Below are 55429 nucleotides of genomic sequence, written 5' to 3' on the forward strand. Positions count from 1 at the left end.
CGGCGATCTCGACGATCTCGTCGGCCGTCTCGCCCCGCCAGTTCCTCACGGTCTGCTCGCCGCGCTCGGCGACCTTCTCGTACGTCTCACGGGCCCGCACCGCGTACTCCGCGGCCACGCCCAGGCTGCGCAGCGCCAGGTCCTGGGCGTTCTCGCCCAGCTTCCGCAGATCGCTGTCGAACGACCCGATCACCTCGGTGACCTTGGCCTGCACGGTGGCCTGCGCCTCCTTGGCCTGCGAGGTCACCTTCTCCTGCACGGCCTTGGGGTCGGCGTTGCGCACGGCCTCGATGCGCTCCGGCGCCTCGGCACGCAGCTGCTCGATCAGTGCCGGGACCTTGCGCGCCTGCTCGACGGCGAGATCGGCCGTACCGGCGGCGAAGTAGAGGGGGGTCGGGTCGGTGAGGGTCTTGCGCAGGTCATCGGTGATGGCCATGACTGTGGTCCTCCCGGATCATCAGGCTCGGTGTGAGGGTTTTCAGGGCTTGGAAGCCGTGTCGGCGCCGTTGCCGTCGGCCGCGCGGGAACCGTCGGCGTCCGGGGCGGGCCGGTCGTCGGAGTCCGGGGCGGGCCGGTCGTCGGCCTCCGCCACGGATCCGCCGCCGGTCCCCGGTCCGGCGTCGGTGCCGGCTTCCGGTCCGGGCTCGTACCCGTTCTCCTTGCGGAAGGAGTCGTAGATCTGCAGCAGAACACTCTTCTGCCGCTCGTTTATGGACGGGTCGGCCAGAATCACCGCCCGCGTCTCCAGCTCCTCCCGCTCCCGCTCGTCCAGAATCCCGGCCCGTACGTAAAGGGTCTCGGCCGAGATCCGCAGCGCCTTGGCGACCTGCTGCAGCACCTCGGCACTCGGCTTGCGCAGCCCGCGCTCGATCTGGCTGAGGTAGGGATTGGACACTCCGGCGGCATCGGCGAGCTGCCGCAGCGACAGCTGCGCCGTACGCCGCTGCTCGCGCAGGTACTCACCGAGATTGCCGACGTTGAGTGATGCCATGCCCCGATGGTGCGCCACCCTTGCTAACTTTTGCAAGCAGGCGCTTGCAAAAGTGCGCCACACCACTCGTTCGGCCGCGTCACTGCGTCCCGCTCATGCCGAGTGCCGTATCGGTGTCCGGCGCCGGGACAGATGCCTCACGGTCACTGAAGTTGTCACGCCGCTCAAGAGCAACTGGCAGACTGCTGAGCAGACTTGGCGACTGACCGGCTGACCGACCGGCCGGCGGACAGGGGTCGGGATTCGAGGTGGGGGCGAGGTGGATCTTGCCGGAGTGGTGCTCGCCGACCGGTACGAGCTGCGGCGGTTGATCGCGCGTGGCGGCATGGGCGAGGTCTGGCACGGCCAGGACACGTCCGTGCTGCAGCGCGAGGTCGCGATCAAGCTCCTGTCCGCCGGGTCCGGGGCGACGTCGGTGCGCCGCTTCGGCAGGGAAGCGGCGTTGCTCGCCAGGCTCCAGCACCCGGGAATCACCGTGGTGCACGATGCCGGCAGCCATGGCGGTCACCTCTACATCGTCATGGAACTCCTCCAGGGCCAGGACCTGGCCCGGGTCATGACCGACCATCCCGACGGCCTGCCCGTCGAGCGCGTGCTGGACCTCTTCCGTCAGATCGCCGACGCCCTCGCCGCGGCTCACCGCGTCGGTGTCGTGCACCGCGACCTGAAGCCGGCCAACCTGTTCGTGCAGCAGGGCGACCGGATCAAGATCTGCGACTTCGGCATCGCCCGCAGCGCGGACGCCTCCGACGCGCTGACCACCAGCGGCGTGGTCCTGGGGACGCTGCCCTACATGTCGCCCGAGCAGTGCCAGGGGCGGGCCGTGGAAGCGCCTGCCGACATCTACGCCCTCGGCACCGTCCTCTTCGAACTCCTCACCGGAGACACGCCGTTCTCCGCCGCCCAATCGCCCTACGCCCTCATGCGCCGGCACGTCGAGGCCTCCCCTCCCCGGCTGGACGCGGTACGGCCGGACGTTCCCCGGGAACTGGCGGACCTGGTGGCGCGGATGCTGGCCAAGGACCCCGGCGAACGGCCCGACGTCACCGCCCTGGCCCCTGCCCCGGCCGGACCGGCACCCGGCTCCACGGCGGCACGCCCGGAGAAAGCCGAGGAGCGAGGACCCGAGGAGCGAGAACCCGAGGGCTCCACCGAACCACCGCCACCGGCCGCCGATGACGGTGCCAGTGGTGACGGTGGCGGTGGCGGTGGTACTGACGGTGGTGGCAGCGACGGCGGGCGGCAGGCGACCCGGTGGCTCAGTACGCGGCTGCTCCTGCCCGCCCGCCGGACGCGCACCCGTGTGCTCCTGGCCGGAACCGCCGTTCTCTGCGCGATCGCCCTGGGCACCGGCATCGCGGTCCTGTACGACGGCGAGGCCTCCCCCGACCGGACTTTTCGTACCGACGGCGCCCTGGAAGTGGGGTTCAGCCCCGACGGCAGCATCCTGGCCGCCGGGGGCAACACCGCTCCGGTCCTCCGGTGGAACCCGAGGACCGGCGAGCGCATCGGCCGCCCCCTTCGCCAGGTCGGCAACGTGTACAACGTGGCGTTCAGCCCCGACGGCACCATGCTGGCGGCCTCGACCCTGCAGTACGACGGCAGCGTGCGGGTGTGGAACCCGAAGACCGGGAAGCTGATCAGCGAATGCGCCGACCCCGAAGTCGTCGCGGTGGCGTTCCACCCGGACAGCACCGTGCTGGCCACCGCGAACCAGGACACCGGAGTGGTGAGCCTGTGGAATCCGAGGAGCGGCGACCGGATCAGAACCGTCAACGGCGACATCACGTCCCTGGCGTTCAGCCCGGACGGCACCATGCTGGCGGCCGGGAGCAGGGAAGGCTCGCTCCTGTTGTGGAACCCGAAGACCGGGGAGCGGATCGGTGAACCCCTCGACGGCCACGGCGACGCGATCAGGAACGTGCGGTTCAGCCCGGACGGCACCACACTGGCCGGCGCGAGCGATGACGGCCCCGTGCGGCTCTGGGACGTGGAGACCAGGACGGAGATCGGCGCCGCCCTCACCGCCCACGGCGAGTCCGCTTCCGGCCTGGCCTTCAGCCCGGACGGCGACACGCTGGCCACCGCGGGCCATGACGGCACCGTACGACTGTGGAACCCGGAAACCGGCGAGCAGATCGGCGATCCGCTCCACCACGACGGCAGCGTCAGCGACGTCGCGTTCAGCCCGGACGGCACCACGCTGGCCACCGCGAGCGACGGTGACACGGTGGCGTTGTGGCGGCTGCCGCAGGAGCACACCACCTGAGCACCCCCGCGGCCCGGGGAGTTCGGGCCATGAGGGCCTGTGCCCGGTCGACGACGGGGCTCCGACCCGGGCCACCGGATCCTGGAACAGGGGTTCGAGGCTGGTGTCGGGGGAAGCAGCTGTACGGGAGGGCCGGTGCGGTATTACGCCGACGGGGCCGGGGCTCCGGTGAGAAGGGGGCGCAGCATGACGGATGCCGATGCCGACGCCAGTGCTGGTGCCGGGGCTGGTTCCAATGCCGGTGCCGGTGCTCGGGCACCTGCCGGAAATCCTGTGCAGCGGGTGGGCCGGTGGGTGGCGCGGCGACCGCGTCCGGTGGGGGTGGTGCTGGGTCTCGGCGCGGCGCTGGTGGTGACGGGATGCGGGCTGGGGATCCTCGCGACGATGCAGAGCAGGCCGCTGCTCGTACTGTTGCTGTTCCTGGTGGGCCTCGTCGTGGCAGTGGGGGTGCCCATGCTCATCGGGGAGCAGGACGGGTGGACGGTGGCTCTGGGGTCCTGTCTGATGTTCCTGCTGCCCGTGGCGGCGTTCGGTGTCGGTCACGCCGTGCTGAACCAGCGCGGCGAACGGACGCCCGCGACGATCGTCGAGATCGTCCGCACCGATGCTTCGCCGGGCACCGGCGAGCAGTACAACTGCAAGCTCCGTCTGCCGGACGGCAGCACGCGGTTCCTCAGCACCTGGGACGTCTGCGACGCGTCCACCCGCGTCGGTGACCGCATCCATGTGTACCTCGACCCGGACAACCGCGTGGGTTACATGAAGTCGACGGCGCCCTGGCCCTGGCTCACGTTCCCCGTCGTCGGGACGGCCCTCGTGGCGCTCACGCTGACGGCGACAGTGGCGGCGTCCCGGGCGATGGCTCTCAAGTACCCCGCCCCCGACCGGTCCCCGAGCCGAAGCCGTAAGCCGGGGACCGGGCACCGGGCACCGGGGGAACGCGTGCGGGGCGGAACCGTTGGATCGGCTCCGCCCCGCAGGCGGTCGCTTCGTCAGCCGGCACCGGGACCGAACCCAGGACCGGGGCCGCTCGAAGCCCGACGGGGCGTCACCCGACGAGGGTCTCCCAGGTCTTCGGGCCCGCCTCGCCGTCGACGACCAGGCGGTTGACGCTCTGGTAGGAGCGGACGGCGGAGTTGGTCACCGAGCCGAAGCTGCCGTCGAGGGCGAGGCCCGCACTGCGCTTGTTCAGCGCCACCTGAAGGGCGCGCACATGCGATCCGGAGCTGCCCTGCCGGAGCGTGTAGACCAGCTTCGCCCAGGTCTTCGGACCGACCTGGCCGTCCGCCACCAGGCCCTTGGAGGACTGGAACTTCTTGACCGCGCCGACCGACACAGAGCCGTAGTTGCCGTCGGCGGCCAGCGCGGTGCCGCGCTGGGTCATCAGGTACTGGATGACCTTCACGGTCTCGCCCACGGCGCCGGGGTTGATGGACGACCAGCCGCCGCCCAGGTCCACGCCGCGGGCGGCGAGGTAGGAGACCGGGTTGACCGTGGCGCCCAGCCCTCCGCTGTGGGTCTCGAAGTGGAGGTGGGGGCCGGTCACGTTGCCCGTGGCGCCCATGTCGGCGATGCGCTGCCCCGCGGAGACCTTGGCGTTGAGCCCGACCCGGAACACGCTGAGGTGCCCGTAGTAGGTGTACCGCCCGCTGCCGTGCGAGATGACCAGGCCGTTCCCGGTGCGCCCGGTCAGGACGCCGGTGCCGCGGCGTACCACGGTGCCGGCGGCTGCGGCGTAGACGGCCGTGCCCACCGAGTTGGTGACGTCCTGGCCCGCGTGCGGGTAGCCGCCGCGCGAGGCTCCGTAGTGACCGCCCGCGGGGAAGTAGCCCTGGGCGGGGTTGCACCACCGGCCGTCCATGAGTGTCGCCGCCGAGGCCGACGGGGTCAGGGCCGGTACGCCCGTCAGCGCCACCCCGAGCCCGGCTCCGAGGCCCAGCAGCAGCTTCCTGCGCGACGGGCCCGCCGGTCGGAGGTCCCGCAGTTCTTCCGTCATGCCGTCAGCCGGACCGCACTGCTCGCACATGTCCCGTCCTCCTTGAGTTTCCGCTCGCCGCTACGCACGTTTTGGCGAGAGCATGCCAGAGGGGGAAAAGGTGCTCCAGGGCCCTGGGCTCTACCTCCGTGGCAGTTACCTGCCGGGCGCAACAACCACGGGCGGGCCCTCGCTTCGCGCGCACACCAGCGGCTTCCGGCACCGGCGCGTGGGCCCGCAGAATGGTTTAGACCTGGGCCCGGGGACCCACTGACGGTTTCGGCGTGGGCCCGGTGCGGTGCGAGCGGTGCCGGTGCGGTGCGGGGGGAGTGCCGGTACGTACGGGCGGTACGGACGGTACGGGCGGTGCTGGTACGCGCAGGTGCCCGGCCATCACCCACGGCCCGGATTTCCCGGAGTTCCCGGAATCCTCGAAGTCCTCGGTTGACCTTCACCCTGGGGGAAGCCACAGCATCGGTGAGGCAGGGCGACGCGCCCCGCACGAGGAGGCACGGACCATGGGACTGCTGACCATCGGAGCGTTCGCGAAGGCGTCCCGGCTGTCGCCGAAGGCACTGCGCCACTACGACGAACTCGGCCTGCTGCCGCCCGCCCGGGTCGACCCGCTGACCGGCTACCGCTTCTACGCGCCGGAACAGCTGGACCGGGCACGGCTGGTCGCCTGGCTCCGCCGCCTGGGAATGCCGCTGGCCCTCATCCGCCACGTCAGCACCCTGGAGGCGGCCGAGGCGGCCCGGGAGGTCCGCGCGTTCTGGGCCCGGGTCGAGGCAGACACCGCCGCGCGGCGGGACCTGGCCGGCTTCCTCGTCGACCACCTGTCCCGGAAGGACCCCGCCATGTCACCGATCACCGAACCCCTGGAACTCCGTTACGCCGCGCTCTCCGACACGGGCCTGGTCCGGGAGAGCAACCAGGACACCGTCCACGCCGGATCCCGCCTGCTCGCCGTCGCCGACGGCTTCGGCAGCGCGGGGGCTTCTGCGGGCGCCGCGGCCGTCGACGCGCTCAAACGCCTGGAGACCGACGGCGTCCCGGCGGGCGATCTCCTCAACGTCCTGGAGACCGCCGTCGAACAGGCCGCACGGGCCGTGCACGATGTCGTCGGCGCGGGCTCCGCGGCGGCGGAGGCCGGTACGACGCTCACCGCGATGCTGTGGACCGGATCGCAGCTGGCCCTCGTCCACATCGGCGACTCCCGCGCCTACCTCCTGCGCGACGGGGAGCTGTTCCGGATCACCCACGACCACACCATGGTCCAGTCGATGGTCGACGAGGGCCGGATCACCGAGGAGGAGGCCACCGTCCACCCCCAGCGGTCCCTGCTGATCCGGGCCCTGGGCGGGGCGGACGGCGCCGGGCCCGATCTGCGCCTGCACGACGTCCGGGCCGGGGACCGCTACCTCCTCTGCTCCGACGGCCTGTCCACCGTCGTGCCGGCCGACGAGCTGCGCCGGGTCGTGACGACGACCGACGATCCGGAGCGGGCCGTACGCGAACTCGTCTCCCTGGCCAACCGTTCCGGCGGCCCCGACAACATCAGCTGCGTGGTCGCCGACGTACTGGAGGCCCCACAGCGGCAACGACAGCAGTGGCAGTAGCTGCAGCAGGTGTGCGGGCCGGGGCCGGGGCCGGAGGAAACGATGTGGCGAGCGGAGGAGCACCCACCGCCGCCCCGGCACGAACGGCCCCCGCACCGGCACGAACAGCCCCCGCACCGCCCGGTCTACGATCGGTCGACGGCTTCAGAGAGGCAGGCACCGCATGAAGGTTCTGATCGCCGGGGGCGCCGGGTACATCGGCAGCACGGTCGCGTCCGCCTGCGAGGACGCGGGCATCACCCCCGTCGTCCTCGACAACCTGGTGACGGGCAGACGGGAGTTCACGGCGGGGCGGGCCTTCCACGAGGGCGACATCGCGGACGGCCCCCTGATCGACCGGGTCTTCGCCGAGCACCCGGACATCGACGCCGTCGTCCACTGCGCGGCCCTGATCGTGGTCCCCGACTCGGTCGTCGACCCGGTCGGCTACTACCGGGCGAACGTGGCCAAGAGCCTGGAGTTCACCGACCACCTCCTGCGCAACGGCTGCACCCGCATGGTCTTCAGCTCGTCCGCCTCCATCTACGCCGCCGCCGAGGACCTGACGGTCGACGAGGACTCACCCCTCGACCCGCAGAGCCCGTACGCGCGGACCAAGGCGATGTGCGAGGCGATGTTCGCCGACATCGCCGCCTCCCGGCCGCTGCGGGTGCTGTCCCTGCGCTACTTCAACCCGATCGGCGCGGACCCGAGGATGCGCACGGGGTTGCAGGTGCGTCGCCCGAGCCACGCCCTGGGCAAGATGATCCAGGCGCAGGAGGAAGGGATTCCGTTCCGGGTCACCGGGACCGGCTACCCGACGTGCGACGGCTCCGGCATCCGGGACTACGTCCACGTATGGGACCTGGCCGCCGCGCACGTGGCCGCGCTCCGCGCCTTCGACACCCTCCTGCCGCCCCCCGGAACCGGACCTGCCACCGCCCCCGCCTCCACCACCATCAACCTGGGCACCGGCACGGGCACCACCGTGCGTGAACTCCTGGCCGCCTTCAACAGCGTGATCGACGTCCCCGTCCCGGCGGTCGACGCCGAGGCCCGGCCCGGCGACTCCGCCGGGGCGTACACCCGGAGCGACCGGGCGCGGCGGCTGCTGGGGTGGCAGCCCCGGTACTCGCTCGCGGAGGGCATCCGCCACTCCCTGGAGTGGGCCGCCCTGCGCGAGAAGGTGCTCGGCGACCCCGCCGGACCCGAGCAGGTCCTTCCACGCACCGCCCGGCCCGGTCGGGACCTTCCGCACACCACCCGGTGACCGCGGCACAGCGCTTAGTATCCGGCCATGGCTATCGACCCCGGCTACACCTGCTCCCGCTGCGGCGAACACCACGCGGAACTCCCGATGGGGTACTCGACCATGGCCCCCGACGTATGGGACGCGAGCCTGGAGAGCGACCCCGACAGCATGCTCTCCTCCGAGCAGTGCATCGTCAGACACGAGCACTACTTCATCAAGGGCCTGATCGAGATACCCGTGTTCGGCAGCGCGGAGCCCTTCTCCTGGGGTGTCTGGGTCTCGCTCAGCCGGGAGAACTTCGCCCGCGCCCTGGACCTGTGGGAGGTCCCGGGCCGCGAGTCCGAGCAGCCCTACTTCGGCTGGCTGAGCACCGAGTTGGGGCTGTACTCGCCCCGCACGACCAACCTCAAGACCAACGCGCACACCCGCCCGATCGGCCTGCGCCCCCGGATCGAGCTGGAACCCACCGACCACCCGCTCGCCGTCGAACAGCGCACCGGCATCACGCGCGACCGGGTCCGGGAGATCGCCGAAGCGGTGCTGCACGCCGACGACCTCGACGCCTGAGCCCGGCCCGCCGTCCGACCCCACCGCCCGAATTCACCACCGCCGGACACGGCCGACGGAAGCCGCTAGCGCCGCGCCTCAAGCCCCGAACGCAGCTGCGCGAAGGCGAGTTCGGCCGCCTCGACCGCGGGACCGTACGCCTGCTCCGCGCTCTCCCCGCCGTCGATCCGCCGCCAGTTCTCCAGCCCCAGGATGCGCAGCACGGCGATGATCTGGCCCGCGGCCAGCCTGTCCCCCGTACCGTCGCCCAGCGCACGGGCGAGCGCCGCCTCCGAACGGCTCTGGTAGGAGAACAGGCGCGCCACCAGGGACGGCGTCCCGTACAGCAGTCGTGTGAACGCCACCACCGCGGGTACGTCGCAGAGCCCGGTCACCGGGTCCCGCCGCTCCAGACCGGCCAGGAAGTGGCGGTGCAGGGCGTCCAGGGGCGATTCGGTCTCCGCGCGGGCGGCGACCACGCGGGCCGCCTCGTCCTCGTGGTCGGCGAACCGGTGGAGGGCCAGGTCCTCCTTGGTCGGGAAGTACCGGAACAGGGTCGGCTTCGAGATGTCGGCAGCCGCGGCCACCTCCGCCACCGAGACCTTGTCGAAGCCCCGCTCCAGGAACATCGCGATCGCCGCGTCGGAGACCGCCTGGTACGTCAGCTGCTTCTTGCGCTCCCGCAGACTCATCGCCGCACCGCCCGTGCCCGCCGCACCGCCCGCGTGTTCCGCCGGTTCCGGACCGGGCCTCTCTCCGTTCATGACCATGAAGCGTACGCTCCCGACCTCAACCGGGCTTGATGTCCATGACAGCCGGACGGGCGCCGAACGACAAGGGTCCGTACGAGGACGAGAAGGGGCTGGACGAGAAGGGTCCGGGAGAGAAAAGCCCGGATGAAAAGGGCCGGCCGGGAAGGTCCGGCCGGACCGCTCCTCATGCCGGGGTCCGCGAACGCGTCTCCATCAGGACCGCGGTCCCGTCCAGCAGCCGTTCCAGCCCGAAGTCGAACTCGTGGTCGGACCCGACCTGCGTCCCCGGCGCCCCGGCCTCCAGCAGTCGGCAGAGGGACGGATGGCGTACGGGATCGACGAGCCGGTTCAGGGTGCGGTGGTACCCGTCCGTCACCTCCTGCGCCGGAACGCCCCGCGCCGCCGTGGCCTCGGCGAGGTCGCCCATCAGCAACGCCTCGTTCCGCACGAACCCGTTGACCAGGAGGAGGACGGAGGTCTTCTCGCCCGCCTCCAGGCCGGTGCCCTCCAGGCACTGGAGCCCCTGCTCCCACCAGGCGATGAAATTGGGACTGACGGGCGGACCGGGGATCGGGACGCGGAGCATCCACAGATTGCGGTGGAACACCCGGCGCTGCGCACGGGCCCACTCCGCGAGCGCCGCCCGCCAGCCGGCGCCGCTCTCCAGCGCGGGCAGCGGGGACGGCGAGCCCATCGCCGCCTCCTTCATCAGGACGTACAGCTCGTCCTTGGCGGACACGTACCGGTAGAGCGACATCGTCGAGGCGCCCAGGTCCTTGGCGACCCTTCCCATCGAGACCCCGCCGAGCCCCTCGGACGCCGCCACCGCCACCGCGGCTTCCACGATGCGGGCCAGGGTCAGTCCGGGTTTCGGCCCCTTGACCGGCCGCTCCCGCAGCCCCCAGGCGACCTCGATACTGAGCGGCAGATCCGCACCGCCCGACGAGACCTTCGCTTGAGTCACCGGAACCCACCTTCCCTCGAACCCATCCTAGGTACGCGCGATGAGTACGCAGCGCTGGTCAGGGCGAGGACGGCAGGGCAGAAACCGGCACGGCCGTCTCGTCAGGACACCGGGAGGAAGGTGCAACTCGACGCAGGGTCAACGTACTTGCACTGCCGAAGATCGGCCACCCCCACATCGCTCCACAGGGGGTAACACGCACGTGGGCGCGCGGGGAGATCTCCCCGCGCGCCCACCGTCCCCGGGTCCGCGGCCGAGGGGCCGCGGCGGTGCTCAGAACATGTCCGGGCACCAGGCGCGCCGCGCCGCCCGGAACATCCCCTCGGCCAACGCCACCGCACCCGGCGTGCGTTCCTCGACGCACCCCAGCGCCGCCAGCCTCAGCGGCGACTCGTCACCCAGGTAGAGCGTTCCCAACTCCCGTACGTCCAGGGCGAGGTCGGGCTCAACGGTGGTCGGGGCACAGGACGCTCCGGTCGGGGAGCCCTCCAGCCGGTAGCGACCGGCCGACAGGCCCGAGGCGTCGTGGACGTCCAGGACGAGCGTGCCGGGCACGGCATAGGTACGGGCCTCCAGGGCGCGTACGACGTCCAGGACGCGCACCCACAACCAGTCCGCGTGGGTCACGACGCGGGCCGCGCGCGGGTCCGGGAGGAGGAGGGGCAGCAGGTCGTCGGGGGCGCGGTACCCGGTGCGGACCGTGGTGATCCAGTCGATCGAGCAGACGAAGTGCCAGAGCATGCGCTCCGCGGCCGGGGTCACGGCGATCAGCCCGTGCACCGTGGCCCGGTTCAGCGGCTGCTTGGCGTCGCCCCACTTGTCGTCGGCGCGGTAGACGACCAGGCCCTCGGGTTCGCCGACCGCGTTGCTGTACACCGCGTAGAAGGGCTCCGTCCAGCTCTGGGGCCCGGACAGGTTCTCGCCGGTGTTCACCTCCCACCAGCGTGCGTCGCGGTTGATCGCACCGTGCTGCCGGGCGCGCAGCCGCTCGTGGAGGGCCGGGCCCAGTTTCCGCACGTCCGAGCCGCTCACCAGGTCGATCCGGCCGCCGTCCCGCTCTGCGGGACCCGACCAGCGCGGATCGAGGCCCGACCTCGGTACGTCGATCTCCCACTCGGTGGTCCACGTCGCCGGGCCGAAGCCGTGCCTCCCGTAGATCGGGTACTCGGAGGCGATCAGCGTGGCGACCACCTCGCCGCGTTCCTTCGCCGCCGCCAGGTCCGCGGCCATCATCCGGCCGAGCAGCCCGCGTCGGCGGTGGGTGGGCGACACCGTGACGTTGGAGATCGCGTCGGCCTGCACCACGGCGCCGCCGACGGTCGTGAGCTCCTGCGCGAACGAGCGGAACGTGGCCACGCACCGGCCGTTGTCGAACGCGCCCTGCGTACGGGCCAGGTCGGTGTGCGGAAGGCGCCCGGAGACCTCCCGTTCCGTCGCCACCGGCTCCTGCAGGAATCCGGCGTGCTTGGCACGCAGCCAGTCGGGGAAATCGGACTCGGTGATCGTACGGACCTCAGGGTGCATGGGCCCACGCTAAGCACTCCGCTCGCGTGATGTCGCCCCGTTTTCCACGGCCCCGAACCGGAACGGACGGTACCGGAGCGAACGCCTTCCGACCGGGCCGGGCGGGCAGCGGCCCGGTCGGGCTGCGGCCCGGTCAGAAGGCCGCTCTGATCCCGCCGACCTCGCCGCCACCGCCGAACAGCGGCGTGTGCGCGATCCGGGAGACCACCGGGGTGTCGATGCCGAGCAGGTCCAGCGACCGGGCCAGCACCGGGCCGAGCGCCCGCGTCGCACCGTCGTCGACCTTGAAGGCCAGCGCCCGGCCGTCCGGCAGCGCCAGTGCCTGCACCGCCTCCGCCCCCATCTTGGAGAGCGCGCCCGGCACCTCCCGCATCAGCCAGGTGTCGGGGCGGCGGGTGCCGGCCACGTACTCGGGGTGGGCCCGCATCGCGTCCGCGACCCGGCGCTCCGCCGTCCCCGGCTGCGCCAGCACGAACGACCGGAAGGCCCGTGCCAGACCCACCAGGCTGATCGCCATCAGCGGCGCCCCGCACCCGTCCGTACCGACCGCCGTGACGGACTCGCCCGCCGCCTCCTCCACGACCTGGTGGACCAGTCGCTGGAGCGGGTGCGCGGGGTCGAGGTAGGAGGCCCGGTCCCAGCCGTTGCGCGCGCACGCCGCGAGCATCGCCGCGTGCTTGCCGGAGCAGTTCATGGTGATCCGCTCCCGGACCCGGCCCGCGGCGAGGTACGTCTCCGCCTCCGCCGGGTCCAGCGGCAGGTCGGGCGGGGTCTGCAGGTCGTCCGGGACCAGCCCGTGCTCGGCGAGCATCGTGCGGACGAGCTCGATGTGGAAGTCCTCGCCGGAGTGGCTGGCGGCGGCCAGGGCCAGCCGCTCCCCCGACAGGTCCAGCCCGGCCCGCAGCACGGCCGCGGCCTGCATCGGCTTGTTCGAGGAGCGCGGGAAGACCGGCGCCGCCGGGTCGCCCAGGACCCGTTCCACGCTGCCGTCGGCCGCCAGGAGGACCAACGATCCCCGATGGTGGCCCTCCACGAAGCCGGACCGTACGACCTCGGCCAGGACGGGAAGAGCGGGAGATATGACGGACGGAGCGGCGCTGGAGGTCATGGTGGCCTTCTGGGGACGGGCGGGACCCGCCCCCGGAAGGATCGCTTCAGGCGAGCAGGTCGTCTACTTGTGCTTCACCGTCACGGTACCTGCGGGCGATCTCGGCGCCGCAATCGTCGGATGTGCGTTGCAGCTGGTGACGGCGCCGGGAGACCTGCTGCTCGTAGCGGATCAGGCGGCCCATCGCGGTGTGCAGCTCCTCGTCCGTACGGGCGTCGAGGTCGGAGAGCTCGACCTCGGCGAACGTCTCGGCCGCCAGTCGGCGGTACTCGTCGCTGCGCGGTGTGGTGAGCGTGACGTGCCGGACGGAGGAACGGTGCCGGGACGGGGTGTCGGCGAGGATCTCCGAGAGCCGGTCCACCACCGGCGCCTCCGGGTCCAGCCGCCGGGCCAGCTCGGCCCGCAGGATGTCGATCCGCCCCTGGATCAGTCGGCGTACATAGCTGAGGTCGGCCTCGTCGCGCTGGGACTCGCGGCGCAGCGTGCGCAGCTCCGGCAGCCGCAGGGCGCCCAGCTCGGGCTGCTGCCCCGCCGACAGGCCGTCCTCCAGGCCGTGGCCGGTTCGCTGCACGGGCGGGCGCATGGTGCTGGTGCCGGCAGCGGTACTGGTGCTGGTACTGGCGCTCGCGCCGTTGCGCGCGACCGGTACGGCGCCGGGGGACTGCCCGGTTCCATAGGTGCTCATGCTTGTGTCCATCCCCTCGACCGGTGCGTCGGCACACCGCCTCCCGAGCATGGTGCCACTCCGATGGGCCCATGTGGATGCTCTGTACCCGTTCAGCCCAAGATGGGTTGGCCGAGATAGGTTGGTCCATATGCGTGCAGTGATTCAGCGGGTGGACGGCGCGAGCGTCACGGTGGCCGACGGAACGGGGGACTCGGGCGGGCCCGAGGTGGTCGGCGAAATCGTCGGCGAAGGACTGTGTGTGCTGGTGGGAATCACGCACGGGGACACCGCGGAGAAAGCGGCGCAGCTCGCCCGCAAGCTCTGGTCGCTGCGCATCCTGGAGGGCGAGAAGTCCTGCTCCGATGTGAATGCACCACTTCTGGTGATTTCGCAGTTCACTCTCTACGGGGACGCCCGGAAGGGCCGCAGGCCCACCTGGAGCGCCGCGGCGCCCGGCGAGATCGCCGAGCCGCTGGTCGACGAGGTCGTGGCGCAACTGCGGGCGCTGGGCGCGCGGGTGGAGACGGGCCGGTTCGGGGCGAGCATGCGGGTCTCGCTCACCAACCACGGCCCGTTCACCGTCCTCGTCGAGGTCTGACGGCCCGGCCGGACGGACCCGGCCCGGTCCGGTCCGGGCGGAACCGCCCCACGGCCCCTCGTGGGCTACGGCTCGACGACCGTCTCCTGGGCGGCGGCCGTGTCCCCCGCGAGCAGTTCCGCGTCCACCGCGACGTTCCGCTTGACCAGGGCCAGCGCGATCGGCCCCAGCTCGTGGTGGCGGGCGGACGTGGTGATGAAGCCCAGCTGCCGCCCCTCGGCACCGTCCGCGGCGAGCCGTACCGGCGTGCCGTGTCCGGGCAGCACGACCTCGCTGCCGTCGAGGTGCAGGAAGACCAGCCGCCGCGGCGGCTTGCCCAGGTTCTGCACCCGGGCCACGGTCTCCTGGCCCCGGTAGCAGCCCTTCTGGAGGTGGACGGCGGTGCCGATCCAGCCCAGCTCGTGCGGGATGGTGCGGTGGTCGGTCTCGAAGCCGAGGCGCGGCCGGTGCGCCTCGACGCGCAGCGCCTCGTACGCCAGGATGCCCGCCACCGGGCCGTGCGCCGCCGCGTACTCCTCCAGGTCGGCGCGGGGCAGGAACAGGTCCCGGCCGTACGCCGTCTCCCGTACCGTCACACCGTCCGGGACCTCGGCGATGGAGCCGGCCGGCAGGTACACCACGGCGAAGTCCTCGGTGCGGTCGGCGACTTCGACCCGGTAGAAGAACTTCATGGACTCCAGGTAGGCGATGAGGTCGCCCTGGGTTCCCGGCTCGGCGTGCATCCACACGGTCTCGCCGTCGTCGACGAGGTAGAGGGCGTGCTCGATGTGCCCGTTGGCGGTGAGGATCAGGGCCTCGGTGGCCTGCCCCGGGGCGAGTTCGCTGACGTGCTGGGTGAGCAGCAGGTGCAGCCAGGCCAGTCGGTCGCTGCCGGTGACGGTGACGACGGCGCGGTGCGAGAGGTCGACCAGACCGGAGCCGTCGGCGAGGGTGCGCTGCTCGCGGAACAGGTCGCCGTAGTGCGCGGCGACGCCTTCGTCGCGGCCTTCGGCGGGGACGGCGCCGGGCAGGGACAGCAGGGGGCTCTTCATGCGACCAGCGTACGACGCGGCCCGTGACCGCCCGGCGGGCGGCGGTAGGCGGTCTGCGGCTTACGGGGTCTGCGATCGGCGGTCTGTGGCTTGTGGTGGCGATCGGAGGTCCACAGCCTGTGATCCACGGCCTTTGGTCCGGTCGGGCCCTACTCCTCGGACGCCGCTCGCGCCGTGCAGTCGGCGCAGCGGCCGAAGATCGCGAAGTGCTTCATGTCCGTCTCGAACCCGAAGCCGGCCTGGAGCTTGGCGGTGAACTCGGAGACGACGGAGACGTCGGCCTCGATGACGTTCTCGCAGTCGCGGCAGACCAGGTGGATGTGGTGGTGGCGGTCGGCCAGGTGGTACGTGGGCGCCCCGTGCCCCAGGTGGGCGTGGCTGACCAGCTCCAGCTCCTCCAGGAGTTCGAGCGTGCGGTAGACGGTGGAGATGTTCACGCCGGACGCGGTCTTGCGCACCTCGGAGAGGATGTCGTCGGGCGTCGCGTGTTCCAGCGTGTCGACGGCTTCCAGGACAAGCTGCCGCTGCGGCGTCAGCCGATAGCCGCGCTGCCGGAGATCGGTCTTCCAGTCGGTGCTCACCACACGCCCAGTGTAGGACCGGGCGAGCCCCTGCCCGCAGTACTGTGCGGGCAGGATCCGGGCCCCGGCGGCCACTTGGAGAAGCGGCTACTTGAAGAAGGCGATGCCGTCGTCCGGGAGGTCGCCCAGCTTCTTCGCCATCTCCTCGACCTCTTCGGGAGTGACGACCTTCTTCAGGTGCGCCGACATGTAGGGGCGCAGCTCCACCTCGGGGGTGGCCTTCTCGCCGACCCACATCAGGTCGCTGTTCACATAGCCGTAGAGGCGCTTGCCGCCGCTGTACGGGCCGGAGGCCGCGGTCCGGGCCACCGCGTCGGTGACCAGGTCGATCTGCGGCTTCTGGTCGGCCAGCTCCCCGTACCAGATCTCGATGACGCCCTGGTCGCGGGACATGACGACCTCGACCTTGCGGTCCTTGTCGATGCGCCAGTAACCGGACTCGGACTCCAGCGGCTTGACCTTCTTGCCCTCGGAGTCGAGCACCCAGGTGCGCGAGACGTACTCCAGGAAGTCGCGGCCGTCGTGGCTGAAGGAGACCTCCTGGCCGAAGTTGCACTGCTCGGCGCCGGGGAAGTCGGAAACACCCGCGCCCGCCCAGTTGCCGAGGAGGAAGGCCAGCGGGACGAGGCCCGGGTGGAGGTCGGACGGGATCTCGATCATGAGCGGCTCAGACGATCTGTGAGGTGGGGGTGGCGGGCAGGGTCAGCGCTGGCCCTGGTACAGCTTCTTCACGCTCAGCCCGACGAAGGCGAGAACGCCGACGCAGACCAGGACCAGCAGGGCGGAGAAGAATGCCTCAAGCACAGGAGCTCCTTGGAACGAGCGGTATGGCAGCAGTACGGGGCCGGGCACCAGCCTAATGGGTTGGGCCCCGCCTGTCGGTTCGGGGGCCCGGCCGGCCCGGGGCGCGCGGTCGCCGCCGCGGCGCCGGTCCCGGCGGCGCGGCGATTACAGTTCGACGCATGCCGAAGAAGCTCGTGATCAAGGTGACCGCAGGTGCCGACTCCGCCGAGCGTTGCTCGCAGGCGTTCACGGTGGCGGCGGTCGCCGTCGCCAGCGGCGTGGAGGTCTCGCTCTGGCTGACCGGGGAATCCTCGTGGTTCGCGCTGCCGGGGCGCGCCGCCGAGTTCGAACTGCCGCACGCCGCTCCGCTGCCGGACCTGATCGAGTCCATCCAGGCGGGTGGCCGGATCACCCTGTGCACCCAGTGCGCGGCCCGTCGCGACATCACCGAGGAGGACGTCCTGGAGGGCGTACGGATCGCCGGTGCCCAGGTCTTCGTCAGCGAGACCATGGCCGAGGACGTCCAGGCCCTCGTCTACTGACGGCGGCCCGCACCGCTGCCGACGGCCCGCGCCGCGCCCGCTAATGCCGCTTCTTGCCGTCGAGCTCGTCCCACCACTCGTCGGACTGGGGATCGCCGGACGGATCGTCCCACCAGCGGTCCTCCGGCCCCCGCCGGTTGGCGACCATGGCCGCGACGGGCGGGATGACCATCGCGACGAAGCACATCACTATCGCGGCAGGCATCGACCACAGCCTGACAAAGGCCCAGGCCGACACGAAGAGGACGATGCACACGCCCATCATCAGGAAATAGCCACGACGGCGTCGGGCGTACATACCTCCAGCGTAGGCCCGGCACCCACCCGCGTCCCGCCGGCTTCCGACCTGCTTCCCGCCCGCTTTCCCGCCTGCGCGGAGGAGCGAACAGCACGAGGGGCCGTACCCCGGCCAAGAGGCGTCCAACCCCCGGGGTACGGCCCCTCGGCCGATCCGTGGCGCGGTCCGGCGCCGGGAAGGGGGCACCAGTGCCCCCTCTCTCCCGGTACTAGACCGCGATCGCGACCTCGGAGAGGCCGCCGGTCTGCGCCACGACCGTGCGGTCGGCGCTGCCGCCGGGGACGAGGGCGCGCAGCGTCCAGGTGCCCTCGGCCGCGTAGAAGCGGAACTGTCCGGTCGCGGAGGTCGGGACCTCCGCAGTGAACTCGCCGGTCGAGTCCAGCAGGCGTACGTAACCGGTGACGGGCTCGCCGTTGCGGGTCACGCTGCCCTGGATGGTGGTCTCACCGGGCTTGATGGTCGAAGCGTCGGGGCCGCCGGCCTTTGCTCCACACATGTGTTTCGTCCTTCTGGTTCGGGGTCGTACGGGTCCGGGTCGGGCGGGTTACTTGTTGGCGCCGAGCTCGATCGGCACGCCCACGAGGGAGCCGTACTCGGTCCACGAACCGTCGTAGTTCTTGACGTTCTCCTGGCCGAGCAGCTGGTGCAGCACGAACCAGGTGAGCGCGGAGCGCTCGCCGATGCGGCAGTAGGCGATGGTGTCCTTCGACAGATCGACCTGCTCGGCCTCGTAGAGGGCCTTGAGCTCCTCGTCCGACTTGAAGGTGCCGTCGTCGTTGGCGTTCTTCGACCACGGGATGTTGCGGGCGGTCGGCACGTGGCCGGGGCGCTGCGACTGCTCCTGCGGGAGGTGCGCCGGGGCGAGCAGCTTGCCGCTGAACTCGTCGGGCGAACGCACGTCGACCAGGTTCTGGTTGCCGATCGCCTTCACGACCTCGTCGCGGTAGGCGCGGATCGACTGGTCCTGCGGCTGGGCCTTGTACTCGGTGGCCGGGCGGGACGGGATCTGGTCGCCGTCGACCAGGTCGCGGGAGTCGAGCTCCCACTTCTTGCGGCCGCCGTCGAGCAGGCGGACGTCCTGGTGGCCGTAGAGCTTGAAGTACCAGAACGCGTAGGACGCGAACCAGTTGTTGTTGCCGCCGTACAGGACGACGGTGGTGTCGTTGCCGATGCCCTTCTCGGACAGCAGCTTCTCGAAGCCGGCCTGGTCGATGAAGTCACGGCGGACCGGGTCCTGGAGGTCCTTGGTCCAGTCGATCCGGATCGCGTTCTTGATGTGGTTCTTCTCGTACGCCGAGGTGTCCTCGTCGACCTCGACGAGAGCGACCTGCGGGTCGTCGAGGTGCGCCTCGACCCAGTCGGCGTCTACCAGGACGTCACTGCGGCTCATTCTGTTCTCCTCCGGGGCAGTCTGCGGCGAGATGATGCGAGACGGTGCGGGATGCGGATGTACGGACATGGGATGCGGATGTACGGGGCATATCGTGCGGCACACATACAAAGGCGACACGTACAACGCGATCGGGAAGGGCCCTGACGTCGTCGAAGGGCCGGGAAACGTGGGGTGCCGAAGGCTCCCGCTCAGACAGTGCGACAGAGCATGGCGGCGACGCGGCACAGGTCCACTGCCCGCCGCTTCGTGAGATCCGCCCGTCCCCGCTGCGGGAGACCGCCAATAGAGCACTGCATGGGACCGATCGTAGGGAGGCACGGGCGACCGTGTCACCGTCGTGTCGAATACTGAGACTCGATCATCCATGATCCGAGATTCGAACCGGGTCGCAGCAGTTCCTGCGCCACACTCCGGCCACCGTGCGCCCTCACCCATCTGAGGACCGGACGCGCCCGTCTCACTATGTGGCGCGCAGGGGCGTCGAGGGCTGCGGAACCCCTCTTGGGCCCTGTTCCCGAGGGCCCCGGGGGTTCCTGGAAGCCGGGGAGCTTCGGTCCGCCCGGCGGGGGCCGCGGTGCCTCAGCCGGCGAGCCGTACGTCCGTGCCCGTCACCGAGATCTCCAGGCCGTCCGGGGTCGGCTGGATCTTCCGCAGCTTCAGACCGCTCGGCAGAGCGCCGATCTCCCGGTCGAAGTCGGTCTTCTGGCGCACCAGGTTCTCCAGGCCGGGGATGCCCTCGCCCGGAACCTTGTCGGCGCGCACCCGCAGGGTGTGGCCGTCGATCAGGGTGACGGTGGAGAGCACACTGCGCGAGAGCGGGCGGCCGAGGATGTCGACCGTGCCGGTCACCTTCACCTTGCCGTCGCCGCCGTACTCGACGGCCACGCCGTCACTGGCGGCCCTGGTGAGGTCCTCGTACGAGACGACGGCGGTGCCCGTGGCCCGTGCGGCGGTGGCGCCGGAGTAGTCGTCGGACAGCCGCACGTCGTGCAGTGCGGCGGTCATCCTGCTGATCCGGAGCCGGCGGCCGTTGGCGTCGGTCTCGATGCCGGTGATCTCCACCTCGACCTCGTCGAGGCTGTTCTCCGCGATCTGGGTCAGGAACGGGAATCCCTTGACGGAGACGTCCGTCGAGCCGATCGTGGCGCCGGAGATCGTGATCCGCCCCTCGGCCTCCGACTCGGCGAAGTACACCGCCGCCCGGTCCACGGCGACGAGGATCCCGCCCAGAACCACCACGATGACCAGCAGTATTCGCAGTGCACGCATGCCCGCTCTTCCCCCACCCTGCAATCCGGCCGTACTCCTCGCGCACCGCGCGTCGACGAAACGTGCGCGGCGCCCCGGGTGATCGACGAGCGGGCACCCTTCTTCGGTTCCCGGGGCGGTGGCGGCCGACGGCGGCCGGCGTTACGAGAGCGTGCGGCCGAGCAGGTAGACGGCGGGGGCCGCGGCGGTGAGCGGCAGCGCCACCCCGGCGGTCATGTGGACGAAGCGCGACGGGTAGTCGTAACTCGCCACCCGCAGCCCGATCAGTGCGCAGCCGCCCGCCGCGAGGCCGAGCAGCGCCCCCTTGGCACCGAGGTCGGTGAACGTGCCCGCCAAGGCACCGGCACCCGCGGCCACGAGCAGCGCCATCACGACCGAGGCCGGTCCGGGCAGCGGCAGCGCGCGGACGACCACGGCGGCCGCGACGGCGATCGCCCCCACCGTCACCGCGTCCGGGACCGCCGCGAGGTGCCCGGCGGCCAGCACCGAGAGGGCGGCCGAGGCGACGGTGGCCATCAGCCCGTACATCCGGTCGTCGGCATCCGCCCGGCTGCGCAGCTGGAGGACCACGGTGAGCAGCACCCAGATGCCGAGGGTGCCGAGGATGGCGGCCGGGGCGTTCTCCCGGCCCGCGGCGAGCAGCACGACGTCGGCGACGAGGCCGCCCGCGAACGCCAGCGCGATGCCCTGCCGGGCCGGCCACATGCCGTTGAGCCGGAACCAGCCGGCCGCGGTCACGGCCTGGAGCAGCACCAGCGGCACGACCAGGGCGTACTGGCCGATCGCGGCACCCAGGGCGAGCAGCAGCCCGAGCCCCGCGGTGATCGCTGCGGGCTGCATGCCCGGCGCGATGATCGGCGAGCGGCCCTCGGCGCGGGCCCGCTGGGCGTCGGTGACACGGCTGTTGCCCAGGGTGGTGGGGGCCCCGTAGCCGGCGGCGTCGCGCAGGGACTCGGAGGGCGTGACGGCGGACCCGCCCGGCTCCTGCGCACCCGCACCGGTCGAGGGGGAGCCGGCAGGCGCGACCGGCACCTCGGGAGGCAGCGGGTACGAACCCGAGGCACCCTGCGGCGGCAGGTACGCGGTCTCGGCGGCGTCCGGAACGGGCTGCGCGGGCCGGTCGGAGTGAGCGGGCTGCGCCGACTGGGCGGGCCGGACGGTGGGCTGGTACTGGGTGTCCCAGGTCTGCCCCTCCCAGGTCTGCGCGACACCGGGGTCCTGCGCGCCCTGGGCCCCGGACGGCTCCTGCGCGTACCCGGCGGGCCAGGCGGAACCGTGACCTCCCTGTCCCCCGTGAGGTGCCTGGGGTGCCTGAGGTGTCTGGGGTGCCTGAGGTGCCTGGGGCGCGTGATGCGGGTCGTACGGGCCGGGCGCCCGGTGCACGGCCCCGTACGGGTCCCGGCCGCCGTACGACTGGCCGCCGTGGGGCTGTGCGGCGTACGGATCCTGACCACCCCCGTACGGCTGCCCGCCGTACGACTGGTCCCCGTACGGCTGCCCGCCGTACGACTGGTGCGCGTCGTACGACTGGTGCGCGCCGTACGACTGGTCGTCGTATCCGGGGGCGCCGGCCCCGTACCCGTGGCCCGGGTCCTGTCCGTACGGATACTGCTGATCGTTGCTGCTCATGTGCTGCGGTTCACCCTCCTGCGAACGGCGGGAGCACCTCGACCGTGCCGCCCTCGGCAAGGCGTACGGTCTCATGGCTTCGGGTCCCGACGGGTTCACCGTCGATCAGGAACGAGCACCTCTGCAGCACTCGGGTGAGCTCTCCGGGGTGCCGTTCGCGCACCGCGTCGAGTGCCTCGGCGAGGGTCGCGGCTGTGTACGGCTCCTCCGCGGCCCCGGCGGCGGCCTTGGCGGCGGCCCAGTAGCGGATCGTTCCCGCAGGCATGGCGGCGTTCCTCTCGTCTCGCGTCGGCTGTCCATCATCGGTCACGGTGCCACCGCCCAGTCGGCGATGCGGGTGAGCAGGCCCTCGTCCGCGGCGTTCTCCGCGTGCCCCATGCCGCGCTCCAGCCACAGCTCCGCGCCGTCGCCCGCCGCGTCGGCCAGCATCCGGGGGTGGTCCAGCGGAAAGTACGGGTCCCGGTCGCCGTGCACGACCAGCAACGGCGTCGGGGCGATCAGCCCGGCCGCCCCGACGGGCGGGAGCGGGACCTGGTCCCACCCGTTGCGGTCGATCCTGGTGCGCAGCCCGTAACGGCCGACCAGCCGCCCCGTGGGCCGGGTCACCACCCAGTGCACGCGGCGCATCGGGGCCGTGCCCCGGTAGTACCAGCGGGCGGGGGCGCTCACGGCCACCACCGCGTCCGCATGCGCCTGCGGGCGCGCCGCGATGCGCCCCTCGTGCTTCTCGGCGCCGCCGGTGCCCGCGTCTCCCCCGCCGTTCCGTGTCCGCCCCCGGTACAGCGCCCCGTGCCGCAGCACCACGGAACCGCCCATCGAGAACCCGACGGTCACCACCCGCCGGTGCCCGAGCGATCGCGCCCACGCCACCGCGGCCGCCAGGTCCAGCACCTCGCGGTCACCCACCGTCGACCGCCCGCCGGACCCGCCGTGCCCCCGGAACGAGAAGGTGACCACGGCCGCGCGCCGGGCGAACACCCCGGCCGCACGCCGCACCGCGGGCCGGTCCACCGAGCCGGTGAAACCGTGCGCGACCACGATCGCAGTACCGTCGAAGAATGTTTTCGCAGCGTTCCCGGCATCCGCCGTGCACGGTTCGTACACCGCCTCGATACGCACTCCGTCATCGGTCCGCAATGCGGTGCGCAACGGAGTACGCGTGATCAAGGGAACAGCGGAACTCCGAAACCGTCCCTCGGACACAGAACTCATGTGGGCTATTCTGCTGGGAAGAGGATCCGGGCAAAGCAGCCCCCGGGTCCTTTAGTGCTTTCCAGGCGTTGTTACGGCGACGTTTCCACAAGCTCAGCGGTCCCGGGGCGCGGGGCCGCGCCGGCAGGAACCGTGCGGCGGCCGTCGCACGGCAGGCAGGGCGAAAGCCAGTACCGAAACGTACGAAGAAGTGCCGCATACTCCCCCGGGCCCCGCCCGGGAGTGCCCCTCTCGCAGGGAACGAGGAGGATCGACGTAATGGGCGAGCGAAACGTGCACGATCATCGACCGACGACCCGGGCAGGTGGGCGGCGATGAGTTCACTGCTGCTCCTGACGAATGCCCTCCAGCCGTCGACGGAGGTGCTTCCCGCCCTCGGCCTCCTGCTGCACAGCGTGCGGGTGGCCCCGGCCGAGGGCCCCGCCCTGGTGGACACCCCGGCCGCCGACGTCGTCCTGATCGACGGGCGGCGCGATCTGCCGCAGGTGCGGTCGCTGTGCCGGCTGCTGCGGTCCACGGGGCCGGGCTGTCCGCTGGTCCTCGTCGTGACGGAGGGCGGTCTCGCGGCCGTCACCGCCGACTGGGGCATCGACGACGTGCTGCTGGACACCGCGGGACCGGCCGAGGTCGAGGCCCGGCTGCGGCTGGCCACCGGCCGGCAGCAGCTGGGCGCCGACGACTCCCCGATGGAGATCCGCAGCGGCGACCTCTCGGTCGACGAGGCGACGTACAGCGCGAAGCTGAAGGGCCGGGTCCTGGACCTGACCTTCAAGGAATTCGAACTGCTCAAATATCTGGCGCAGCACCCCGGCCGGGTCTTCACCCGCGCCCAGCTGCTCCAGGAGGTCTGGGGCTACGACTATTTCGGCGGCACCCGTACGGTCGACGTGCACGTACGGCGGCTGCGCGCCAAGCTCGGCCCCGAGCACGAGTCGCTGATCGGCACGGTCCGCAACGTCGGCTACCGCTTCGTCGCACCGGAGAAGGTGGAACGCGCCGCCGAGGAGGCCCGCGCGGCGGAGAAGGCCGGGGCACGGGCCGCGGCGGGGGCGCCACCTGCCCCGTAACCCGTTCGGAGCAGCCGCGGGCGGCCGGGGGCGCGGAGAAAGCCCCCGTCCGGCCTGCCAAGTGACGGGTCCATCCGCGTAGACTGCCGCGCGTGGCCAAGGTGACGCGGGACGATGTGGCGAGACTGGCGGGTACGTCGACAGCGGTCGTCAGCTACGTCATCAACAACGGACCCAGGCCGGTCGCCCCGGCCACGCGCGAGCGGGTACTCGCCGCGATCAAGGAGCTGGGTTACCGGCCCGACCGGGTCGCCCAGGCGATGGCGTCGCGGCGGACCGATCTCATAGGGATGATCGTGCCGGACGCCCGGCAGCCGTTCTTCGCGGAAATGGCCCACGCGGTCGAGCAGGCCGCCGCCGAGCGCGGAAAGATGGTGCTGGTCGGCAACTCCGACTACCGCGACGAGCGCGAGGTCCACTATCTGCGGGCCTTCCTCGGCATGCGGGTCTCCGGGCTGATCCTGGTCAGTCAGGGCCCCAGCGAGCGGGCGGCGGCCGAGATAGAGGCGTGGGACGCGCGGGTCGTGCTGCTGCACGAGCGGCCGGAGGCGATCGAGGACGTCGCGGTCGTCACGGACGACATCGGCGGCGCCCAGCTCGCCACCCGGCACCTGCTGGAGCACGGCAACGCGTACGTGGCGTGCTTCGGCGGTGTGGAGTCCACCCCGGCGGTCGGCGACCCGGTCGCCGACCACGTCGAGGGCTGGCGCCGGGCGATGCACGAGTCGGGGCGCTCCACCGAGGGCCGGCTCTTCCAGGCCCCGTACAACCGCTACGACGCCTACCAGGTGGCGCTGAAACTGCTCTCCGGACCGGACCGGCCGCCGGCCATCTTCTGCTCGACGGACGACCAGGCCATCGGTGTGCTGCGGGCCGCGCGCGAGCTGCGGATCGACGTGCCGGGCGAGCTCGCGGTGGCGGGCTTCGACGACGTGAAGGAAGCCGGTCTGACCGATCCGCCGCTGACGACGGTCTCCTCGGACCGGCCCGCGATGGCACGGGCGGCGGTGGACCTGGTGCTCGACGACTCGCTGCGGGTGTCGGGCTCGCGGCGCGAACGGCTGAAGCAGTTCCCGTCCGCGCTGGTGGTGCGGCGCTCGTGCGGCTGCGGGGAACCGACCCACCCGCCGAGCTGACCCGTGCCGGGCACGGGTGGCCCGGCGGCTCCCGGACCTTTACATCGGACATACGAGCTTCTGCCGGGCTTCTCAGGACGCGCTCAGGTTTCTCTCATCTTCGCCGGACACGCTCATATGCATGACAGAGAGCCAGCGCCCGAGCGGCGAGTACCCGACGCACCCCTCGTACGGCAGTGGCGACGCGGCCTACCCGCCGCCGCCGTACCGGCCCGCGCAGCCGATCACGACGGGCCCCGGCACCACCGTGTGGCCCGGTCCGGGCAGCGCCGGCGGGCACGGCGGCGGTGACGGGAACGGTGGCCCGGGGCCGTCGCAGCCCACGCCGGGTCCGGCACCGGCCCGGCACCGGGCCCGGCGGCCGGTCGCCCTCCTGACGGCCGTGGCGATCGCGGCGGCGATCGTCGGCGGCGGCACCGCCACCGTCGTCGCACAGCTCACCGACACCGGCACGACCACCACGAGCAGCAGTGGCGTCGTCCCCGGCACCACCGTCTCGCAGAGCGACAAGGGCAGCGTCGCCGGGGTCGCCAAGGCCGTGTCCCCGATGATCGTGGAGATCAACGCGACCTCGGCGGCGGGCGAGTCCACCGGTTCCGGCGTCGTCATCACCTCCGACGGCGAGGTCGTCACCAACAACCACGTCATCTCCGGCGCCTCGTCGATCGAGGTGAGGCTCAGCACCGGCCGTACGTACACCGCGAAGGTCGTCGGCACCGACCCCGACAAGGACCTCGCGCTGATCAGGCTCCAGGGCGCGAGCGGGCTGAAGACGGCGACGCTGGGCGACTCCTCGACGGTGGCGGTCGGCGACCAGGTCGTCGCGATCGGCTCGCCGGAGGGCCTCACCGGCACGGTCACCAGCGGCATCGTCTCCGCCCTCGACCGCGACGTCACGGTCGCCAAGGACGGCGGCGGCCAGGGACAGGGGCGGGGGCAGGGCGGTCAGGACCAGTGGCCGTTCGAGTTCGGCGGTCGGCAGTTCAACGGCGACACCGGCGAGTCCACCACCACGTACAAGGCCATCCAGACCGACGCCTCGCTCAACCCCGGCAACTCCGGCGGTGCGCTGATCAACATGAACGGCGAGATCATCGGCATCAACTCCGCCATGTACGCGGCGGGTTCGGCCGGCGGGTCGAGCGGTTCGAGCGCGGGCAGCGTGGGCCTCGGCTTCGCCATCCCCGTGAACACGCTCAAGGCCGACCTCGACACCCTGCGGTCCGGCAACGGCTCCTGAGGAAAGAACGACCTCTGCGAAAGACGGTCGCGCCTCCACCGGTGGGCACGGACACCGGGCCGCGCGACGACGCACGACGGTGCGCCGCAGCCGTGCGAGGCCGACGCGGGCCGTGCGAGGCTGAGAGCCGGAAGGCACAGTGTCCGTACGGACGGAACGAGAAGAGGACCACGAGCGATGAGCCCCGCCGAAGACGATCCGCAGCGCATCCTGATCGTCGACGACGAGCCCGCCGTGCGCGAGGCCCTGCAGCGCAGCCTCGCGTTCGAGGGCTACGGCACCGAGGTCGCCGTCGACGGCCTCGACGCCCTGGCCAGGGCGGATTCGTACGCCCCCGACCTCATCGTCCTCGACATCCAGATGCCGCGGATGGACGGGCTGACCGCCGCCCGCCGGCTCCGTTCCGCGGGCGTCACCACCCCCGTCCTGATGCTCACCGCCCGCGACACCGTCGGCGACCGGGTCACCGGTCTCGACGCGGGCGCCGACGACTACCTGGTCAAGCCCTTCGAGCTGGACGAGCTCTTCGCCCGCATCCGGGCCCTGCTGCGCCGCAGCTCGTACGCGGCCCCGGCGGCGGGCGGCGCCCTCGACCAGAACGTGCTGACCTTCGCGGACCTGCGGATGGACCTCGCCACCCGCGAGGTCTCCCGGGGCACCCGCAGGGTCGAGCTGACCCGGACCGAGTTCACCCTGCTGGAGATGTTCCTGGCCCACCCGCGCCAGGTGCTGACCCGCGAGCAGATCCTCAAGGCGGTGTGGGGCTTCGACTTCGAACCCAGCTCCAACTCCCTGGACGTGTACGTGATGTACCTGCGCCGCAAGACGGAGGCGGGCGGCGAACCGAGGCTCGTGCACACGGTGCGGGGAGTCGGTTACGCGCTCCGCACCGGCGGCGGTGACGGATGACCGGGGTCCTGCGACGGCTCCGCGCCCGGCCGCTGCGCACCCGGCTCGCCCTGCTGGTCGCGGTCGCGGTGGCGGTCGCGGTGGCGGCGGTCGCGGCGTCGTGCTGGTTCATGGTGAAGATGCAGCTGGAGGACCAGCTGGACGCCTCGCTGCGCGACACCCAGGTCGACAAGCGCTATCTGACCGACCTGTACACGTACTGCCGGGGAACCTCCCAGCTCCCGCCCCGGCCCTACTCCGGCTTCACCGTCCAGCTCGTCGACTCCCAGGGCACGGCCTGCATCGCGCCCGGGGCGGCCCAGCTGCCGGTCACCGGGGCGGACCTCGCCGTGATCGGCCACGAGCGGGCGGACACCCTGCACTGGGCGACCGCGGCCGACGGGGTGCGGATGCGCGTGTACACCACCCCGCTGCGGGTTTCGCAGGGGCTCGGCCTGCCCGACACGGAACTGGCCCTCTCCCTCGCCCGCCCCGTCAGCGAGGTCGACCGGCCCCTGTCCACCCTCGCCTGGGTGCTCCTGGCCGTCTCCGGCATCGGCGTGCTCGGGGCCGGTGCGGCCGGTCTCTGGGTCGCCCGCACCGGCCTGCGCCCGGTGGACGAGCTGACCCGGGCCGTCGAGCACGTCGCCCGCACCGACGACCTGACCGTCCGCATCCCGGTCGAGGGCGAGGACGAGATCGCCCGGCTGTCCCGCTCCTTCAACTCGATGACCGCGTCCCTGGCCAGCTCCCGCGACCGCCAGGCCCAGCTGATCGCGGACGCGGGACACGAGCTGCGCACCCCGCTGACCTCGCTCCGCACCAACATCGAACTCCTCTCCCGCAGCGAGGACACCGGCCGGGCCATCCCGCCGGACGACCGCAGGGCCCTGATGAAGTCGGTCAAGGCGCAGATGACCGAGCTGGCCTCGCTCATCGGCGACCTCCAGGAACTGTCCCGCCCCGACGCGGCGGGACCCGGCCCCCTCCAGGTCGTCGCCCTGCACGACATCGCCGACACCGCCCTGGAACGCGCCCGCCTGCGCGGCCCCGAACTGACGATCAGGGCCGACCTCACCCCCTGGTACGTACGGGCCGAACCGGCCGCGCTGGAGCGGGCGGTGGTCAACGTCCTGGACAACGCGGTGAAGTTCAGCCCGCCCCGCGGCACGATCGAGGTCGTCCTGCGCGACGGCGAACTGACCGTGCGGGACCACGGTCCGGGCATCCCCGCCGACGAGCTCCCCCACGTCTTCGAACGCTTCTGGCGCTCCCCGTCCGCCCGCCAGCTCCCCGGCTCCGGCCTCGGCCTGTCGATCGTCGCCCGCACGGTCCAGCAGGCGGGCGGCGAAATCACCCTGCGCCCGGCGGAGGGAGACGGCACCGAGGCATCGATCCGCCTGCCGGGGGCGCCCCAGCCGCCGCCGGAGCTGTGAGCGGGCGCGGCGCACTGCGATGGTGGAACCCACGGTCCGTGGAAGGAGCGCTGATGTGGACAGGCTCCGTATTCCGATACCCCGAGCCGCTGCGCCCCGCGGTCCGCCGGCTCGCTTCCGATGTGTGAGGCGGAACCGCCGGGCCGGTGATTGTCAGTGGTGCGGCGCAGGATGACGGTATGTCATACACCGATGAGTTCCGGGCCTTCGCCCGTCGGCACGGGGTCTCCGACGACGCCATCACCCGCATCATGTGGATCTTGCAGCCGTCCGTCCATCTGTCCACGCCCGCGCTGTCCGCGGTCGGCCCCGGAGATCACGTGGTGGGTCACGTCGGCGGACTGCCGCAGCTGCCTGCCGATGTCCCGTGGGAAGAAGGCTCCTTCGTGGCCGACCTCGACCTGGCCGCGATACCGAAGCAGCCACTGGACCTCGGGCTCCCCCGCGAGGGGCGCCTGCTGTTCTTCACGGGCTTGGAGTACCAGCATGACGAACACGCACCGGTGATCTACGTCCCGCCGGGAACCGAGACGGCCGAACGCCCCGCACCTGTGGAGGAGATTTTCGGCGAAATGGAGGGGCCTGAGGTCCTCGAACGACGGGCGCTGGTCTGCCGCCCCGGCACAGCCTGGGATGTCCTCGACTGGATGTGGGACAACGGCAACACCGGTCATCCGGATCCAGCAGCCAAGATGCCGGACATCGAGGACGTGCACGAGGAGGAAAGAGAACAGCTTCGGCCGTTCCTGGAGGCGGTCACGGAGTATGCCGAGCGGGTCGGGGCCATCCCGTACGTGAAACGGAGCTGCGGATTGCGAGGGGTGAAGCTGAACCCGAAATACCACAGCAACTACTTCGCCGAGGAGTTCCTGACGAAGTGCGAGGAAGCCGTGGTCATATGCAGGTCCGAGCCGGAAAGGTTCGACGACCTGTACGACAAGGCCTTGAAGGAGGGGCACGAAGGAGCGTGGCTGAACCTGCTGGAGTTCGGCGAGGACAACCTCTTCGACCAGGGCGACGGAGAGGTGGGCTGGGCCATCCACCGCGACGACCTTCTGGCGCACCGTTTCGACCGCGTCCGGCAGACCTACTTCAGCTGATCCCGGGCTCCTGCCACCGGGCGGTGCCGACGGCAGGGATTCGCCCGGTGGTCACAAAGCCTTGACCGGCCGGCCTTCCCGCGCGATGGCAGACAGGTCGGCCGCCGGACTCACGGAGTGGGGATCCCCCGGCCTTCTGGGCGGGCGTCCGAAGCGGACGGGTACCCCGGGGGAGTAGAGCACACTCAGGGGTTCCTCGGCCGGCGCGGGCAGGCCCGCCGAGACCACAAGGTCTTCATCCCAATGGAGAAGCTCGGCGCGGTGCAGGGGCCAACGGGGGTGAGTGTTCGGGAGGTACAGCGAGTGCCCGAAGAACAAGCTGTGCATTCCCCAGCGGGCCGTCAGGAAGTGTTCGAGCTCGGAAGGCTCCTCGACCGGGCCGCCGACCCGTACGGCCAGGCTGCTGTGCGCGCCCCGGGGGCCGGGCCAGCGCCGGCTACTGGTGTACGTGATGGTGCTGCCCTGTCGGCGGACTTCCATCCTCGACCAGACATAGGGCAGACGGAAGGCCGCCCGGCCGACGGCTACGGGAAGCAGCCGGGAGGCGTCGAGCGAGCGGAAGACCACCCCGCGTCGTCCGTGGGCATCCACGGAATACAAGCGGACGTTGGTCTCCGGGAAGGAGCCGAGGTAGGGAATACCGGGCAGGCCGAACCATCCCACGCGGTGCATCCGGAAGGCGACGAGTCCGATGTACGTGACGCCGTCCAGTGTGTCCGGCCGCGTGCCAGCGGGCAGCAGCCGAGCCACGACGTCAGGATCGGCAGCCCAGTGGAGGAAGGCCAGATCCAGCCAGGACTGGGTGAGCAAGGGCCGGCCGGCCGTGCGAGGCGGGTCTGCCGTTATGGGATCGGGGAACGCGTCCAGAGACAACGACATCGCGTCAGTCTGCCAGTGCGCGCCGAGGCAGAACCCGCCCGGGTCTTGCCCGCACACCGAGCGTCGAAGCGAAACCGGCCATCCGCCGCCTTTTCCGTACTTGCCGGACAGCGTGACTCCTTCTCCTTCCAGGCAGGCCCGTTCAGTGGCGGGAGGGGCACCAGCTCCAACACTTCGCGTAAGGGGAGGCGGGCGACCGGCGAGCCCGTTCAGATCCCCGGGTTGTGCCGGATCAGCGACTCGACCAGGCCCGACCTGGTGGCCGGGAAGTCCATCGGGACGATCCCCAGCCCGGTCCAGCCCGCCGCCTCCGAGCCGTCCAGGAAGGAATGCACCTGCGGGTTGAGCCGGTCCGCGTTCCAGCGCGGCGGGAGCAGGGCGGCCGTGCTGACGTAGTTCATGTACAGCTTCCCCGGCTGCCGGGCCGCCTTGCGGAACTGGGCCTCGACCTTCGGGTACTTGGCGAACGGCTCCGCCATGTAGTCGTCCTGGATGTCGAAGAGCGCCGGGTCGGCGTAACGGACCCCGGGCAGACCGGCGTTGTCGGCGAGCAGTACGACCTTGCCGCGGGCCCCGCCCAGCGAGGGCAGCGCGGAGTCGATGCGGAAGAGCGGACGCCAGCCCCGGTTGTCGAGGTAGTCGTCGAAGACCGCCCGGAACGCCGCGTCGCTCTCCTCCGAGTACTCCTGCTTGACCCGCATCAGCACGGTCTCGGTGGGATGCGCGGCCAGGAAGTCCCAGCAGGCGCCCAGCACGTCGCCGAACATCAGGTTCTGGTACGAGGCCCCGTGGTGGATCGCGAACGAGCCGCCGGTGAGGCGGCACCGTACGTCGAGGAAGCGGATGCCGCTGCTCAACTGCTCGGCGATCGTGGTGTTCTGGCACTCCGTCCAGGGTCCGCCGTAGCGGGCGCCGGAGTCGTGCGAGCCGGGGATCGTGAGCGCCCGCAGCTCGGTGGCGTCGGGGACGGCCGCCATCCAGTCCCGGGTGGTGAGGACCCGGCGGCCGTCGGCGCTCGCGGAGCCCGTACCGACGAGCACGGTGGCGGTGGCGGCGAGAGCACCGGCCAGGAAGTTCCGACGCGTGGCGGTGTACGGGCTCATGCGGGGGTGCCTCCGTCTGCCGTGGGGGTCAGCCGTCAGATTATGACGGGTGCACGTCACGACGGGAACAGGGCGGGCGGCAGGGTCGTCGGTCCGCCGCGGGCGGGACCCCGGCTGTCGGCAGGGTGCGTCCGAGCCACCGGAGAGGAGTGACCGATGGGCCTGTTCGACAAGCTGACCGGCACGAGGCGTCCCGCCGACGGCGTGGTCCCGCTGCCCGCCCACGAGGTCCGGGCGGCACTGCTCGCGGCGGGCTGGACCTGGCGCGGGGTGACCTTCGGGAAGCTCTGACGGGGTGGGAGGCTCCGACCGCGCGAGGAACGGGGGCGGGCGGCTCTGCCAGTGCGGGAAACGGGGCGCCCGTACCGCCACCGGGCCGCCCGTAGCGCACCTGGGGCGTCCCGTACCACCGCCGGGGCCCGGTTCACGCCGCCGGAACGCTCCCCCGTAACGCAGAAGGGCGATGGGCCCGCCGGCCCACCGCCCTTCCTCACCCGCGTACGGGAGTCACTGCGTCACCGCGGTCACTTGATGACCGTGATCCGGTCCGCCGCCGGCGGGGCCAGCGGGGCCTCGGGCGTGGAGTGGGCCGCCAGGTAGGCGTTGAACATGTCCAGGTCGGAGGCGCCCACCAGCTTGTTCGTGCCCTCGCCGAGCGCCGCGAAGCCGTCGCCGCCGCCCGCCAGGAACTCGTTCATCGCGACGCGGTACGTCTTCGCCGGGTCGATCGCCTCACCGTTGAGCTTGATGGTGCCGGTGACCACTCGGGCCGCGCCCGTCTTCGTCATGTCCAGGGTGTACGTGAGGCCCTTGGACACCTGGAGGATCTTCGGGCTGGCCTCGTTGGAGCCGCTGACCTGCTGCTGGAGCGCGGTGACCAGCTGGGCGCCGGTCAGGTCGACGACGTTCATCATGTTGGTGAAGGGCTGCACGGTGAAGGACTCCCCGTACGTCACCACCCCGTCGCCCTCGGCGCCGCTCGCCTTGTGCACCAGGTCCGCGCGGATGCCGCCCGGGTTCATGAGGGCGACGACCGCCCCGCCCTTGTCCGCCGGGGCCATGCCCTCCAGCTGGGCGTCCGCGATCAGGTCGCCGAGCGGCTTCTCCAGGGCCGTGGAGCCGCGGCCGTTGATGTCGGCGCCGATGTAGCCCTGCGGCTTGTTCGCGATGGGCGCCGCAAGGGCGTTCCAGCGGGCGATCAGGGCCGTCATGTCGTTGGCCCTGGGCTGGTCCCGGCTGACGATGTGGTTCGCCGACTCCACCGACGTACGGACGATGTCCTTGGTGCGGCGGTCGTAGGTGAGCGTCGTGTCGGTGTAGAGCTTGCCGAACGACGACGCCGAGGTGACCATGCGCGGGTTGCCCGCCGGGTCCGGGATCGTGCACACGTACGCCTGGTGGGTGTGGCCCGTGACCAGCGCGTCGACCTTGGGCGTGATGCCCTTGGCGATCTCCGTGATCGGCCCGGAGATGCCGTCACCGGGGCCGGAGCTGTCGCAGTCGTAGTTGTACGAGGCGGAGGCCGGGGCCCCGCCCTCGTGGATCAGCGCGACGATGGACTTGACGCCCTGCCGGTTCAGTTCCCTGGCGTACTTGTTGATCGTCTTGATCTCGTCGTGGAACTTCAGGCCCTTGACGCCGTTGGCCGTGACGATGTTCGGCGTGCCCTCCAGGGTCACCCCGATGAAGCCGATCCTGACGCCGTTCTTCTTCCACACCGTGTACGGCTTGAGGATCGGCTTGCCGGTCTTCTCGTCCGTCACGTTGGCGGCGAGGTAGGGGAAGTCCGCGCCCTCGAACTTCTTGTCCTTCTCGTAGCAGCCCTCGTCCGGGTGGCAGCCGCCGTTCTGGAGGCGGGCCAGCTCGGTGGCGCCCTCGTCGAACTCGTGGTTGCCCACGGTCGTCACATCGAGGTCGATCTTGTTGAGCGCCTCGATGGTCGGCTCGTCGTGGAAGAGACCGGACAGCAGCGGGCTGGCGCCCACCATGTCACCACCGGCCGCGGTGATCGAGTACGGGTGCCCCTGACGCGCGGCACGCAGCGAGGACGCGAGGTACTCGATGCCGCCGGCCGGAATCGCCTTGGTCGTGCCGTCGGGCTGCGTCTCGGTGACCGTGCCCGCCGAGCCGGCCGGCGGCTCCAGGTTTCCGTGCAGGTCGTTGAAGGACAGCAGCTGTACGTCGACGGTACGGCCCTGCCCGTGGTGCTCCTGACCCTGACGGTCCTGGGCTCCGGCAGGCATCGCGGCGACGAGCGCGCCGACTGTGGCGAGTCCGGCCGCGGTGGCGAGCACCCGCCGGGACGCGCGGTTCTTGTGCGGTGTCGACATCGGTCCCCTTGTAGTTCAGCGGGAGGTTTGGCGGTGGTGACAAGTCTGGAGACTTCGTGCCGCAGCCTAGGGTCAACGCGCGTAGCGCAACAGATGTTCGGGGTTACGAACTGGTTGCCATGCGGTCGACATCAGGACCAAACAGAACACATCACCCGTACGGGGCACCCGACATGCGGGCATACGGGGCGAAGGCGTACGCCGTACGCCCTGTCCGCCGCCCTGTCCATCGCCCGCGCCCCCTTCCGCCGCGCCTCCTTCCCCTCCTGTGCACCTTCCCTCTGTGCCCCTTCCGCCGCGCTTTCCTCCCCCGCGCTCCTTCCGCCCGCGCCTCCTTCCACCCGTTTCCCTTCCGTCCGCCACCCGTCCGCACCCGGCTGTCCCTCCCCGTCGCCACCCCGTCCCCGTAGGCTCGTAGACATGACGACTGACGTACCTCTCCCCGCTCCCGGACGTGAGATCCGGACGCTCGAAGAGCTCTCCCCCGAACAGGCCGAAGCCGTGTCGGACCTGCTCGCGGAGGCGGCCCGGTCCGACGGCAGGCAGGCCGTGTCCGAGCAGGGGCGGCTGCAGTTGCGGGGCGGACGGCGGGAGGGCGTGCGACACCTGCTGCTCATCAGCGGAGCCACCCTGGTCGGATACGCGCAGCTGGAGGACACCGACCCCGTCGAGGCCCCGGCCGCCGAGCTGGTCGTGCACCCGGCGTACCGCGGGCAGGGCCACGGGCGGGCGCTGGGTGCGGCGCTGCTCGCCGCCACCGGGAAGCGGCTGCGGGTGTGGGCGCACGGCGGGAAGTCCGCGGCGCGGCACCTCGCCCAGGTCCTCGGCCTCTCGCTCTTCCGCGAACTGCGGCAGCTGCGGCGCCCGTTGGTGCCGCTGGACATCGCGGAGCCGGTGCTGCCGCCCGGCGTCACCGTCCGCACCTTCGTGCCCGGCGAGGACGACGCCGCCTGGCTCGCGGTGAACCGTGCCGCCTTCGCCCACCACCCGGAGCAGGGTTCGCTGACCCAGCGCGACCTGGACGACCGCAAGGCGGAGCCCTGGTTCGACCCGAAGGGCTTCTTCCTGGCCGAGCGCGACGGCGAGCTGATCGGCTTCCACTGGACGAAGGTGCACGCCGAGGAGCAGCTCGGCGAGGTGTACGTCGTCGGCATCCGGCCCGACGCCCAGGGCGGCGGGCTCGGCAAGGCGCTCACCGCGATCGGGCTGCACCACCTGGCGGCCGAGGGGCTCCCGACCGCGATGCTCTACGTGGACGCGGACAACAAGGCGGCCCTGGCCGTCTACGAGCGGATGGGCTTCGCCACGCACGAGGTGGACCTGATGTACCGCACGGAGTCCTGAGCCGGGCACGGGGACGGATCGAGCACGGGGAGGAGGGCGGATACCGGCACGGGTACGGATGCGGGGCCCGCCCCGTACCGGCCCGCGCACCCCGCCCCGTACCGGCCCGTACGCCCCATTCGCGCACGGCTCGCGCACAGCCCACGCACGGCACACCGCTTCCTGCACGTCATGTCGCCGTTACCGGCCATTCAGAAGCGCTTGCGACCCTTTCAAAATGCAGCCAGCTGTGCCGACCCCCCACAACGGGAGAGATCCCGGCGGCGACCGCGTGAACCGGACGGGCCGTACGAGCCGTGCGGGCGCCGCGAACCGTGCGTTCCCCGCGATCTCCACGCCTTCCGGCGCGCCCTTCGGGCCATCCGCGCGGAACAATGGGGCCATGAGCCAGCAGCCCAGCTCCGAGGTCCCGGTCCAGCCCGCCGTGCAGCCGTCGGTCGGCTCACTCGCCGCGCACCGGCCGCATGCCCTCGCCACCGCGTCGTCCAACGGCGCCGTGCTGTCCACCGCGGCCGACCTGGACCCCGACCTCGACAACGACGCCGACGCGTACGAACCCGACGTGGACGGCGACGAGCTGCCCCAGGGCCGTTTCCTGGACCGGGAACGCAGTTGGCTCGCGTTCAACGAACGGGTGCTCGAACTGGCCGAGGACCCGGCGACCCCCCTCCTCGAACGGGCTAATTTCCTCGCCATCTTCGCCTCGAACCTGGACGAGTTCTTCATGGTCCGGGTCGCCGGGCTGAAGCGCCGCATCGCCACCGGGGTCGCCACCCGTTCCGCCTCCGGACTCCAGCCCCGCGAGGTCCTCGACCTGATCTGGACCCGCTCGCGCGAACTCATGGCCCGGCACGCCGCCTGCTACCAGCAGGACATCGCCCCCGCCCTGTCCGACGAGGGAATCCAGCTGATCCGCTGGCCCGAGCTGACCGAGAAGGAGCAGGCCCGCCTGTTCACCTTCTTCCGGCAGCGCGTCTTCCCCGTGCTGACCCCCCTCGCCGTCGACCCGGCGCACCCCTTCCCGTACATCTCCGGGCTCTCGCTCAACCTCGCCGTCGTCGTGCGCAACCCGGTCAGCGGCCACCGCCACTTCGCCCGGGTCAAGGTGCCGCCGCTGCTGACCCGCTTCCTGGAGGCGTCGCCCCAGCGGTACGTGCCCATAGAGGACGTCATCGCCGCCCACCTCGAAGAGCTCTTCCCGGGCATGGAGGTCCTCGCCCACCACATGTTCCGGGTCACCCGGAACGAGGACCTGGAGGTCGAGGAGGACGACGCCGAGAACCTCCTCAAGGCCCTGGAGAAGGAGCTCATGCGGCGCCGCTTCGGCCCGCCGGTCCGCCTGGAGGTCGAGGAGTCCATCGACCCGTACGTGCTCGACCTGCTGGTCCGCGAGCTGAAGGTGTCCGACGCCGAGGTCTACCCGCTGCCCGGCCCGCTCGACCTCACCGGACTGTTCGGCATAGCCTCCCTGGACCGGCCCGAGCTGAAGTACCCCAAGTTCGTCGCCGGCACCCACCGCGACCTCGCCGAGGTCGAATCCGCCTCCGCGCCCGACATCTTCGCCGCGCTGCGCGAACGCGACGTGCTGCTGCACCACCCCTACGACTCGTTCTCCACCTCCGTCCAGGCGTTCCTGGAACAGGCCGCGAGCGATCCCGACGTCCTGGCCATCAAGCAGACGCTGTACCGGACCTCGGGCGACTCACCGATCGTGGACGCCCTGATAGACGCCGCCGAATCCGGCAAGCAGGTCCTCGTCCTCGTCGAGATCAAGGCCCGCTTCGACGAGCAGGCCAACATCAAGTGGGCCCGCAAGCTGGAGGAGTCCGGCTGCCACGTCGTCTACGGCCTCGTCGGGCTCAAGACCCACTGCAAGCTCTCGCTCGTCGTCCGGCAGGAGGGCGACACCCTGCGCCGCTACTCCCACGTCGGCACCGGCAACTACCACCCCAAGACGGCCAGGCTGTACGAGGACCTCGGCCTGCTGACCGCGGACCCGCAGGTCGGCGCGGACCTCTCCGACCTCTTCAACCGGCTCTCCGGCTACTCCCGCCGCGAGACCTACCGCCGTCTCCTGGTCGCGCCGAAGTCCCTGCGCGACGGGCTGATCGCCCGGATCAACAAGGAGATCGCGCACCAGCGGGCCGGACGGAACGCCTACGTCCGCATCAAGGCCAACTCGATGGTCGACGAGGCGATCATCGACGCCTGCTACCGGGCCGCGATGGCGGGCGTACCGGTGGACATCTGGGTGCGCGGCATCTGCGCGATCCGCCCCGGCGTCACCGGCCTCTCCGAGAACATCCGGGTCCGCTCGGTCCTGGGCCGCTTCCTCGAACACTCCCGGATCTTCGCCTTCGGCAACGGTGGCGAACCCGAAGTGTGGTTCGGCAGCGCCGACATGATGCACCGCAACCTCGACCGCCGGATCGAAGCACTGGTCCGGGTCACCGACCCCGCCCATCGAGCCGCGCTCAGCCGTCTCCTGGAGACCGGCATGGCCGACACCACCTCCTCCTGGCACCTGGGTCCCGACGGGAACTGGACCCGGCGCTCCACGGACGCGGAGGGCCAACCGCTGCGGCACGTACAGGAAATGCTCATTGACGCCCGGAGGCGCCGGCGTGCGACGCCATGACCACCAGACGACGCAGGCGGACCTCACGGCGGGCGCGGTGCTCGCGCCCTACCTTCAGGACCAGGCCGCCGAATTCCTCCGCAGCCTGCGCCTGCACCGCGAGAACAGCGCCCCCACCGACGCCGGGAGCCACGGCGCCGAACAGGCCGCCGTCGCACTGCGCCGCTCGGCCCGCCGGATCAGCGGCACCCTGCACACCTTCCGGGCGGCGCTGGACACCGCCTGGGCCGAGCAGCTGCGCACCGAACTGGCCTGGCTCTCGGGCACCCTGGCCCGGGAACACGCCTACGCGACCCGGCTGAACCGGCTCCTCGAAGCACTGCACACCCTGTCCGGCACCTCGCTGCCCGGCGCCCGCAAGAGCTCCGGGACCCCCGCGGACAAGGAGCGCGCCGCACTCGGCGTCGGCGCCGCCCGCGCCGGGGCACTCCTCGAACGGCAGCTGACCCTCGCCCGGACCCGCGCCCACTCCGCGGCGCTCCAGGCGCTCGGCTCCTCCCGCTTCCACGCGGTGGCCGACGCCGTGGCCCTGCTCGCCTCGGAGGTGCCGCTCGCCGCCTCGGCCGGGGCCCCGGTCGAGGAGATGCTGCACGGGCCCGCCGACCGGGCCGAACAACAACTGCTCGGCGCGGTGGCGGCGCTCCCCTCGGACAAGGCGGCCGAGCCGTACAACGAGGCGCAGGACGCGCCCTGGCACCGGGCCCGACTGCTGCTGCGGCTGCACCGGTACGCCCACGAGGTGGTGCGGGGCGCCCCCGATCCGGTGCTGGCCGCGGCGGGCCGCGCACTCGATCTGCACCGGGACGCGGCGGAGGCCGCCGCCGCGGCGTCGTCGGCGGCCCGCACCCCCCGGATCGCGCCCGCGACCGCGTACGCCCTCGGGGTGCTCCACGCCGACCAGCGGCACGAGGTGGGGGCGGCCCGCCACGTGTTCCGGGAGAGCTGGCCGTACACCTCCGCGGCCGTGGCCGGGCCATGAACGGCCCCGCCCACGACACCGCACCCGGCCGCGCCCCGGGCGCCCGCAAGCACGGGCCGGTGCTCGCCGCGGGGTGCGTGCTGTGGCGGCGCGCGGAGCACTCCGGCAGGCTGGAGATCTGTCTGGTCCACCGGCCCCGTTACGACGACTGGTCGCACCCCAAGGGGAAGCTGAAGCGCGGCGAGCCGGCGCTGGACGCCGCCCGGCGCGAGGTGCTGGAGGAGACCGGCCACCACTGCGTGACCGGTGCCCCGCTGCCCACGGTCCACTACTTCGTCAACGGCCGCCCCAAGGAGGTCGCCTACTGGGCCGCCGAGGCGACCGACGGCGCCTTCGTGCCCGGCGCCGAGGTGGACCGGGTGTGCTGGCTCTCCCCCGCGGCGGCCCGGACCCGCCTCACCCAGGACCGCGACCGCGACGTGCTCGACGCCCTGCTCACCGCCCTGCCGGACGGCCGCCCCGGTCACCCCGGCCATCGGTCCGGCGCCTGAAGGGCACCCGAAGGGCACCCGCGCGCCCTTCGGCCGGTGCGCCCCGACACGTACCCGACACGTACCCGACGCGCCCCGTACCACCCCGCGCCGTCCGTGCGACCGCACAAGCCCGTCCCGGTGTGCCAGAACCGTGTCGTCCGGCACGGTTCACCTTCCGTTCACTCTCCCCCGTAGGCCACTTCACCTGTTCTGCCTAACTTCGGCGGTGCACGGTGCGCGGCGCGAGGCCGGAGCACCCACCCCAACGCACGCCGTCGTAGAACCAAAAAGACCTCGGCGGCTCCTGGAAGGAACACCCGAAAGTGAAGCTTCAGCGCAAGAACCGGCTTCGTGCCACCGCGCTCGGTGCCCTCGCCGTCTCCGGCGCCCTGGTCCTCACGGCGTGCGGTTCGGACGACAACAGCGGCTCCACCGGTGGCAACGGCGGCAAGACGAGCGCCGCGTCGAACATCAAGTGCGACGACGCCAAGGGCCAGCTGCTCGCCTCCGGCTCCAGTGCGCAGAAGAACGCCATGGACCTCTGGGTCAAGAACTACATGGCGGGCTGCTCCGGCGTCGAGGTCAACTACAAGTCCTCGTCCTCCGGCGAAGGCATCATCGCCTTCAACCAGGGCACCGTCGGCTTCGCCGGTTCCGACTCGGCGCTGAAGCCCGAAGAGGTCGCCGACTCGAAGAAGATCTGCAAGGGCGGCCAGGGCATCAACCTCCCGATGGTCGGCGGACCGATCGCCATCGGTTACCACCTGGAGGGCGTCGACAACCTGACGCTGGACGCCCCCACGCTCGCCAAGATCTTCGACGGCAAGATCAAGAAGTGGAACGACCCGGCGATCGCCAAGCTCAACAGCGGCGCCAAGCTCCCGGACAAGGACATCCAGGCCTTCCACCGCTCCGAGGACTCCGGCACCACGCAGAACCTCGGCAAGTACCTCGGCGCCGCCGCCCCGAGCGACTGGAAGTACGAGGCCGAGAAGAAGTGGCCGGCCCCCGGTGGCCAGGCCGCGTCCGGCTCCTCCGGCGTCGCCGCCCAGGTGAAGCAGGTCGACGGCGCGATCGGCTACTTCGAGCTCAGCTACGCCACCTCGCAGTCGATCTCCACCGTCGACATCAACACCGGTGGCGCCGCCCCGGTCAAGGCCACCCCGGAGAACGCCTCCAAGGCCATCGCCGCCGCCAAGATCAAGGGCACCGGCAAGGACCTGGCGCTGGACCTCGACTACACCACCAAGGCCGAGGGCGCCTACCCGATCGTCCTGGTGACCTACGAGGTCGTCTGCGACAAGGGCAACAAGTCCGAGACCCTGCCCACGGTCAAGTCCTTCCTGAACTACACCGCCGGTGACGAGGGCCAGAAGCTCCTCACCGAGGCCGGCTACGCGCCGATCCCGGCCGAGATCAACGCCAAGGTCCGCGAGACCATCGCCTCCCTCTCCTAGTCGAGTACGCCGCCGGGCACACCGCCCGGCGGCCCCCGGGGCAACTCCCGGCGCACCGGTCCGGCGCACCCCTCCGGACCGGCCGCCGCCACCCATCCGGTGCACCGCCGCCAGGGGAGCCGACGCCGCTCCCCCACACAGACCGGAAAGACCATGGCTTCCACCACACCGATAGAAACGCCGCCGGCCTCACCGCCGGCACGCAGGCGCACCGGTCAGAAGACCGGGCGCGCGGGCGACAAGGTCTTCCTGAGCCTCTCGACCGGCTCGGGCGTACTGCTGCTCGTGATCATGGCGTCCATCGCCGTGTTCCTCACCTACCGCGCCTCGCTCGCCATCTCCAAGGACGAGGGCAACTTCTTCACCACCCTCGACTGGAACCCGGCCGGCTCCCCGCCGGTCTTCGGCATCGCGGTCCTCCTCTTCGGCACCGTCGTCAGCTCGGTCATCGCGATGGCCATCGCCGTCCCGGTCGCCGTCGGCATCGCCCTGTTCATCTCGCACTACGCGCCGCGCAAGCTGGCCGCGCCCCTCGCCTACGTCGTCGACCTGCTCGCCGCCGTGCCGAGCATCGTGTACGGCATCTGGGGCGCCCTCTTCCTCGTGCCGTACCTGGAGGGCCTGAACCTCTGGCTCGACCAGGTCTTCGGCTGGACGTACCTCTTCGAGAAGACCGAGGTCGGCGTCGCCCGCTCGCTCTTCACCGTCGGCATCCTGCTCGCGATCATGATCCTGCCGATCGTGACCAGCGTCAGCCGCGAGGTCTTCCTCCAGGTCCCGAGGATGAACGAGGAGGCCGCCCTCGCCCTCGGCGCGACCCGCTGGGAGGTCATCCGCCTCTCGGTGCTGCCCTTCGGCCGCTCCGGCGTGATCTCCGCCTCGATGCTGGGCCTCGGCCGGGCCCTCGGCGAGACGATGGCCGTCGCCACGGTCCTGTCGCCGAGCTTCATCATCTCCGGGCACCTGCTCAACCCGGGCGGCGGGACGTTCGCCCAGAACATCGCCGCGAAGTTCGACGAGGCCGACCAGTTCGGGCGCGACGCACTGATCGCCTCCGGTCTCGTCCTCTTCGTCCTCACCCTGCTGGTCAACGGCGCGGCCCGGCTCATCATCGCCCGCCGCAAGGAGTACTCGGGGGCCAACGCATGAGCCAGGCAGTGAACACCGACGTCCAGGAGCGCCCCGCCCCGACGGCGCCCACCGGCCCGAACAGCCTGAGCAGCCGGGCGCTGCCCCGCTGGGCCCCGGTCGCCTTCGCAGCCGTCGCGATCGCGCTGGGCGTGGGCATCGGCGCGGCGGCCGGCTGGCAGAGCCGCACCCAGTGGGGCCTGTTCTCCGCCCTCCTCTTCGTCGTCATCTCGTACGTCACGACCTCGGTCGTCGAGAACCGGCGCCAGGCGAAGGACCGGCTCGCCACCAGCATCGTCTGGGTGTGCTTCCTGCTCGCCGTCGTACCGCTCGCCTCGCTCCTGTGGACGACGGTCAGCCGCGGCGCGGAGCGCCTGGACGGGTACTTCCTGAGCCACTCCATGGGCGGCGTGCTCGGCTCCGACGCGACCGGCGGCGTCTACCACGCGCTGATCGGGACGCTGGAGCAGGTCGGCATCGCCACCCTGATCTCCGCCCCCCTCGGCATGCTGACCGCCGTCTACCTGGTGGAGTACGGCAAGGGCGCCCTGGCCAGGGCCGTGACCTTCTTCGTCGACGTCATGACGGGCATCCCGTCCATCGTCGCGGGCCTCTTCATCCTCTCGATCATGCTGATGACGAAGACCCAGCCGTCCGGCCTGATGGGTGCGCTGGCGCTCACGATCCTGATGATCCCGGTCGTGGTCCGCTCCACCGAGGAGATGCTCAAGCTCGTCCCGAACGAGCTCCGCGAGGCCTCGCTCGCCCTCGGCGTCCCGAAGTGGCGCACCATCCTGAAGGTGGTCCTCCCGACCGCGATCGGCGGCATCACCACCGGTGTGATGCTCGCGATCGCCCGTATCGCCGGTGAGACCGCGCCGATCATGCTGCTGGTCTTCGGCAGCCAGCTGATCAACACCAACCCGTTCCAGGGCGCACAGTCCTCGCTCCCCTTCTACATCTGGGAGCAGTACAAGGTCGGTACCGAGCAGTCGTACGACCGTGCCTGGGCCGCCGCGCTGGTCCTGATCGCCTTCGTCATGATCCTCAACCTGGTGGCCCGCGGCATCGCCCGCTGGAAGGCCCCGAAGACCGGCCGCTGACGCGGCACGAAAGAAGCAGTGATTCAGATGGCCAAGCGCATCGACGTCAGCGGCCTGTCCGCCTACTACGGCTCCCACCTCGCCATCGAGGACATCTCGATGACCGTGGAGCCCCGCTCCGTGACCGCCTTCATCGGCCCCTCCGGCTGCGGCAAGTCCACCTTCCTGCGCACCCTGAACCGGATGCACGAGGTCACCCCCGGCGGCCGCGTCGAGGGCAAGGTGCTGCTGGACGACGAGAACCTCTACGGGCCGAACGTGGACCCGGTCACCGTGCGCCGCACGGTCGGCATGGTCTTCCAGCGCCCCAACCCGTTCCCGACCATGTCGATCTTCGACAACGTCGCGGCCGGCCTGCGGCTGAACGGTTCGTACAAGAAGAACGAGCTGTCGGACATCGTCGAGAAGTCCCTGCGCGGCGCCAACCTCTGGAACGAGGTCAAGGACCGGCTGAACAAGCCCGGCTCCGGCCTCTCCGGCGGTCAGCAGCAGCGTCTGTGCATCGCCCGCGCGATCGCCGTCGAGCCGGACGTGCTGCTGATGGACGAGCCGTGCTCCGCCCTGGACCCGATCTCCACCCTCGCCATCGAGGACCTGATCGGCGAGCTGAAGGAGCGCTTCACGATCGTCATCGTGACGCACAACATGCAGCAGGCGGCCCGGGTCTCGGACCGCACGGCGTTCTTCAACCTCGCGGCGGTCGGCAAGCCCGGCAAGCTCATCGAGATCGACGAGACGGAGCGCATCTTCTCCAACCCGTCCGTCCAGGCGACCGAGGACTACATCTCGGGCCGCTTCGGATAGTCGGGTCCCCCGGCGACGGAGCCGACGCGGCCCGGGGGCGTGGGCGGTTGCGCCCGGCGGTGGGTTTCCACCGGCGAACCGTCCCACCCCTCCGGCGAACCGGCCCCGTCCCCAGACTGCCTTTGGGTGCTGCATGGCGGTGCCACCCGTAAGGCAAAGGGTCCGCCCCGCTCCCCACGAGGGAGCGGGGCGGACCCGTCTTCGTACCCGTCCGCTCTTCTTCTGCCCGTCTCCGTGCCTGCCCCCGTACCTGTTTCCTCGTACGGGGACCGCGTCCCGGAACGTTCCGTCAGCCGAAGAGCAGCACCACGACGCCGTAGCTCGCGGCGGCGACCAGGGCCGCGGCCGGCATCGTGATGAACCAGCCCAGGATGATGTTCTTCGCGACGCCCCAGCGCACCGCGTTCACCCGCTTCGTGGCGCCCACACCCATGATCGCGGAGGTGATCACATGCGTCGTGGAGATCGGCGCGTGGAACAGGAACGCCGAGCCGAACATGATCGACGCGCCCGTCGTCTCCGCGGCGAAGCCCTGTGGCGGGTCCAGCTCGATGATCTTGCGGCCGAGCGTGCGCATGATGCGCCAGCCGCCCGCGTACGTGCCCAGCGAGAGCATCAGCGCGCAGACCAGCTTCACCCAGACCGGGATCGGGTCGCTCGGGCTCTCCACGTCGGCGATGACCAGGGCCATCACCACGATGCCCATCGTCTTCTGCGCGTCCTGCAGACCGTGGCCGAGCGCCATGCCCGCCGCCGAGACCGTCTGCGCGATCCGGAAACCGCGCTTGGCCTTGTGCGGGTTGGTCTTCCGGAACATCCACATGATCGCGACCATCACCAGGTAGCCGACGACCAGACCGATGACCGGCGAGAGGAACATCGGGATGACGATCTTGTCGAGCACCCCGTCCCAGTGCACCATCGTCCCGCCGGCGAGCGCCGCGCCGACCATGCCGCCGAACAGGGCGTGCGAGGACGAGGACGGCAGCCCGAAGTACCAGGTGACGAGGTTCCAGATGATCGCGCCGACGAGTGCGGCGAAGAGGATTCCCATCCCCTTCTGCCCCTCGGGCGTCGCGATCAGGCCCTCGCTGACGGTCTTGGCGACACCGCTGCCGAGGAACGCTCCGGCGAGGTTCATCACCGCGGCCATCGCCAGGGCCGCGCGCGGGGTGAGCGCGCGCGTGGAGACGGACGTGGCGATGGCGTTCGCCGAGTCGTGGAAGCCGTTCGTATACGTGAAGCCGAGCGCGACCCCGATGGTCACGACCAGCGCAAAGGTGTCCACGTGGTTCAGGACTCCTTGACCGCGATGGTCTCCACCGTGTTGGCGACGTGCTCGAACGCGTCGGCCGCCTCTTCCAGCACGTCCACGATCTGCTTGAGCTTCAGCACCTCGATGGCGTCGTACTTGCCGTTGAAGAGATGGGCGAGCAGTTTGCGGTGGATCTGGTCCGCCTGGTTCTCCAGGCGGTTCACCTCGATCCAGTACTCGGTGAGATTGTCCATCGTCCGCAGCCCCGGCATCGCCTCGGCGGTCAGCTCGGCCGCGCGGGCCAGCACCTCGATCTGCTGGGCGATGCCCTTGGGGAGTTCTTCGACCTGATACAGCACGACCAGGTCGACGGCCTCCTCCATGAAGTCCATGATGTCGTCGAGCGACGATGCGAGGTTGTAAATGTCCTCGCGGTCGAACGGCGTAATGAAAGAGGAGTTCAGCTGGTGGAAGATCGCGTGGGTCGCGTCGTCCCCCGCGTGCTCCGCTGCCCGCATGCGCTCCGCGATCTCGGCCCGGGAGGCAGAGTCCGCCCCGAGCAATTCCATCAGGAGTTTCGAGCCCGTGACGATGTTGTCCGCAGACGCGGAGAACATGTCGTAGAAGCTCGTCTCCCTGGGGGTCAGACGAAAGCGCACGTGGGGTCCTCGGGGTGCTTTGGATTCGGTCAGGCTGATGCTAGGCGCATCATCCGGCCACGGCTAACCGGCGTTCTTCAGTGTCGCGCATCGAACACAGTGATCAACACGGGGCCCCGGTCACGTTTCAGCTGAATTCGTTAAGCTATACCCACCAGGGGTATACGAACGGCAGGGTAAAGAGAAAGCGGGAGGCAGTAATGACCACCACCGAGACCGCCGGGACCACCGCCGCCGCGGAGAACGAATCGGTCGTCACCGACCACGACCACGGCATACACGGCTACCACCACCAGAAGAGCGAGCACCTCAAGCGACTGCGCCGGATCGAGGGCCAGATCCGCGGGCTCCAGCGCATGGTCGACGAGGACGTCTACTGCATCGACATACTGACCCAGGTCTCGGCGTCCACGAAGGCGCTCCAGTCCTTCGCGCTCCAGCTGCTGGAGGAACACCTGCGGCACTGCGTCGCGGACGCGGCGGTCAAGGGCGGCGAGGAGATCGACGCCAAGGTCGAGGAGGCCACGAAGGCGATCGCCCGGCTGCTCCGTACCTGAGATCCGGTCGGGCGGCCACCCGACGAGGCCCTGACGCCCGGCCGCTCCGCATCCCTCGCGGCCCCGTGCCTCACCCCCGGCGATCGCCCTGCCGGGGGACGGTGGCCCGCTCGGCGCTCACGCGCACTTCCAGCACCTCGTCGATGCGGTCCGCGCTGAGCCGCTCCCCGATCGCGGCCGACGCGGCGATCATCAACTCGCCGCAGAGTTCGATCTCGGCGAGGGCCACATGGTCGGACACGGTCGGCGCGCCGAGCGTCGTCACGTCACTCACCTCTCACTGCCGTCGCCGAGTTGCCGGTGCCCGCCCGGCGGGCATCGCCGGTCCCGACACCAGCGTAAGGAGCGGACCACGCGTCGCGCATGACACGGACGGACCATTTCGCACCGCCGGCATGCCCAGGACCGTCCCTCACCCGCGCCCACAGCCGGGGCCGTGACCGGGACCGCACCCGGGGCCGCGTCCGGGGCCGGGACCGCGGGTGCGGCCTCGGGGCCGGTCAGCGCTGCCGGACGAGCCCGGTGTAGATGTCGCGGTCGTCCGGCAGCCGTACGGAGACCGGCACCCCGAACCCGTACAGCAGTGTGGTCGACACCACCTCCACCACGGGCCCCTCGTTGGCGAAGCCGAACCGGTGGCACACCTTGCGCAGCCGCCCCTGGTCGTCGAGGTACGCGTCGAACCGCACGGTGCCCCTGCGGAACCCTTTCGCCGCCGCGCTCAGCGCCCCGCGCGACTCCGGCGCGGCCTCGCGCGCCGCCCGCCCGAGGTCCGCCGTGCCCCGGTAGTGCCGCACGGGGGCCCCGTCGAGCACGGTCCTTCCCACGTACGTCACCCGGCTCGCCCCGCGCAGCAGTTCGGCGGCGGCCATCGGGTCGGTCGCCCCGCCGGTGACGAGGTTGCCGTCCTCCAGGGCCGTGGTGTCGATCCTGACCCACTTGTCCGCGGGCACCCCGGCGCCGCGGTTCATCATGTAGAGGGCGCCGGGGGCCAGCAGTTCGGTGATGGGGCGGTGCTCGTCCTCACCGGCGGCGTCCTCGGGCAGCACGACCGTGAGCCGGCCCGTGCGGTGGCGGAAGTCGTACACGCCCCGGCCCCGGATCGTCACGCGCGTACCGCCCGCCGCGGTCTCCATCGTCGTGCGCACCTCGGCGCTCCCGGCAACGGCCCGCGAACCGGCGACAGCCCCCGAACCGGCGGTGGCCCCGGACATGACCGCCGTCCCGGTCCCGGTCACCGTGCCCGCGAGCACCGCGGCCGCTCGGTGCACCGCGTCGAGGGAGTCGGCCCCGCTCCGCTCGTCGGCCACGGCACGGTCGCCGCCACCGCCGCCCGAGCAGCCGCCGGTCGCCGCCATCACGCCTGCCACGGCAAGGGCACAGACGGCGCGCGCGCCGCCCTTGGCCCTGTGCTGCTGCACCAGCATCGCCTGCCAACCCCCAACGATGTAACGCTTGCCCGAGAGGTCCGTCCGTTCCGGATAACGACGGCCCGTGTCCCCCGTCACGCCGCTTCCCCGGGCCTCACCACCGGGGGCCGCGCCCAGTACCGTGGACGCGTGTACGACCGACACGCCGATGAGGTCCCTCCGGTTCCCCCCGCCCCCGCACCCGTCGTGCACGAGCCCACGACGGTGGAACGCGGTTCCTTCTGCACCGCCCGCTGCGGCTGCGGCTGGTACGGCCCGGCCCGCCGCTCCAGGGACCGCGCCCGCACGGACGCCGCAGAACACCGCGCGGTCCCCTGACTCGCCCCTCCCCTTCTCCCGTCCCTGACTCGTTCCGCCGTTCCCCCCACGTCCGGCCCCGCCCACCGGCCGCCGGCCCACGAGCGTCATGAATCCGGAGACCCGATGAACCTGTCGCCCCTGCCCGCCCGGCGCACCCTGCTCACCGCGGGCGCCGCGGCGGCACTCGTCGGCGTCACCACCACCGCGTGCGGCGGCCCGCCCGGTCCCGCCCCGGGCAGCCCCGCGGGCACCTCCGGCACCCCGGGCACACGTCCCGCCTCGCCCACCTCGGCGGCCCCGTCGCGGACCGCCCCCGCCGGTCCCGCCGACTGGTCCGCCCTGGCCAAGAGCCTCGACGGGGGCCTCGTACGGCCGCAGGACGCGTCCTACCCGACCGCCCGTCAGCTCTACAACACCCGCTTCGACGGCCTGAAGCCCGCCGCCATTGCCTACGTCGGCCACGAGGCGGACATCAGCGAGTGCCTGGCCTTCGCCCGCCGCACCGGCACCCCGGTGTCCATCCGCAGCGGCGGCCACTCGTACGCGGGCTGGTCGAGCGGGAACGGACGCCTCGTCATCGACGTCTCGTCGCTGTCCCGCATCGAGCGGAACGGCACGATCGGGGCGGGCGCCAAGCTCATCGACGTCTACCGGAACCTCGCCCGCGGCGGCCGGACGATCCCCGGCGGTTCCTGCCCCACGGTCGGCATCTCCGGCCTCACCCTCGGCGGCGGCCACGGCGTCGTCGCCCGCGCGTACGGCCTGACCTGCGACAGCCTGACCGCGGTGACCATGGTCACGGCCGACGGCAAGACCCTCACCGCGGACGCCGAGAACCACCCGGACCTCTTCTGGGCCCTGCGCGGCGCGGGCAACGGCAACTTCGGCGTGGTCACCGAGCTGACGTTCCGCACCAGCCCGGCCCCGCGGACCGTCACGGCGTACCTGGCGTGGCCGTGGTCGCGCGCCCGGTCCGTCGTCACGGCCTGGCAGGAGTGGGGGCCGTCCCAGCCCGACGAGATCTGGTCCTCCGTCCATCTCGCCGCGGGGCCGGGCGGCGCCGCCCCGACCGTCTCGGTCGCCGCGTTCAGCCTCGGCACGTACGGCGACCTCCAGAACGCCGTGGACCGCCTCGCCGACCGGATCGGCGCCCCGGCCTCCTCCGTCTCGCTGCGCCGCCGCGGCTACGAGGAGTCGATGCTGGTGTACGCGGGCTGCTCGGGCATCTCCGACGCCCAGTGCCACCTGCCGGGCACCACACCCGGCCGCACCCCGCAGGGCACGCTCGGCCGCGAGACCTACGCCGCCGCCTCCGACTTCTACGACCGCTCCCTGCCCCCGGCGGGCGTGCAGGCTCTGCTCGACCGGACCGAGGCGTTCACCCGGATTCCCGCCTCGCGGGGCGGAGGCGCCGGTTCCATCGCGCTCACCGCGCTCGGCGGGGCGATCAACCGGGTCTCCCCGCAGGCCACGGCCTTCGTCCACCGCGGCGCGCACGTGCTCGCCCAGTACATCGGTGCCTGGAACCCCGGCACGGCGGGCAGCGCCCAGCAGGACTGGCTGAAAAACACCCACGCGTCGATGCGCCGGTACGCGTCCGGAGCGGCGTACCAGAACTACACCGACCCGACGCTGACCGACTGGCGTCGCGCCTACTACGGCTCGGCGGCGGACCGGCTCACCACGCTGAAGAAGCAGTACGACCCCGGCCGCCTCTTCTCCTTTCCGCAGGCCCTCTGAATTCGCGGGTCTCCCCGGCGGAGGGGAACGGGCACGGACGGGCTCGGACGGGCAGGCACGAGAACGGGCGGCTCCCCCATGGGAAGCCGCCCGTCAACCGTTTCCGTCAGCCGTTTCCGTCAGCCGTTTCCATCGACCGTTTCCGTCGTCCTGCGGGCGCTCGGCCCGGCACCATCGGCCCGGCACCCTCGGTCCTGCGCGCGATCGGTCCTACGCCGCCAGGTCCTTCTCGCCGACACCGCCGCCCGTGCCCGGCCGCGGCTCGGGAATCCCGAACGTCCCGGACTGCCCGGCGGCGGGAGCGACCGGCGTCTGCTTGCGCGAACGCACGAGCCACCCGAGCCGGTCCGCGCGCGCGACGGCCGTCGCCAACGGCGTCAGCAGCATCATCGCCAGGGGGGCGAGCAGCAGGGCGACGGCCGTGCCGAGCGCGAATCCGCCGATGACGTCGGTCGGGTAGTGGACGCCCATGTAGATCCGGCAGAAGCCCTCCGCCAGGGCGAGCCCGATCGCGGCGAAGCCGAACTTCCGGTTGGCCACGAAGAGCCCGACGGCCAGGGCCATCGCCATCGTGGCGTGGTCGCTCACGAAGGAGAAGTCGGTCTTCCCCGCCACCAGGACGTCCAGTCCCTGGTGGTCCTTGAACGGGCGGGGGCGCTCCACGAATCCGCGGATCGGAATGTTGATCAGGAGCGCGATCCCGGCGGCGAGCGGCGCCCAGACGATCCCGGCCACCGCCGTCACCGAGTCGTCGGCCGTGCCGCGCCGGCGCACACTCCACCAGCACCACAGGACCACCAGGACCATGCCGAGCATGATCCCGTACTCGCCGACGAACTCCATGGTCCGGTCGAACCAGGCGGGGGCGGACTTCGCGAGACCGTTGATGTCGTAGAGCAGGCTGACGTCGGGGTTCGACCCATCCAGTGCGAGTCCAGCCATCTACCGAGGCCCCTTAAATCTTGTCTGCTGCCGCGGACACTCCCATGTGCCCGCTTTGACGAACCCCCGTGTCGGTTCGATCACTGCGTGGATCACTGCTGCGTGAATCGGTACTGCGCGGCTGCTCCACCCGTGAGGGCTTCCCCCGGTCGGCGTCGCACGGTCGGTACGCCGCTGTCCCGGCCCACCCAGGGAACGACGTCCTCCGAGCAGGCGTTCCTCTCTCCACCGAATGATCACCATGACGTTATCGAAGAGAGACTCATCGCCGCAGCTCAGGGCCCAGGCTTCACGGAGAGTTCCGGCCATCGCCGTCGCCGCGTCATGCCGCGGGCCGGTTCTTCGGGAGAGCCGCGGCCCCGTCCTTGGTCACACGCGTCGCGCCGAAGTAGTCGGGAGCGTCGATCTTGTCGAACCGGATCACCGCCCCGGTGTACGGAGCGTTGATCATGTACCCGCCCCCGACGTAGATCCCCACGTGGTGGATGGCCCGCGAATTGCCCAGGTCGTTCGAGAAGAACACCAGGTCGCCCGGGAGCAGCTCGTCCCGCGAGGGGTGCGGCCCCGCGTTGTACTGGTCGTTCGCCACCCGGGGCAGCTCGATGTCGACGGTCCGGTACGCGGCCTGGGTCAGCCCCGAGCAGTCGAACCGCCCGTTCTGCTCGGGCGTGCCGTTCCCGCCCCAGAGGTACGGCGTACCGAGCTTCTTCTGCGCGAAGTAGATCGCCCCGGCCGCCTGCTGCGAGGGCTGCACCCGCCCGACGGGCCGGGCGAAGCTCTTCTCCAGGGACCGGATGATGTCGACGTAGTTGCGCGTCTCCTCGATGTCCGGGACGCCGCCGGACCGGATCACCCGGTACGCGCCGGCGTTGTACGCGGCCAGCATGTTGTCCGTCGGGTCCCCCGGCACCTTCTTCACGTACCCGGCGAGTTCGCAGTCGTACGAGGCGGCGGAGGGGATCGCGTCGGCCGGGTCCCACACGTCCCGGTCGCCGTCCTTGTCACCGTCGATGCCGTGCGCGGCCCAGGTGCCCGGGATGAACTGGGCGATGCCCTGCGCGGCAGCGGGACTCTCCGCCCGCGGGTTCCAGCCGCTCTCCTGGTAGAGCTGGGCGGCCAGCAGCGCCGGGTTGATGGCGGGGCAGAGGTTGCCCCACTGCTGCACCAGCGACTGGTACTTGGCGGGCACGGCCCCCTTCGCCAGCGCGACGGCTCCACCGGCACCGGAACTCACGAGTCCGGCGGCAGCGGAGTACGTACCGACGACGAGCAGTGCCACGAAGGACATGGACACGCCGACACCGATACCACCGACCACCCAGAATTTACGCACCCCTCAACCATCCCCCATCGGGGCCCGGTTCATGGGCGGTTTCGACGGTGTGTACGAGTCAACGGGGTCATCGGAGCCCCCGACCTGCCATTCCGGCGCATCGATCCGGCAGCCCGGAGCACCGATTCACCGTTCGGGCGCACCTGACGAACGTTCCGACTCACGGGTCTTCACAGCCGTCTCACGGGTCGTCATGACCGGCGCACGAGTAGTCACGCTAGGCGCAGGGGGCGCCCCGCCGGGCGCACAGACCCTCGGGCCACGGCTGTCTCCCCGTACAGCCCGATGCGCCGGGCGGGATCGTTCACCCCGCCCGGCGCATCGAAGGACCGCCGGACCGAACGGTCGTCGGGCCGAGTGGCCGTCCGACCGAGCAGTCGTCAGGAAGCCCCGGCCGACCAGTAGTCGGAGCGGACGTTGGGGCTCGGCAGGGGGTAGACCCCCTTGTACTCCGGCCCGTTCGGCCTGGACGCCGATTCGGCGACCTTCGACTCCTTCACGCAGGGGCTGTCCGCCTCGAAGAAGACCTGCCCCTTGGCCCGGACGCTCACGCTGATGCCGAAGCCGTCCTTCGACTGCGCGTAGACCGCCGGGAACACCTCGTCGACGTTCTTCGCCTTGATGCGGTAGTCGCTCTCGCGCCAGAACTTCTCGACCTGGTCCAGGAAGTCCTGCCGGCGGTCCGCCGACACGATGGTCATGACGGTGCGCCTGCGCGTCACATCGCAGCTGCCCTTGGTCGTCGGGCCGTGCGCCCACTGCACCTCGGGGTCGATCTTCTTCAGTACGGCGTCGAGCATGCCGTCGGACTTCTCTGCGGCCTCTTGCATGTTCATGCCGCTCCCCTTGGTGCCGGTGTCGCTCTTGGTGCTCTTGGTGCTGGTCACGCTCTTGTCGGTGTTGCCGCTCGTACCCGACCCGGCGTGCTCGCTGCCACAACCGGACAGCGCGAGGCCGACAACCAGCGCCACCGCCGCGATCTGGAACTTTCGCCTCATCGGTACTCCTCAATCTTGAGCCGGTCGGCGTGCCCCGACACGATAAGGGCAATGCTGTCCGCGGAGACGGCGTCCCGTGACGGGGTGAAGTAGTTGGAGTGCGAGTCGAAGCTCATGGGCTTGCCGGGATCCACCGGGAACCGCCTGGCCCCGAACGCCTTGCTCGCCGGGTCCTTGCCGAACCAGAGGTTGTCGTCGCCCGGGTCGGCCAGGTCACCGGCGACATAGGCACCGGCCGGTCCGCCCAGGACCATCCCGATCGCGCCCACGACCACCTGCGTCTTGGACGGGAGCTTGGTCACCGGGTCGTTCGCCGCGGCGCCCACGAAGACGTGCTCGGCACCGACGCCCAGGTCCGCGGCGTGATCCACACCCACACCGGGGCTGCCGACCAGGATGATGTCGTCCACCCCCGGAATACCACCGGGGCGCTGGGTCGCGGCGCCGACGGCTCGCGAACCGTAGGAGTGCCCGATGGCCGTGATGTGCGGATCCCGGTTCTGGTTGGTGGCGACGATGCCGCTCATGAAGTCGTTGTAGGCCGCACCGCCCTTCTCGGCCCTGCCGGTACCCGCGACCGCCAGGCTCTTCAGCCCGTCCGGCGTCTGCGGGGCGTCGTAACCGAGCCAGATGATCGCCGCGCTGGACGGGTCGTAACCCTGGGCGCCGATCGCCGTGTCACGGGCCCGCGCGAGGCCGCTCTTGGCGAACTCCTCGTCGAGAGAGGTGTTCAGCCCCGGCACGTAGGCCGACACGTTCTGCGAGGTGTCGGGGTTCCCGTAGGAGACGATCGCCCGCCCGTTGCCCTCGTCGCTGATGCCGATGAGGTACATCGGGGGCTGGCTGCCCTCCTTGAGCTGCCGGTCGATCTCCCGCAGCCCGGCGAGCTTCTTCTGCGAGTCCTTGTCGGTCTGGCCCTCCAGCTTCGAGATCAGGTCCGGCAGGTGCCGGCGGTTCGCCGTGTCCCGGTCCGCCGCCGGAATCCCGTCCAGCATGCCGATCTTGTCCGGGAAGAGGTCCAGGTAGCGGTCGCGCTGCTCCTGGGTCATGCCGTTCCACCAGAACTCGCGGGCGGCCGCGTTGGCGTTGTGCGGGATCCGCTCTTCCAGGTACTGCCGCTCCGCCTCCTGCACCGCGGCATCGACGCGCGTGCCGGAGCCGGGCATCCCGGTGAACGCGCCGCCGCCCTTGCTCGCGCCCCAGGCGGCTTTTATGAACTGGCCCTTGCCCCAATTGCCGCCGGCCTTCTGAGCGGCCTGGGCGTACTGGTCGACGACACCCTTCACGGTGTCCACGGGGTGCGCGATCGTGTCGATCGCCCCGGTGACGTCGCCCAGCAGACCGTCGTCACCGACGACACCGGAGAGGAAACCGCCCTCCGATTCGCCGGTGGAACCGTCGACCGGAGTTTGTCTACCCGCGTTGACCTCTGTAGAAGAACCGTCGGTTCCGTCGGAACCACCAGAGCCCCCGGAGCCGTTGGCGTCACCGGAACCACTGGAGCCACCGGAACCACTGGAGCCCCCAGCACCACCGGTCGAGCCGGAGCCACCGGAGATGCCCGCACCACCGGAACCGCTGCCGCCGGAGCCATTGCCGCCCGAGCCGCTGCCGCCGGCACCGTTCCCGCCGGAACCGTTGCCGCCGGACGTGTCGGCACCGCCGGAGCCCGTCCCACCGGTCACGGTCGCGCCTTCGGTGCCGGCTCCGGATGTCGAGCCGTCACCACCGCCGTTCCCGCCTCCGTTGCTGTTGCCGTTCCCGTTGCCGGCGACCACCTCGACATCGGGCGGCGGGCAGGCGCTCCCGGTCAACTGACAGATGGCGTTGCGGATCTCGCCGGTCAGCTGACCGCCGATCCCCGTGGCCACGAGGCCACCGATGAGGGCCACGACCACGAGGATCATGCCCAGGTACTCCATCGCGGTCTGACCGGTGTCACGACGCCACTTGGCCATCCGCACGAAGCTGAACGTCCGCCGCTCGGCGCGCTGTTCGGGCGCGAGCCGGAACCAGGCGCGCGAGCGGGCCCGGCACAACAGGACGAGTACGACGACGGGCAGCACCAGCTGCGTCACGCCCTGGCCGTTCTCCGCGTCGTTCAGCGTCGCCAGCGCTCCGACGAGGA

Annotated in this window: 55 protein-coding genes (2 of these 55 only partly in view); 25 read left to right on the forward strand and 30 right to left on the reverse strand. The window is 71.2% G+C overall.

What is annotated here, in order from left to right; translation table 11 throughout:
- Together ACWCXX_RS08520 and ACWCXX_RS08525 are read right to left on the reverse strand one after the other, a co-directional pair.
- Positions 1 to 436 carry the 5' portion of a hypothetical protein gene (locus tag ACWCXX_RS08520; protein WP_451125565.1) on the reverse strand. Its footprint begins 269 nt before the window's first position, so 436 of the gene's 705 nt are visible here — the first part of the coding sequence; the start codon lies at positions 434 to 436; its stop codon lies beyond the left edge, outside the window.
- 42 nt (positions 437 to 478) lie between these two features.
- Complete coding sequence (locus tag ACWCXX_RS08525) at positions 479 to 991, reverse strand: helix-turn-helix domain-containing protein (protein WP_451125566.1); 513 nt, start codon at positions 989 to 991, stop codon at positions 479 to 481.
- Between the two features lie 259 nt (positions 992 to 1250).
- Here ACWCXX_RS08525 and ACWCXX_RS08530 point away from each other — a divergent pair, with 259 nt between their 5' ends.
- Complete coding sequence (locus tag ACWCXX_RS08530; protein WP_451125567.1) at positions 1251 to 3260, forward strand: WD40 repeat domain-containing serine/threonine protein kinase; 2010 nt, start codon at positions 1251 to 1253, stop codon at positions 3258 to 3260.
- A gap of 294 nt (positions 3261 to 3554) precedes the next feature.
- Positions 3555 to 4370 carry a DUF3592 domain-containing protein gene (locus tag ACWCXX_RS08535; RefSeq protein WP_451125568.1) on the forward strand — a complete coding sequence of 272 codons (816 nt, stop codon included), beginning with the start codon at positions 3555 to 3557 and terminating at the stop codon, positions 4368 to 4370.
- Here ACWCXX_RS08535 and ACWCXX_RS08540 read toward each other — a convergent pair.
- Positions 4309 to 5175 carry a peptidoglycan-binding protein gene (locus tag ACWCXX_RS08540; protein ID WP_451125646.1) on the reverse strand — a complete coding sequence of 289 codons (867 nt, stop codon included), beginning with the start codon at positions 5173 to 5175 and terminating at the stop codon, positions 4309 to 4311. The two genes, ACWCXX_RS08535 and ACWCXX_RS08540, sit on opposite strands and share 62 nt — an antisense overlap.
- A 578-nt stretch (positions 5176 to 5753) precedes the next feature.
- Here ACWCXX_RS08540 and ACWCXX_RS08545 point away from each other — a divergent pair.
- From ACWCXX_RS08545 to ACWCXX_RS08555, 3 genes are all read left to right on the forward strand, one after another.
- Positions 5754 to 6854 carry a MerR family transcriptional regulator gene (locus ACWCXX_RS08545; RefSeq protein ID WP_451125569.1) on the forward strand — a complete coding sequence of 367 codons (1101 nt, stop codon included), beginning with the start codon at positions 5754 to 5756 and terminating at the stop codon, positions 6852 to 6854.
- A 163-nt stretch (positions 6855 to 7017) separates the two neighbouring features.
- The gene (galE, locus tag ACWCXX_RS08550; RefSeq protein ID WP_451125570.1) at positions 7018 to 8103 is read left to right on the forward strand and encodes a UDP-glucose 4-epimerase GalE; all 1086 of its coding nucleotides are present in this window, start codon (positions 7018 to 7020) and stop codon (positions 8101 to 8103) included.
- Between the two features lie 87 nt (positions 8104 to 8190).
- Positions 8191 to 8652, forward strand: coding sequence for a DUF2199 domain-containing protein (locus tag ACWCXX_RS08555; protein WP_451125647.1), 462 nt, complete (start codon positions 8191 to 8193; stop codon positions 8650 to 8652).
- Positions 8653 to 8717: 65 nt separating this feature from the next.
- Here the strand turns inward: ACWCXX_RS08555 and ACWCXX_RS08560 are convergent, their stop codons facing one another.
- The 5 genes from ACWCXX_RS08560 to ACWCXX_RS08580 form a co-directional block, all read right to left on the reverse strand.
- The gene (locus ACWCXX_RS08560) at positions 8718 to 9401 is read right to left on the reverse strand and encodes a TetR/AcrR family transcriptional regulator (protein ID WP_451125571.1); all 684 of its coding nucleotides are present in this window, start codon (positions 9399 to 9401) and stop codon (positions 8718 to 8720) included.
- Positions 9402 to 9567: 166 nt separating this feature from the next.
- On the reverse strand, positions 9568 to 10347 hold the full coding sequence (locus ACWCXX_RS08565) for a TetR/AcrR family transcriptional regulator (protein ID WP_451125572.1): 780 nt from the start codon (positions 10345 to 10347) through the stop codon (positions 9568 to 9570).
- Between the two features lie 273 nt (positions 10348 to 10620).
- Positions 10621 to 11871 carry a GNAT family N-acetyltransferase gene (locus ACWCXX_RS08570; protein WP_451125573.1) on the reverse strand — a complete coding sequence of 417 codons (1251 nt, stop codon included), beginning with the start codon at positions 11869 to 11871 and terminating at the stop codon, positions 10621 to 10623.
- 133 nt (positions 11872 to 12004) lie between these two features.
- Positions 12005 to 12979, reverse strand: a complete 975-nt coding sequence (locus ACWCXX_RS08575; protein WP_451125574.1) for an asparaginase — start codon at positions 12977 to 12979, stop codon at positions 12005 to 12007.
- A gap of 46 nt (positions 12980 to 13025) precedes the next feature.
- On the reverse strand, positions 13026 to 13664 hold the full coding sequence (locus ACWCXX_RS08580; RefSeq protein WP_451125575.1) for an RsiG family protein: 639 nt from the start codon (positions 13662 to 13664) through the stop codon (positions 13026 to 13028).
- Between the two features lie 130 nt (positions 13665 to 13794).
- Here ACWCXX_RS08580 and dtd point away from each other — a divergent pair, with 130 nt between their 5' ends.
- On the forward strand, positions 13795 to 14244 hold the full coding sequence (dtd, locus tag ACWCXX_RS08585) for a D-aminoacyl-tRNA deacylase (RefSeq protein WP_451125576.1): 450 nt from the start codon (positions 13795 to 13797) through the stop codon (positions 14242 to 14244).
- Positions 14245 to 14309: 65 nt separating this feature from the next.
- Here dtd and ygfZ read toward each other — a convergent pair whose 3' ends face one another.
- From ygfZ to ACWCXX_RS08600, 3 genes are all read right to left on the reverse strand, one after another.
- On the reverse strand, positions 14310 to 15275 hold the full coding sequence (ygfZ, locus tag ACWCXX_RS08590) for a CAF17-like 4Fe-4S cluster assembly/insertion protein YgfZ (RefSeq protein WP_451125577.1): 966 nt from the start codon (positions 15273 to 15275) through the stop codon (positions 14310 to 14312).
- Between the two features lie 149 nt (positions 15276 to 15424).
- A complete protein-coding gene (locus tag ACWCXX_RS08595; RefSeq protein WP_451125578.1) occupies positions 15425 to 15859 on the reverse strand; it encodes a Fur family transcriptional regulator in 435 nt (144 codons plus the stop codon).
- 84 nt (positions 15860 to 15943) lie between these two features.
- Positions 15944 to 16516: an FABP family protein gene (locus tag ACWCXX_RS08600; protein ID WP_451125579.1), complete on the reverse strand. Its 573-nt coding sequence runs from the start codon at positions 16514 to 16516 to the stop codon at positions 15944 to 15946.
- Positions 16517 to 16818: 302 nt separating this feature from the next.
- Here ACWCXX_RS08600 and ACWCXX_RS08605 point away from each other — a divergent pair, with 302 nt between their 5' ends.
- Positions 16819 to 17181 carry a DsrE family protein gene (locus tag ACWCXX_RS08605; protein WP_451125580.1) on the forward strand — a complete coding sequence of 121 codons (363 nt, stop codon included), beginning with the start codon at positions 16819 to 16821 and terminating at the stop codon, positions 17179 to 17181.
- 40 nt (positions 17182 to 17221) lie between these two features.
- On the opposite strand, the gene ACWCXX_RS08610 is transcribed toward ACWCXX_RS08605, so the two are convergent.
- From ACWCXX_RS08610 to ACWCXX_RS08645, 8 genes are all read right to left on the reverse strand, one after another.
- Positions 17222 to 17479, reverse strand: coding sequence for a DUF3099 domain-containing protein (locus ACWCXX_RS08610; protein WP_451125581.1), 258 nt, complete (start codon positions 17477 to 17479; stop codon positions 17222 to 17224).
- A 208-nt stretch (positions 17480 to 17687) separates the two neighbouring features.
- Positions 17688 to 17975: a DUF1416 domain-containing protein gene (locus tag ACWCXX_RS08615; protein ID WP_148837139.1), complete on the reverse strand. Its 288-nt coding sequence runs from the start codon at positions 17973 to 17975 to the stop codon at positions 17688 to 17690.
- 48 nt (positions 17976 to 18023) lie between these two features.
- Positions 18024 to 18869: a sulfurtransferase gene (locus tag ACWCXX_RS08620; RefSeq protein WP_451125582.1), complete on the reverse strand. Its 846-nt coding sequence runs from the start codon at positions 18867 to 18869 to the stop codon at positions 18024 to 18026.
- Between the two features lie 191 nt (positions 18870 to 19060).
- On the reverse strand, positions 19061 to 19168 hold the full coding sequence (locus ACWCXX_RS08625) for a putative leader peptide (protein WP_350983699.1): 108 nt from the start codon (positions 19166 to 19168) through the stop codon (positions 19061 to 19063).
- A gap of 283 nt (positions 19169 to 19451) precedes the next feature.
- On the reverse strand, positions 19452 to 20141 hold the full coding sequence (locus ACWCXX_RS08630; RefSeq protein ID WP_451125583.1) for an LmeA family phospholipid-binding protein: 690 nt from the start codon (positions 20139 to 20141) through the stop codon (positions 19452 to 19454).
- 141 nt (positions 20142 to 20282) lie between these two features.
- Positions 20283 to 21770 (reverse strand): hypothetical protein, encoded by a 1488-nt coding sequence (locus ACWCXX_RS08635; RefSeq protein ID WP_451125584.1) that lies wholly within the window; start codon positions 21768 to 21770, stop codon positions 20283 to 20285.
- 10 nt (positions 21771 to 21780) lie between these two features.
- Positions 21781 to 22035, reverse strand: coding sequence for a MoaD/ThiS family protein (locus ACWCXX_RS08640; RefSeq protein WP_451125585.1), 255 nt, complete (start codon positions 22033 to 22035; stop codon positions 21781 to 21783).
- A 41-nt stretch (positions 22036 to 22076) separates the two neighbouring features.
- Positions 22077 to 22982 carry an alpha/beta hydrolase family protein gene (locus ACWCXX_RS08645; RefSeq protein ID WP_451125586.1) on the reverse strand — a complete coding sequence of 302 codons (906 nt, stop codon included), beginning with the start codon at positions 22980 to 22982 and terminating at the stop codon, positions 22077 to 22079.
- 314 nt (positions 22983 to 23296) lie between these two features.
- On the opposite strand from ACWCXX_RS08645, the gene ACWCXX_RS08650 reads away from it, so the two are divergent.
- The 6 genes from ACWCXX_RS08650 to ACWCXX_RS08675 all read left to right on the forward strand — a co-directional run bounded on the left by ACWCXX_RS08650 (position 23297) and on the right by ACWCXX_RS08675 (position 29849).
- Positions 23297 to 24049 carry a response regulator transcription factor gene (locus ACWCXX_RS08650; RefSeq protein WP_451125587.1) on the forward strand — a complete coding sequence of 251 codons (753 nt, stop codon included), beginning with the start codon at positions 23297 to 23299 and terminating at the stop codon, positions 24047 to 24049.
- Between the two features lie 92 nt (positions 24050 to 24141).
- Positions 24142 to 25185, forward strand: coding sequence for a LacI family DNA-binding transcriptional regulator (locus ACWCXX_RS08655; RefSeq protein ID WP_451125588.1), 1044 nt, complete (start codon positions 24142 to 24144; stop codon positions 25183 to 25185).
- A 121-nt stretch (positions 25186 to 25306) separates the two neighbouring features.
- Positions 25307 to 26425: a S1C family serine protease gene (locus ACWCXX_RS08660; protein ID WP_451125589.1), complete on the forward strand. Its 1119-nt coding sequence runs from the start codon at positions 25307 to 25309 to the stop codon at positions 26423 to 26425.
- Between the two features lie 177 nt (positions 26426 to 26602).
- Positions 26603 to 27334: a response regulator transcription factor gene (locus ACWCXX_RS08665; protein WP_451125590.1), complete on the forward strand. Its 732-nt coding sequence runs from the start codon at positions 26603 to 26605 to the stop codon at positions 27332 to 27334.
- Positions 27331 to 28749, forward strand: a complete 1419-nt coding sequence (locus ACWCXX_RS08670; RefSeq protein ID WP_451125591.1) for a sensor histidine kinase — start codon at positions 27331 to 27333, stop codon at positions 28747 to 28749. Before ACWCXX_RS08665 ends, ACWCXX_RS08670 begins: the two co-directional genes overlap by 4 nt.
- Positions 28750 to 29000: 251 nt before the next feature.
- Entirely contained in the window at positions 29001 to 29849 is an 849-nt protein-coding gene (locus ACWCXX_RS08675; protein ID WP_451125648.1) for a DUF1963 domain-containing protein, read from the forward strand.
- 51 nt (positions 29850 to 29900) lie between these two features.
- On the opposite strand, the gene ACWCXX_RS08680 is transcribed toward ACWCXX_RS08675, so the two are convergent.
- Positions 29901 to 30728, reverse strand: a complete 828-nt coding sequence (locus tag ACWCXX_RS08680; protein WP_451125592.1) for a YqjF family protein — start codon at positions 30726 to 30728, stop codon at positions 29901 to 29903.
- Positions 30729 to 30937: 209 nt separating this feature from the next.
- Positions 30938 to 31831 carry a phosphatidylinositol-specific phospholipase C gene (locus tag ACWCXX_RS08685; protein WP_451125593.1) on the reverse strand — a complete coding sequence of 298 codons (894 nt, stop codon included), beginning with the start codon at positions 31829 to 31831 and terminating at the stop codon, positions 30938 to 30940.
- 156 nt (positions 31832 to 31987) lie between these two features.
- Between ACWCXX_RS08685 and ACWCXX_RS08690 the strand changes: the two genes are divergently transcribed.
- Positions 31988 to 32122: a hypothetical protein gene (locus ACWCXX_RS08690; protein WP_451125594.1), complete on the forward strand. Its 135-nt coding sequence runs from the start codon at positions 31988 to 31990 to the stop codon at positions 32120 to 32122.
- 233 nt (positions 32123 to 32355) lie between these two features.
- Here ACWCXX_RS08690 and ACWCXX_RS08695 read toward each other — a convergent pair whose 3' ends face one another.
- Positions 32356 to 34161, reverse strand: coding sequence for a bifunctional metallophosphatase/5'-nucleotidase (locus ACWCXX_RS08695; RefSeq protein ID WP_451125595.1), 1806 nt, complete (start codon positions 34159 to 34161; stop codon positions 32356 to 32358).
- Positions 34162 to 34581: 420 nt separating this feature from the next.
- Between ACWCXX_RS08695 and mshD the strand changes: the two genes are divergently transcribed.
- The 8 genes from mshD to pstB all read left to right on the forward strand — a co-directional run bounded on the left by mshD (position 34582) and on the right by pstB (position 44087).
- Positions 34582 to 35505 (forward strand): mycothiol synthase, encoded by a 924-nt coding sequence (mshD, locus tag ACWCXX_RS08700; RefSeq protein WP_451125596.1) that lies wholly within the window; start codon positions 34582 to 34584, stop codon positions 35503 to 35505.
- 382 nt (positions 35506 to 35887) lie between these two features.
- Complete coding sequence (locus ACWCXX_RS08705) at positions 35888 to 38143, forward strand: RNA degradosome polyphosphate kinase (RefSeq protein ID WP_451125597.1); 2256 nt, start codon at positions 35888 to 35890, stop codon at positions 38141 to 38143.
- Positions 38130 to 39122, forward strand: coding sequence for a CHAD domain-containing protein (locus tag ACWCXX_RS08710; RefSeq protein WP_451125598.1), 993 nt, complete (start codon positions 38130 to 38132; stop codon positions 39120 to 39122). The genes ACWCXX_RS08705 and ACWCXX_RS08710 overlap by 14 nt, the downstream gene beginning before the upstream one ends.
- The gene (locus tag ACWCXX_RS08715; RefSeq protein WP_451125599.1) at positions 39119 to 39613 is read left to right on the forward strand and encodes an NUDIX hydrolase; all 495 of its coding nucleotides are present in this window, start codon (positions 39119 to 39121) and stop codon (positions 39611 to 39613) included. The genes ACWCXX_RS08710 and ACWCXX_RS08715 overlap by 4 nt, the downstream gene beginning before the upstream one ends.
- A gap of 305 nt (positions 39614 to 39918) precedes the next feature.
- Entirely contained in the window at positions 39919 to 41052 is a 1134-nt protein-coding gene (gene pstS, locus ACWCXX_RS08720; protein WP_451125600.1) for a phosphate ABC transporter substrate-binding protein PstS, read from the forward strand.
- 153 nt (positions 41053 to 41205) lie between these two features.
- The gene (gene pstC / locus ACWCXX_RS08725) at positions 41206 to 42201 is read left to right on the forward strand and encodes a phosphate ABC transporter permease subunit PstC (RefSeq protein WP_451125601.1); all 996 of its coding nucleotides are present in this window, start codon (positions 41206 to 41208) and stop codon (positions 42199 to 42201) included.
- Positions 42198 to 43283 (forward strand): phosphate ABC transporter permease PstA, encoded by a 1086-nt coding sequence (pstA, locus tag ACWCXX_RS08730; RefSeq protein WP_451125602.1) that lies wholly within the window; start codon positions 42198 to 42200, stop codon positions 43281 to 43283. The genes pstC and pstA overlap by 4 nt, the downstream gene beginning before the upstream one ends.
- A gap of 27 nt (positions 43284 to 43310) precedes the next feature.
- Positions 43311 to 44087, forward strand: a complete 777-nt coding sequence (gene pstB / locus ACWCXX_RS08735) for a phosphate ABC transporter ATP-binding protein PstB (protein WP_451125603.1) — start codon at positions 43311 to 43313, stop codon at positions 44085 to 44087.
- 289 nt (positions 44088 to 44376) lie between these two features.
- Here the strand turns inward: pstB and ACWCXX_RS08740 are convergent, their stop codons facing one another.
- Positions 44377 to 45375, reverse strand: a complete 999-nt coding sequence (locus ACWCXX_RS08740) for an anion permease (RefSeq protein WP_451125604.1) — start codon at positions 45373 to 45375, stop codon at positions 44377 to 44379.
- Positions 45376 to 45380: 5 nt separating this feature from the next.
- Positions 45381 to 46001: a DUF47 domain-containing protein gene (locus ACWCXX_RS08745; RefSeq protein WP_148837112.1), complete on the reverse strand. Its 621-nt coding sequence runs from the start codon at positions 45999 to 46001 to the stop codon at positions 45381 to 45383.
- A gap of 200 nt (positions 46002 to 46201) precedes the next feature.
- Between ACWCXX_RS08745 and ACWCXX_RS08750 the strand changes: the two genes are divergently transcribed.
- Complete coding sequence (locus tag ACWCXX_RS08750; protein ID WP_451125605.1) at positions 46202 to 46558, forward strand: metal-sensitive transcriptional regulator; 357 nt, start codon at positions 46202 to 46204, stop codon at positions 46556 to 46558.
- Between the two features lie 70 nt (positions 46559 to 46628).
- On the opposite strand, the gene ACWCXX_RS08755 is transcribed toward ACWCXX_RS08750, so the two are convergent.
- Together ACWCXX_RS08755 and ACWCXX_RS08760 are read right to left on the reverse strand one after the other, a co-directional pair.
- Positions 46629 to 46823, reverse strand: coding sequence for a hypothetical protein (locus ACWCXX_RS08755; protein ID WP_451125606.1), 195 nt, complete (start codon positions 46821 to 46823; stop codon positions 46629 to 46631).
- A gap of 235 nt (positions 46824 to 47058) precedes the next feature.
- Complete coding sequence (locus ACWCXX_RS08760) at positions 47059 to 47985, reverse strand: hypothetical protein (protein WP_451125649.1); 927 nt, start codon at positions 47983 to 47985, stop codon at positions 47059 to 47061.
- A gap of 132 nt (positions 47986 to 48117) precedes the next feature.
- Here ACWCXX_RS08760 and ACWCXX_RS08765 point away from each other — a divergent pair, with 132 nt between their 5' ends.
- Both ACWCXX_RS08765 and ACWCXX_RS08770 read left to right on the forward strand, forming a co-directional pair.
- Complete coding sequence (locus ACWCXX_RS08765) at positions 48118 to 48306, forward strand: hypothetical protein (protein WP_451125607.1); 189 nt, start codon at positions 48118 to 48120, stop codon at positions 48304 to 48306.
- A gap of 105 nt (positions 48307 to 48411) precedes the next feature.
- The gene (locus ACWCXX_RS08770; protein WP_451125608.1) at positions 48412 to 50028 is read left to right on the forward strand and encodes an FAD-binding oxidoreductase; all 1617 of its coding nucleotides are present in this window, start codon (positions 48412 to 48414) and stop codon (positions 50026 to 50028) included.
- A gap of 210 nt (positions 50029 to 50238) precedes the next feature.
- Here the strand turns inward: ACWCXX_RS08770 and ACWCXX_RS08775 are convergent, their stop codons facing one another.
- The 4 genes from ACWCXX_RS08775 to ACWCXX_RS08790 all read right to left on the reverse strand — a co-directional run.
- Positions 50239 to 50970, reverse strand: coding sequence for a phosphatase PAP2 family protein (locus tag ACWCXX_RS08775; RefSeq protein ID WP_451125609.1), 732 nt, complete (start codon positions 50968 to 50970; stop codon positions 50239 to 50241).
- A 322-nt stretch (positions 50971 to 51292) separates the two neighbouring features.
- On the reverse strand, positions 51293 to 52288 hold the full coding sequence (locus tag ACWCXX_RS08780; protein ID WP_451125650.1) for a C40 family peptidase: 996 nt from the start codon (positions 52286 to 52288) through the stop codon (positions 51293 to 51295).
- 395 nt (positions 52289 to 52683) lie between these two features.
- Entirely contained in the window at positions 52684 to 53301 is a 618-nt protein-coding gene (locus ACWCXX_RS08785; protein ID WP_451125610.1) for a hypothetical protein, read from the reverse strand.
- Positions 53298 to 55429, reverse strand: partial view of an alpha/beta hydrolase gene (locus ACWCXX_RS08790; protein WP_451125611.1) — the 3' portion only. It continues 214 nt past the right edge of the window; only the last 2132 of its 2346 coding nucleotides appear in the window; its start codon lies off the right edge, out of view — the gene reads right to left on this strand; its stop codon occupies positions 53298 to 53300. Before ACWCXX_RS08790 ends, ACWCXX_RS08785 begins: the two co-directional genes overlap by 4 nt.

The organism is Streptomyces sp. NPDC001732, from assembly GCF_053596315.1.

What these genes read in the sequence shown, in the direction of transcription:
- dtd (WP_451125576.1), top strand. Translation starts at nt 13,795, where the DNA reads ATGCGTGCAGTGATTCAGCGGGTGGACGGCGCGAGCGTCACGGTGGCC.
- ACWCXX_RS08560 (WP_451125571.1), bottom strand. Translation starts at nt 9,401, where the DNA reads ATGGTCATGAACGGAGAGAGGCCCGGTCCGGAACCGGCGGAACACGCG.
- ACWCXX_RS08525 (WP_451125566.1), bottom strand. Translation starts at nt 991, where the DNA reads ATGGCATCACTCAACGTCGGCAATCTCGGTGAGTACCTGCGCGAGCAG.
- ACWCXX_RS08600 (WP_451125579.1), bottom strand. Translation starts at nt 16,516, where the DNA reads ATGATCGAGATCCCGTCCGACCTCCACCCGGGCCTCGTCCCGCTGGCC.
- pstA (WP_451125602.1), top strand. Translation starts at nt 42,198, where the DNA reads ATGAGCCAGGCAGTGAACACCGACGTCCAGGAGCGCCCCGCCCCGACG.
- ACWCXX_RS08690 (WP_451125594.1), top strand. Translation starts at nt 31,988, where the DNA reads ATGGGCCTGTTCGACAAGCTGACCGGCACGAGGCGTCCCGCCGACGGC.
- ACWCXX_RS08555 (WP_451125647.1), top strand. Translation starts at nt 8,191, where the DNA reads ATGGGGTACTCGACCATGGCCCCCGACGTATGGGACGCGAGCCTGGAG.
- ACWCXX_RS08705 (WP_451125597.1), top strand. Translation starts at nt 35,888, where the DNA reads ATGAGCCAGCAGCCCAGCTCCGAGGTCCCGGTCCAGCCCGCCGTGCAG.
- ACWCXX_RS08685 (WP_451125593.1), bottom strand. Translation starts at nt 31,831, where the DNA reads ATGAGCCCGTACACCGCCACGCGTCGGAACTTCCTGGCCGGTGCTCTC.
- ACWCXX_RS08575 (WP_451125574.1), bottom strand. Translation starts at nt 12,979, where the DNA reads ATGACCTCCAGCGCCGCTCCGTCCGTCATATCTCCCGCTCTTCCCGTC.
- ACWCXX_RS08785 (WP_451125610.1), bottom strand. Translation starts at nt 53,301, where the DNA reads ATGAGGCGAAAGTTCCAGATCGCGGCGGTGGCGCTGGTTGTCGGCCTC.
- mshD (WP_451125596.1), top strand. Translation starts at nt 34,582, where the DNA reads ATGACGACTGACGTACCTCTCCCCGCTCCCGGACGTGAGATCCGGACG.
- galE (WP_451125570.1), top strand. Translation starts at nt 7,018, where the DNA reads ATGAAGGTTCTGATCGCCGGGGGCGCCGGGTACATCGGCAGCACGGTC.
- ACWCXX_RS08680 (WP_451125592.1), bottom strand. Translation starts at nt 30,728, where the DNA reads ATGTCGTTGTCTCTGGACGCGTTCCCCGATCCCATAACGGCAGACCCG.
- ACWCXX_RS08775 (WP_451125609.1), bottom strand. Translation starts at nt 50,970, where the DNA reads ATGGCTGGACTCGCACTGGATGGGTCGAACCCCGACGTCAGCCTGCTC.
- ACWCXX_RS08750 (WP_451125605.1), top strand. Translation starts at nt 46,202, where the DNA reads ATGACCACCACCGAGACCGCCGGGACCACCGCCGCCGCGGAGAACGAA.
- ACWCXX_RS08675 (WP_451125648.1), top strand. Translation starts at nt 29,001, where the DNA reads ATGTGGATCTTGCAGCCGTCCGTCCATCTGTCCACGCCCGCGCTGTCC.
- ACWCXX_RS08640 (WP_451125585.1), bottom strand. Translation starts at nt 22,035, where the DNA reads ATGCCTGCGGGAACGATCCGCTACTGGGCCGCCGCCAAGGCCGCCGCC.
- ACWCXX_RS08665 (WP_451125590.1), top strand. Translation starts at nt 26,603, where the DNA reads ATGAGCCCCGCCGAAGACGATCCGCAGCGCATCCTGATCGTCGACGAC.
- ACWCXX_RS08630 (WP_451125583.1), bottom strand. Translation starts at nt 20,141, where the DNA reads ATGCGTGCACTGCGAATACTGCTGGTCATCGTGGTGGTTCTGGGCGGG.
- ACWCXX_RS08660 (WP_451125589.1), top strand. Translation starts at nt 25,307, where the DNA reads ATGACAGAGAGCCAGCGCCCGAGCGGCGAGTACCCGACGCACCCCTCG.
- ACWCXX_RS08580 (WP_451125575.1), bottom strand. Translation starts at nt 13,664, where the DNA reads ATGAGCACCTATGGAACCGGGCAGTCCCCCGGCGCCGTACCGGTCGCG.
- pstC (WP_451125601.1), top strand. Translation starts at nt 41,206, where the DNA reads ATGGCTTCCACCACACCGATAGAAACGCCGCCGGCCTCACCGCCGGCA.
- pstB (WP_451125603.1), top strand. Translation starts at nt 43,311, where the DNA reads ATGGCCAAGCGCATCGACGTCAGCGGCCTGTCCGCCTACTACGGCTCC.
- ACWCXX_RS08610 (WP_451125581.1), bottom strand. Translation starts at nt 17,479, where the DNA reads ATGTACGCCCGACGCCGTCGTGGCTATTTCCTGATGATGGGCGTGTGC.
- ACWCXX_RS08670 (WP_451125591.1), top strand. Translation starts at nt 27,331, where the DNA reads ATGACCGGGGTCCTGCGACGGCTCCGCGCCCGGCCGCTGCGCACCCGG.
- ACWCXX_RS08635 (WP_451125584.1), bottom strand. Translation starts at nt 21,770, where the DNA reads ATGAGCAGCAACGATCAGCAGTATCCGTACGGACAGGACCCGGGCCAC.
- ACWCXX_RS08760 (WP_451125649.1), bottom strand. Translation starts at nt 47,985, where the DNA reads ATGCTGGTGCAGCAGCACAGGGCCAAGGGCGGCGCGCGCGCCGTCTGT.
- ACWCXX_RS08625 (WP_350983699.1), bottom strand. Translation starts at nt 19,168, where the DNA reads ATGCAGTGCTCTATTGGCGGTCTCCCGCAGCGGGGACGGGCGGATCTC.
- ACWCXX_RS08645 (WP_451125586.1), bottom strand. Translation starts at nt 22,982, where the DNA reads ATGAGTTCTGTGTCCGAGGGACGGTTTCGGAGTTCCGCTGTTCCCTTG.
- ACWCXX_RS08620 (WP_451125582.1), bottom strand. Translation starts at nt 18,869, where the DNA reads ATGAGCCGCAGTGACGTCCTGGTAGACGCCGACTGGGTCGAGGCGCAC.
- ACWCXX_RS08605 (WP_451125580.1), top strand. Translation starts at nt 16,819, where the DNA reads ATGCCGAAGAAGCTCGTGATCAAGGTGACCGCAGGTGCCGACTCCGCC.
- ACWCXX_RS08715 (WP_451125599.1), top strand. Translation starts at nt 39,119, where the DNA reads ATGAACGGCCCCGCCCACGACACCGCACCCGGCCGCGCCCCGGGCGCC.
- ACWCXX_RS08570 (WP_451125573.1), bottom strand. Translation starts at nt 11,871, where the DNA reads ATGCACCCTGAGGTCCGTACGATCACCGAGTCCGATTTCCCCGACTGG.
- ACWCXX_RS08650 (WP_451125587.1), top strand. Translation starts at nt 23,297, where the DNA reads ATGAGTTCACTGCTGCTCCTGACGAATGCCCTCCAGCCGTCGACGGAG.
- ygfZ (WP_451125577.1), bottom strand. Translation starts at nt 15,275, where the DNA reads ATGAAGAGCCCCCTGCTGTCCCTGCCCGGCGCCGTCCCCGCCGAAGGC.
- ACWCXX_RS08770 (WP_451125608.1), top strand. Translation starts at nt 48,412, where the DNA reads ATGAACCTGTCGCCCCTGCCCGCCCGGCGCACCCTGCTCACCGCGGGC.
- ACWCXX_RS08615 (WP_148837139.1), bottom strand. Translation starts at nt 17,975, where the DNA reads ATGTGTGGAGCAAAGGCCGGCGGCCCCGACGCTTCGACCATCAAGCCC.
- ACWCXX_RS08545 (WP_451125569.1), top strand. Translation starts at nt 5,754, where the DNA reads ATGGGACTGCTGACCATCGGAGCGTTCGCGAAGGCGTCCCGGCTGTCG.
- ACWCXX_RS08695 (WP_451125595.1), bottom strand. Translation starts at nt 34,161, where the DNA reads ATGTCGACACCGCACAAGAACCGCGCGTCCCGGCGGGTGCTCGCCACC.